This is a genomic window from Caballeronia sordidicola, from assembly GCF_000729995.1.
GTDB classification, from domain to species: domain Bacteria; phylum Pseudomonadota; class Gammaproteobacteria; order Burkholderiales; family Burkholderiaceae; genus Caballeronia; species Caballeronia sordidicola_A.
In genome coordinates, this window is the sequence record NZ_JNFG01000023.1 from 1 (window position 1) to 57,671 (window position 57,671).

The 57,671-nt window shown below is 59.0% G+C and carries 49 protein-coding genes and 1 pseudogene; 28 read left to right on the top strand and 22 right to left on the bottom strand.

Features of this window, described 5'->3' with window-relative positions; genetic code table 11:
* Nucleotides 1–444: 444 nt before the first annotated feature.
* Together FH08_RS0122455 and FH08_RS0122465 are read right to left on the bottom strand one after the other, a co-directional pair.
* Nucleotides 445–945: a DUF29 domain-containing protein gene (locus FH08_RS0122455; protein ID WP_235210460.1), complete on the bottom strand. Its 501-nt coding sequence runs from the start codon at nt 943–945 to the stop codon at nt 445–447.
* 247 nt (nt 946–1,192) lie between these two features.
* Complete coding sequence (locus FH08_RS0122465) at nt 1,193–1,369, bottom strand: hypothetical protein (protein WP_235210462.1); 177 nt, start codon at nt 1,367–1,369, stop codon at nt 1,193–1,195.
* Between the two features lie 240 nt (nt 1,370–1,609).
* Here FH08_RS0122465 and FH08_RS0122470 point away from each other — a divergent pair, with 240 nt between their 5' ends.
* On the top strand, nt 1,610–2,773 hold the full coding sequence (locus tag FH08_RS0122470) for a Crp/Fnr family transcriptional regulator (RefSeq protein WP_031360512.1): 1,164 nt from the start codon (nt 1,610–1,612) through the stop codon (nt 2,771–2,773).
* Between the two features lie 496 nt (nt 2,774–3,269).
* Here the strand turns inward: FH08_RS0122470 and FH08_RS52620 are convergent, their stop codons facing one another.
* The gene (locus FH08_RS52620) at nt 3,270–3,794 is read right to left on the bottom strand and encodes a hypothetical protein (RefSeq protein WP_160172494.1); all 525 of its coding nucleotides are present in this window, start codon (nt 3,792–3,794) and stop codon (nt 3,270–3,272) included.
* On the opposite strand from FH08_RS52620, the gene FH08_RS0122475 reads away from it, so the two are divergent.
* On the top strand, nt 3,774–5,600 hold the full coding sequence (locus FH08_RS0122475; RefSeq protein ID WP_160172495.1) for a putative bifunctional diguanylate cyclase/phosphodiesterase: 1,827 nt from the start codon (nt 3,774–3,776) through the stop codon (nt 5,598–5,600). The genes FH08_RS52620 and FH08_RS0122475 overlap by 21 nt on opposite strands.
* Before the next feature lie 243 nt (nt 5,601–5,843).
* Nucleotides 5,844–6,653 carry a TenA family transcriptional regulator gene (locus tag FH08_RS0122480; RefSeq protein WP_031360514.1) on the top strand — a complete coding sequence of 270 codons (810 nt, stop codon included), beginning with the start codon at nt 5,844–5,846 and terminating at the stop codon, nt 6,651–6,653.
* 227 nt (nt 6,654–6,880) lie between these two features.
* On the opposite strand, the gene FH08_RS0122485 is transcribed toward FH08_RS0122480, so the two are convergent.
* Complete coding sequence (locus FH08_RS0122485; protein ID WP_035566931.1) at nt 6,881–8,302, bottom strand: short-chain fatty acid transporter; 1,422 nt, start codon at nt 8,300–8,302, stop codon at nt 6,881–6,883.
* 111 nt (nt 8,303–8,413) lie between these two features.
* Nucleotides 8,414–9,040, bottom strand: coding sequence for an SH3 domain-containing protein (locus tag FH08_RS0122490; protein WP_152602894.1), 627 nt, complete (start codon nt 9,038–9,040; stop codon nt 8,414–8,416).
* Nucleotides 9,041–9,158: 118 nt separating this feature from the next.
* On the opposite strand from FH08_RS0122490, the gene FH08_RS0122495 reads away from it, so the two are divergent.
* On the top strand, nt 9,159–9,443 hold the full coding sequence (locus FH08_RS0122495; protein WP_031360517.1) for a hypothetical protein: 285 nt from the start codon (nt 9,159–9,161) through the stop codon (nt 9,441–9,443).
* A 115-nt stretch (nt 9,444–9,558) separates the two neighbouring features.
* Nucleotides 9,559–9,773, top strand: a pseudogene (locus FH08_RS53480) (hypothetical protein).
* Nucleotides 9,774–10,067: 294 nt separating this feature from the next.
* Here FH08_RS53480 and FH08_RS0122500 read toward each other — a convergent pair.
* Together FH08_RS0122500 and FH08_RS0122505 are read right to left on the bottom strand one after the other, a co-directional pair.
* Nucleotides 10,068–10,826, bottom strand: coding sequence for an SDR family oxidoreductase (locus tag FH08_RS0122500; protein WP_031360518.1), 759 nt, complete (start codon nt 10,824–10,826; stop codon nt 10,068–10,070).
* An 80-nt stretch (nt 10,827–10,906) separates the two neighbouring features.
* Nucleotides 10,907–11,656: an SDR family oxidoreductase gene (locus tag FH08_RS0122505; protein ID WP_031360519.1), complete on the bottom strand. Its 750-nt coding sequence runs from the start codon at nt 11,654–11,656 to the stop codon at nt 10,907–10,909.
* Nucleotides 11,657–11,755: 99 nt separating this feature from the next.
* On the opposite strand from FH08_RS0122505, the gene FH08_RS0122510 reads away from it, so the two are divergent.
* Nucleotides 11,756–12,673 carry an AraC family transcriptional regulator gene (locus FH08_RS0122510; protein ID WP_031360520.1) on the top strand — a complete coding sequence of 306 codons (918 nt, stop codon included), beginning with the start codon at nt 11,756–11,758 and terminating at the stop codon, nt 12,671–12,673.
* Nucleotides 12,674–12,913: 240 nt separating this feature from the next.
* On the top strand, nt 12,914–13,801 hold the full coding sequence (locus tag FH08_RS0122515) for an SDR family oxidoreductase (protein ID WP_031360521.1): 888 nt from the start codon (nt 12,914–12,916) through the stop codon (nt 13,799–13,801).
* A gap of 233 nt (nt 13,802–14,034) precedes the next feature.
* On the opposite strand, the gene FH08_RS0122520 is transcribed toward FH08_RS0122515, so the two are convergent.
* Nucleotides 14,035–14,367 carry a hypothetical protein gene (locus tag FH08_RS0122520; protein WP_031360522.1) on the bottom strand — a complete coding sequence of 111 codons (333 nt, stop codon included), beginning with the start codon at nt 14,365–14,367 and terminating at the stop codon, nt 14,035–14,037.
* 198 nt (nt 14,368–14,565) lie between these two features.
* On the opposite strand from FH08_RS0122520, the gene FH08_RS0122525 reads away from it, so the two are divergent.
* The 4 genes from FH08_RS0122525 to FH08_RS50550 all read left to right on the top strand — a co-directional run bounded on the left by FH08_RS0122525 (nt 14,566) and on the right by FH08_RS50550 (nt 17,180).
* Nucleotides 14,566–14,904, top strand: coding sequence for a hypothetical protein (locus tag FH08_RS0122525; RefSeq protein WP_031360523.1), 339 nt, complete (start codon nt 14,566–14,568; stop codon nt 14,902–14,904).
* Nucleotides 14,905–15,103: 199 nt separating this feature from the next.
* Complete coding sequence (locus FH08_RS0122530) at nt 15,104–15,736, top strand: hypothetical protein (RefSeq protein ID WP_031360524.1); 633 nt, start codon at nt 15,104–15,106, stop codon at nt 15,734–15,736.
* A 45-nt stretch (nt 15,737–15,781) separates the two neighbouring features.
* Nucleotides 15,782–16,063: a hypothetical protein gene (locus FH08_RS0122535; RefSeq protein WP_031360525.1), complete on the top strand. Its 282-nt coding sequence runs from the start codon at nt 15,782–15,784 to the stop codon at nt 16,061–16,063.
* A 754-nt stretch (nt 16,064–16,817) separates the two neighbouring features.
* Complete coding sequence (locus FH08_RS50550) at nt 16,818–17,180, top strand: response regulator (RefSeq protein WP_075583366.1); 363 nt, start codon at nt 16,818–16,820, stop codon at nt 17,178–17,180.
* A gap of 71 nt (nt 17,181–17,251) precedes the next feature.
* Here FH08_RS50550 and FH08_RS49590 read toward each other — a convergent pair whose 3' ends face one another.
* Nucleotides 17,252–20,533 carry an EAL domain-containing protein gene (locus FH08_RS49590; protein ID WP_051888448.1) on the bottom strand — a complete coding sequence of 1,094 codons (3,282 nt, stop codon included), beginning with the start codon at nt 20,531–20,533 and terminating at the stop codon, nt 17,252–17,254.
* A 1,209-nt stretch (nt 20,534–21,742) separates the two neighbouring features.
* Between FH08_RS49590 and FH08_RS0122565 the strand changes: the two genes are divergently transcribed.
* Genes FH08_RS0122565 through FH08_RS0122575 form a run of 3 tightly spaced genes read left to right on the top strand, consistent with a single transcriptional unit; the run spans nt 21,743 to nt 24,190 of the window.
* Nucleotides 21,743–21,958, top strand: a complete 216-nt coding sequence (locus FH08_RS0122565; protein WP_031360529.1) for a DUF3311 domain-containing protein — start codon at nt 21,743–21,745, stop codon at nt 21,956–21,958.
* Nucleotides 21,955–23,442 (top strand): sodium:solute symporter family protein, encoded by a 1,488-nt coding sequence (locus tag FH08_RS0122570; RefSeq protein ID WP_035566934.1) that lies wholly within the window; start codon nt 21,955–21,957, stop codon nt 23,440–23,442. The genes FH08_RS0122565 and FH08_RS0122570 overlap by 4 nt, the downstream gene beginning before the upstream one ends.
* A gap of 58 nt (nt 23,443–23,500) precedes the next feature.
* Nucleotides 23,501–24,190, top strand: coding sequence for a cytochrome b/b6 domain-containing protein (locus FH08_RS0122575; RefSeq protein WP_031360531.1), 690 nt, complete (start codon nt 23,501–23,503; stop codon nt 24,188–24,190).
* Between the two features lie 12 nt (nt 24,191–24,202).
* Here the strand turns inward: FH08_RS0122575 and FH08_RS0122580 are convergent, their stop codons facing one another.
* On the bottom strand, nt 24,203–24,655 hold the full coding sequence (locus tag FH08_RS0122580) for a CHRD domain-containing protein (protein ID WP_031360532.1): 453 nt from the start codon (nt 24,653–24,655) through the stop codon (nt 24,203–24,205).
* Between the two features lie 730 nt (nt 24,656–25,385).
* Here FH08_RS0122580 and FH08_RS0122590 point away from each other — a divergent pair.
* The 3 genes from FH08_RS0122590 (at nt 25,386) to FH08_RS52625 (ending at nt 28,201) form a co-directional block, all read left to right on the top strand.
* Nucleotides 25,386–26,711 (top strand): MFS transporter, encoded by a 1,326-nt coding sequence (locus FH08_RS0122590; RefSeq protein WP_031360533.1) that lies wholly within the window; start codon nt 25,386–25,388, stop codon nt 26,709–26,711.
* Nucleotides 26,712–27,186: 475 nt separating this feature from the next.
* Nucleotides 27,187–27,978: a hypothetical protein gene (locus FH08_RS48555; RefSeq protein ID WP_051888449.1), complete on the top strand. Its 792-nt coding sequence runs from the start codon at nt 27,187–27,189 to the stop codon at nt 27,976–27,978.
* Nucleotides 27,979–28,060: 82 nt separating this feature from the next.
* Nucleotides 28,061–28,201: a hypothetical protein gene (locus FH08_RS52625; protein WP_160172496.1), complete on the top strand. Its 141-nt coding sequence runs from the start codon at nt 28,061–28,063 to the stop codon at nt 28,199–28,201.
* 47 nt (nt 28,202–28,248) lie between these two features.
* On the opposite strand, the gene FH08_RS0122600 is transcribed toward FH08_RS52625, so the two are convergent.
* From FH08_RS0122600 to FH08_RS0122615, 4 genes are all read right to left on the bottom strand, one after another.
* The gene (locus FH08_RS0122600; RefSeq protein WP_031360534.1) at nt 28,249–29,403 is read right to left on the bottom strand and encodes a porin; all 1,155 of its coding nucleotides are present in this window, start codon (nt 29,401–29,403) and stop codon (nt 28,249–28,251) included.
* Nucleotides 29,404–30,078: 675 nt separating this feature from the next.
* Entirely contained in the window at nt 30,079–30,270 is a 192-nt protein-coding gene (locus FH08_RS0122605) for a YqaE/Pmp3 family membrane protein (RefSeq protein WP_031360535.1), read from the bottom strand.
* A gap of 92 nt (nt 30,271–30,362) precedes the next feature.
* On the bottom strand, nt 30,363–30,686 hold the full coding sequence (locus FH08_RS0122610) for a hypothetical protein (protein WP_031360536.1): 324 nt from the start codon (nt 30,684–30,686) through the stop codon (nt 30,363–30,365).
* Nucleotides 30,687–30,724: 38 nt separating this feature from the next.
* Nucleotides 30,725–32,410, bottom strand: coding sequence for a SulP family inorganic anion transporter (locus FH08_RS0122615; protein ID WP_031360537.1), 1,686 nt, complete (start codon nt 32,408–32,410; stop codon nt 30,725–30,727).
* Between the two features lie 151 nt (nt 32,411–32,561).
* Here FH08_RS0122615 and FH08_RS0122620 point away from each other — a divergent pair, with 151 nt between their 5' ends.
* Both FH08_RS0122620 and gcvA read left to right on the top strand, forming a co-directional pair.
* Entirely contained in the window at nt 32,562–32,786 is a 225-nt protein-coding gene (locus tag FH08_RS0122620; RefSeq protein ID WP_031360538.1) for a DUF1007 family protein, read from the top strand.
* 479 nt (nt 32,787–33,265) lie between these two features.
* Complete coding sequence (gene gcvA / locus FH08_RS0122625) at nt 33,266–34,156, top strand: transcriptional regulator GcvA (RefSeq protein ID WP_031360539.1); 891 nt, start codon at nt 33,266–33,268, stop codon at nt 34,154–34,156.
* A 147-nt stretch (nt 34,157–34,303) separates the two neighbouring features.
* On the opposite strand, the gene FH08_RS0122630 is transcribed toward gcvA, so the two are convergent.
* Complete coding sequence (locus tag FH08_RS0122630; protein ID WP_031360540.1) at nt 34,304–35,083, bottom strand: alpha/beta hydrolase; 780 nt, start codon at nt 35,081–35,083, stop codon at nt 34,304–34,306.
* A 219-nt stretch (nt 35,084–35,302) separates the two neighbouring features.
* Here FH08_RS0122630 and FH08_RS0122635 point away from each other — a divergent pair, with 219 nt between their 5' ends.
* Nucleotides 35,303–36,586, top strand: coding sequence for a tetratricopeptide repeat protein (locus FH08_RS0122635; RefSeq protein ID WP_051888450.1), 1,284 nt, complete (start codon nt 35,303–35,305; stop codon nt 36,584–36,586).
* A 67-nt stretch (nt 36,587–36,653) separates the two neighbouring features.
* Here the strand turns inward: FH08_RS0122635 and FH08_RS0122640 are convergent, their stop codons facing one another.
* Both FH08_RS0122640 and FH08_RS0122645 read right to left on the bottom strand, forming a co-directional pair.
* Complete coding sequence (locus FH08_RS0122640) at nt 36,654–37,475, bottom strand: hypothetical protein (protein WP_031360542.1); 822 nt, start codon at nt 37,473–37,475, stop codon at nt 36,654–36,656.
* A gap of 65 nt (nt 37,476–37,540) precedes the next feature.
* Nucleotides 37,541–38,923: a sigma-54 dependent transcriptional regulator gene (locus FH08_RS0122645; protein WP_031360543.1), complete on the bottom strand. Its 1,383-nt coding sequence runs from the start codon at nt 38,921–38,923 to the stop codon at nt 37,541–37,543.
* 382 nt (nt 38,924–39,305) lie between these two features.
* Here FH08_RS0122645 and FH08_RS0122650 point away from each other — a divergent pair, with 382 nt between their 5' ends.
* From FH08_RS0122650 to FH08_RS0122670, 5 genes are all read left to right on the top strand, one after another.
* Nucleotides 39,306–39,587, top strand: a complete 282-nt coding sequence (locus tag FH08_RS0122650) for a helix-turn-helix domain-containing protein (protein ID WP_031360544.1) — start codon at nt 39,306–39,308, stop codon at nt 39,585–39,587.
* Between the two features lie 221 nt (nt 39,588–39,808).
* A complete protein-coding gene (locus FH08_RS0122655; RefSeq protein ID WP_031360545.1) occupies nt 39,809–40,234 on the top strand; it encodes a phasin family protein in 426 nt (141 codons plus the stop codon).
* A 229-nt stretch (nt 40,235–40,463) separates the two neighbouring features.
* Nucleotides 40,464–41,063, top strand: coding sequence for a carboxymuconolactone decarboxylase family protein (locus FH08_RS0122660; RefSeq protein WP_235210466.1), 600 nt, complete (start codon nt 40,464–40,466; stop codon nt 41,061–41,063).
* Nucleotides 41,064–41,293: 230 nt separating this feature from the next.
* Nucleotides 41,294–42,145, top strand: a complete 852-nt coding sequence (locus FH08_RS0122665) for a helix-turn-helix domain-containing protein (RefSeq protein WP_031360547.1) — start codon at nt 41,294–41,296, stop codon at nt 42,143–42,145.
* A gap of 54 nt (nt 42,146–42,199) precedes the next feature.
* Nucleotides 42,200–43,177, top strand: a complete 978-nt coding sequence (locus FH08_RS0122670; RefSeq protein ID WP_031360548.1) for an aldo/keto reductase — start codon at nt 42,200–42,202, stop codon at nt 43,175–43,177.
* Nucleotides 43,178–43,378: 201 nt separating this feature from the next.
* Here the strand turns inward: FH08_RS0122670 and FH08_RS0122675 are convergent, their stop codons facing one another.
* Both FH08_RS0122675 and FH08_RS0122680 read right to left on the bottom strand, forming a co-directional pair.
* The gene (locus FH08_RS0122675) at nt 43,379–43,927 is read right to left on the bottom strand and encodes a hypothetical protein (protein ID WP_031360549.1); all 549 of its coding nucleotides are present in this window, start codon (nt 43,925–43,927) and stop codon (nt 43,379–43,381) included.
* Nucleotides 43,928–44,146: 219 nt separating this feature from the next.
* Nucleotides 44,147–52,744 (bottom strand): GH36-type glycosyl hydrolase domain-containing protein, encoded by an 8,598-nt coding sequence (locus tag FH08_RS0122680; protein WP_235210467.1) that lies wholly within the window; start codon nt 52,742–52,744, stop codon nt 44,147–44,149.
* Between the two features lie 86 nt (nt 52,745–52,830).
* Here FH08_RS0122680 and FH08_RS53485 point away from each other — a divergent pair, with 86 nt between their 5' ends.
* A complete protein-coding gene (locus tag FH08_RS53485) occupies nt 52,831–53,004 on the top strand; it encodes a hypothetical protein (RefSeq protein WP_235210468.1) in 174 nt (57 codons plus the stop codon).
* Nucleotides 53,005–53,163: 159 nt separating this feature from the next.
* Here the strand turns inward: FH08_RS53485 and FH08_RS0122690 are convergent, their stop codons facing one another.
* Nucleotides 53,164–53,484 carry a hypothetical protein gene (locus FH08_RS0122690; RefSeq protein ID WP_031360551.1) on the bottom strand — a complete coding sequence of 107 codons (321 nt, stop codon included), beginning with the start codon at nt 53,482–53,484 and terminating at the stop codon, nt 53,164–53,166.
* A gap of 461 nt (nt 53,485–53,945) precedes the next feature.
* On the opposite strand from FH08_RS0122690, the gene FH08_RS0122695 reads away from it, so the two are divergent.
* Entirely contained in the window at nt 53,946–54,182 is a 237-nt protein-coding gene (locus FH08_RS0122695) for a hypothetical protein (RefSeq protein WP_031360552.1), read from the top strand.
* Between the two features lie 257 nt (nt 54,183–54,439).
* The gene (locus tag FH08_RS0122705; RefSeq protein ID WP_031360553.1) at nt 54,440–55,348 is read left to right on the top strand and encodes a cation diffusion facilitator family transporter; all 909 of its coding nucleotides are present in this window, start codon (nt 54,440–54,442) and stop codon (nt 55,346–55,348) included.
* An 860-nt stretch (nt 55,349–56,208) separates the two neighbouring features.
* On the opposite strand, the gene FH08_RS54415 is transcribed toward FH08_RS0122705, so the two are convergent.
* Together FH08_RS54415 and FH08_RS0122720 are read right to left on the bottom strand one after the other, a co-directional pair.
* Nucleotides 56,209–56,472: a glycosyl hydrolase family 65 protein gene (locus tag FH08_RS54415; RefSeq protein WP_081889547.1), complete on the bottom strand. Its 264-nt coding sequence runs from the start codon at nt 56,470–56,472 to the stop codon at nt 56,209–56,211.
* Nucleotides 56,473–56,723: 251 nt separating this feature from the next.
* Nucleotides 56,724–57,521 (bottom strand): PRC-barrel domain-containing protein, encoded by a 798-nt coding sequence (locus FH08_RS0122720; protein WP_031360556.1) that lies wholly within the window; start codon nt 57,519–57,521, stop codon nt 56,724–56,726.
* Between the last annotated feature and the right edge of the window lie 150 nt (nt 57,522–57,671).

Below are 57,671 nucleotides of genomic sequence, written 5' to 3' on the forward strand. Positions count from 1 at the left end.
CAAAACTGTCCTTCAACACCGCGTGCCGTTTTAAACCAGGAGACAGACAGAATCTCGCTGACACACTCCCGGCTACGACATTTGTACTTTGCTGCCGCTACGACATCTGTATCTGGCCTCGACATAAGAATCTAGATAATTCAAAGTTAAGCGCTCTTTAATGCAGCCATAAACACAGGACCGGGCACCTATCCGGTCTTTTTTCTCCGCTGTCAGTCGAGCCCATAACATGGGCCGTGGCCGTCCTACGTTTGCAAACCCTTGAACACGAACTGAAGCTCGACGAAATGGGCGTCACACGCGACCTGGACGAACCGGTCGAGGACCACCGCCGTGAACCCGCAGCAAACGCAGACGCATACGTGATCAATGCGAATGCGCCGGCCTTCCACGAGCGTAAAAAAACCCGCCAGCAGCGGGTTTCATGTTGGCAGCGCCGCAGCTTCACGCGCCCGGCCAAAAGCGTTCATCCAACGTCTGTTCGATCGTATACGGACACACATTCGAAAACGTACTTTCAGGCAAGCCCGTTTCCCGCTCAGCCTCAATCTGCGCATAGCCATAAGCCGTCGCAAACGCAGCAGGCAACACCGACGCCAAACTGGGATTGTCATCCAAATGAGCCGCAACCTTACGCCGCTGCTCAATCACCGTCAGTTGCCAGCTACGCCCCCGAAACGCAGTTTGAAACTGCCATTTCAGCAGACGCGTCAACAGAACCGTCAGGCTATTCACCAGCTCACGCTTTTCACTGCGCCCCATGCTCTCGATCTCTTCTGCAATATGATCAAGATCGGCATCGGCCAACCGCCCTTCGCGCAACAACGCCGCTTGCTCGTTCGCCCAGCCATAAAAATCCCGCTCATAAAGCGCGTCATGAGTCGCAGCCATCACATCATCCCATTCAGGCTTTCGGTACACGAAAAAAGTATAGCATCCGCTCAAACGGTATTGCCTGGCGCCATCCAGAACACCCCAATGCTATGGCTCCCGAACCGTTGCGCGCTGCTGAAATCAACCCCGTTTTCATCGACGCGCTACGCGACTGGCTCAAGACTCACCGTGCATAACAACCAGCCGCGCTCAACCCTTAAGGCCTCTGCGTCTACTATGGGTTTAAGTCGGCTGCTTTGTTGAGAGCCGCCTTTCGCCACCAGGACTGACCCGCCGCCCCCAGCGTTGACAGCCAAAATCATCCTGACTCCTGCCGCCAGAACGTTTGGCAACGGTCGAGCGTCGCACCGACCCGCTTCGCCGCCGCAAACGCGATTTTGAGCGCTTCAGCCGGATCGTCCGACAGAATGTGATCAATGGGCATGCGTTCCGGCACAACCACGCCCGGACATGTCCAGTAGCGCTTTTCATTCATCGCCTGTTCCGAAAAGCCTTTCGTGACGTAGGTCCCAAGTTCAGAAGTCGCGCTTCCGCTAATTAGAAATGTCCGATTCTGTCCCGCCGTCGGCCACACCCGCAAACCATCCTGCAGTTAAAGGGTTGCCAAGAAAGTGCCGTTATCCCTTGTAGAAGACGGTTTGTCTTCGACAAAAGTTAGCCGCCGCGATCGATACGGTCGGGCCAAGCGACATAAGCAGCAATACCGGGGGGTACATTGCACCAAGAGAAAGCACCACTATTTCGGGCCGTCGCGCCGGGCGAAGTCGTTTACTCGGAGGGGTTTGCGGGAAACGCCAGCATCTACGTCATCGCCGAAGGCAAGATCGAGATCTCAACCAGATCCGATGAAAGACGAGTGGTGCTTGCGATCCTGGGGAAAGACGAATGCTTCGGGGAGAGTGCGCTGTTGCGGTCCGAGCCGCGCGGATCAACCGCTCGCGCCCTGACCTCTTGCCGGCTCATCGTCATCGACCCGACGACGGTCGAAGCAGAGCTTGAGCGCGTATCTCCCCTGCTTCGCCACTTGATGCGCAGCCTGATCCGCAGGAGCAAACGAGTCGACGAACTCCTCCCGGCGCACACGAATGCCGATCATTTGCAAGGCATCGTCTCCTATGCCAGTTTGCTGAGCCTGATGGCGCGGGCCGACAGTCACGACGCGAGGCGCCATCCGAATCCGGAGAACGTGTCTATCTCGTTCGTCGATGCTTTCAAGCAATGTCAGGCCATACTCGGTCATCCTCGCACGCACATCGTGGCAATGCTCAAACGCATGCAGACATTGAACCTTATCGCGTTTGAAACCGCGCGTGGTCACGATGGTGACGACGTAGCCCCTACTGCCATTGACGACGCCGCCGAGCGGCAGGTCATCGTTTTCGATCCCGTGCGAATCATCGAATCAGCGCATCGGGTCGCGGACCATAGCCTCGGACTCTCGATCGTGAGCGAACTGGAACAGGCCGGTTTGTCGAACCTCGATGCGCTGATAGGCATCGAAAAACAATTGCTGCTCGACAAGCTCTCGCGCGGGAATAACGGCGACCACCCTGTTTCGAAAAAGCCGCCGCGCTCCACCCATGAATATGAGTCGCTCGCCGACATTGAATTCATCGACGACCGCACGCTCTTCGACACGGTCAGCGCTTTCGACCCCACCGACCTTGCCAAAATGCTTATCGGGGAGACCGATCGCGCTGTCTCCGAGCGCCTGCTGTGGGTCATGACCCGGGCCCGGCAACACGAGGTGTCGCGGATCATTCGAAGCGACCCTGAGATCGATCCGCTTGAGATAGAACAGATCAATCGGAGATTCATCCGCTTGCTGAAGTCCATCAAAACCGGCGCGACAATCCCGCCCGTGCGGTTTTCTATTTGAACCTCACGCGTCGGTTGGATGCATTGGCAAAGGGGCAAACAGTGCCCTGTTGCTGCAGCAGATCACCGTCGGGCTAAAGAATCCCTGAAATATGACGTACTACATGAGGGTTGCGCCGAATCGACGGCCAAATCATCTACGCGTTAAGGAAAAACCGCCGCTCCCAGAACTATGGACTGTCGGCTATCGCGTGGACGTCGCTGTCGAATCCTGGATAGATAGCTGGTTCGAAGCTGGGCTGACGTTGATCCCCGTAGAAACGGATCGAGATCATTCCCGCCGATGTCCGTTGCTATCGTCATTCAGGACAAGCGCAGCGAGGTACTAACGGAACACATTCATGCGCGTTAAACATGTGCCCCCTAGCAATGCCAATCAGGTCATCCGGCTTTTGTGGCCGTTTCTGGCCGTCATCTTCATTCTCGTCACCCTGGCGGTGGTGAGCATCGACATCATGTCGTCGTTGCGTGCCTACATCGGTGCCGAGAGCGTTTGGTCAAAGGGCGAGAAAGACGCGACGTTTTTCTTGCACCTGTATGCAGAAAACGGCGACGAAGTGCTGTACCAGCGGCACGTCGAGGCGATGGAGGGTCTCCGGCACTTGAGGCTGGCTCGTGACATTCTTGACCGTCCGCAGACCGATATGCACCTGGCGCAGGACGAACTGGTCATGGGCGGCTTTGCCCGGTCGGACGTGGTGGGCGCCGCATGGGTGTATCGCATCTTTCGCCATGTCAGCTACCTCCAGGATGCAATGGACCTCTGGAAGCGTAGCGACGTCTACATGGACAAGCTGCAACAGGTCGCCGTTCGGCTTCACCGCCGGTTTTCTGACCGGCCGAGAGCTGATGCGGGACTCGTAGATCCGCAAGAAGAAATTTTTCAGATCAACGAAAAGGTTGCGCCGCTCTCCTGGGGCTTTTCTTCTGTATTGAGTTCGACGTTTCGCAAGGTCGCTTTCCTGCTGTTGATGGTCGACCTTGCGGCCGCGTCCGTGTTGATGCTGCTCACCGTCTGGCATGTCCGCCGGCTGGTGGTTCAGCGCAAGCTTACCGAGAGGGCTTTGCGACGCAGCGAAGCACGAGCCAAGGCCACGCTGGGTTCGATCGGAGAGGCGGTGATTGCGACAAGTCTGTCAGGAGAAGTTGAGTTCATCAACCCCGCAGCGGAACGCATCCTTTGCACGACGAGCGCAACCTGTCTGGGGCGACCGTTTTCCGATGCTTTTTCCCTGCTGTACGAACACTCGCGCGAGCCGGAGGACATGCTCGCCAAGCTCGCTAGCGACGGCTTGCTGGGGGACCATCTCGACGACCAGTTCGTTGAGATGATCCTGGTCTCTCGCAGCGGTGTCGAAGTCAATGTCAGGGCCGTGGTGTCGCGCATCACCGGATCGCCTTTTTACCTGAGTGACGTGGACGGTTCAGACGACGGACATCATGGTTACGTGATCATCCTGCGAAACATGACACGCGAGAAAGAGTACATACGAAGTCTCGCGTGGCAAGCATCACACGATAGCCTTACCGATCTGGTCAATCGCTCGGAGTTCGAACGACAGCTCGCCGCTTCGCTCGCCGGCGCGAGGCGCCTTGACGCCGCGGTTTGTGACGTGTTGCTGGTGTTTGATCTCGACCGCTTCAAGATCGTCAACGACACCTGCGGTCATGCTGCGGGCGATGGCATGCTTCGCGCAATCTCGACTCATCTGTCGGCAATCTTCCGTGCCGGCGATACTTTTGGGCGGCTGGGCGGTGATGAATTCGGTGCGTTGCTGAAAGGGTACGATCGGGCCCAGGCCATGACGTTGGCCGACAAGCTTTTGCACTCGGCGAATACCTTCTGTTATCAATGGGAAGCACAGCAGTTCAAGACGAGCCTGAGCATCGGGCTTCTGGTTCTGGACGAGCCGGGTATCACCGCAGAATCGGCGATGCACCTGACTGATATTGCTTGCTTCGTTGCCAAGGAGCGAGGCAGAGATCGCGTTCAAGAGGCTGACCTGAATGATAGCGACCTCGTCACTCACGCGAACGAAGTGTCCTGGGCGCGACGTCTGAAGCATGCACTCGAACATGACCTGTTCTGCCTCTATGCGCAACCGATTCGTACCCTTCGCACGGGAGATCAGCAGGCGGGTGGCCTGAACAAGGTCGAATTGCTGCTGCGCATGATCGACGCGCAGGGTGGGCCGGCCATCACCCCCGACAAGTTCATACCTGCTGCCGAACGCTACGGCCTGATGACCACTATAGATCGTTGGGTCGTGCGCACAGCGTTACGTACGCTCTCACGCACCCCGGTCAAGCAATATAGCGAGTACGCAATCAACCTTTCGGGGGCTTCTGTCGGCGACTCACGTTTCTTGCACTACGTTGTCGAACAGATCAGGGAGTATGGTATTGCGCCCCACTTGTTGTGCTTCGAAATCACCGAGACAGCGGCAATCAGCAACCTCCTGTCCGCTGTGCACTTCATGAATGAGCTGAGTATTCTGGGTTGCCATTTTGCGTTGGACGATTTCGGCGCCGGCATGTCGTCGTTCGGCTATCTGAAACATCTGCCGGTCGACTATCTGAAGATCGACGGCGCCTTCGTCAAAAATCTGCCCCAGGACACGGTCAGTCAGGAGATGGTCATCGCGATCAATGACATTGGGCATTCATTAGGATGTCAAACTATTGCAGAATATGTTGAAAATGCCGAGATTGTAAAATTGCTCAAGTCGTATGGTGTCGATTATGCGCAAGGTTATTTTATTGGGCGCCCCGCTCCCTGGGCCGAGCCACAGCGCTTGCATTCGGCTGAGCCGACACTGCTCACATGACCGAATATAATTCCTCTTCCGGACGTGGTTCCGATTAGCCGGATTCTTTATTGTCTGAACAATAAACTCTTATTATTTTTTGTCTGAACAATATTGATTTATTATTTTTTTAAAGAATGTTTGCGTTTTCATAATACTGATACATTATCTCTGCAAAGCTTGCATCGTCTATCCACCCGGATATCCGACTTCGCCCGGGGGCGTGGTCGAAAAATGTGAGCCCCTCCAGAGAGAGATGAACCTATGAGCACTGAATTTATCCGATCCGGCGAGTTGAAAGACATCAAAAGTTATCCGGAATGGTTGCAGAACGTAGTCGCAGACTGCGAAGAACAAAAGTCACTTGCACTTGGCCATCCATTCTGCAAAGCGATGAAAGACGCAACGCTGGACATTGAAAGCACGCATCGCTTCCTGGCTGGTTTTTTTCCAGTGATCGAGCAGTTCCCGCAGTTCATGGCGTCGAACTTGATGAAAGCCCGGTTTGGCACATCGCGGGGCGAAACCATGGCTCGTTCCTATCTCATCCAGAACATTCGCGTCGAAAACATGCACGCGAAGCATTGGCTTCAGTGGGCGTCGGCTTCAGGCCTCACCATGCACGAAGTTATGCATAAGGAAGTGCCGAGCGAAATGCACGCGCTTGCGCATTGGTGCGGGCACGTCAGCGCGATCGACGACCTCGCGGTAGCCATGGCTGCCACGAACTATGCTGTCGAGGGTGCAACGGGCGAGTTCTCCTGCATGGTTTGCTCGGAAGATACTTACGCGCTCACATTCCCCGAACCGATCCGCAAATCGGCCATGCGCTGGCTTCACGTGCACGCGCATTACGATGACGAGCATCCGTGGGCGGCGCTCGACATTATCGCAACGCTGCTTGGGACCAATCCTTCGCCGGAATCGATCATCAAGGTACGCAATGCGATTCGCAAGAGTTACGACTATCTGCGCATGACGCTCGACTACGCCTATCGCGAACCCGCCAAAAAAGCGGTGGCAAAGCAGGCGAACAACTGGCTGCAGGTTTCTTCGACGCCTGAAACTGTCTGATAACCTTCGTGGGCATGGCTCTTGCCAATTAACGCAATTGGCAAGAGTCCTAATCCTTCGAGGGAGTCGAGATGGCGAATAGCCCGTCGCGACACCGGATCCCGGTGGAACTGAGCAATCGCTTAGCGAGTTCGTTGCAGTAATTTTTTATCGACGAGTGTCGAAGCGGGCGCGCTCAGCGCTCAATAGCACAGCCGGCCCGCTTCAATCGTGCGGTCACGCGCAGATCACGGAATCAGCCAAAGCGCGGCGGCGTAAATCACCAGCGACACAACAAAAGTGACGGCCGTGTACCCCATCACGCGCTGGATCCGTATCCCCGCGATCGCAACAACCGGTACCGCCCAGAACGGCTGCAGCATGTTCGAGACGTTTTCCGCCATGGCGACAGCCATGGCCGTGCGCGGAACCGATGCATGCAGACTGAGCGCAGCGGGCAGGACGAATGGCCCCTGCACCGCCCAATGCCCGCCCGCGCTCGGAATCAGCAACGTGATAATCAGCGAGCTCAGGAAACTCAACACCGGCAGCGTCACAGGCGTCGCAATTGCCACGAAGGTCTTGGCGATCATCGACGCCAGGCCCGTGCCAGTCATGATTCCCATGATGCCGCCGTAGACCGGGTATTGAAGAAGCATCGAGCCGGTTTGCCGGGCGGCACGACGGATGGCGTCCGCATAAGCGATCGGCGTGCGTTGCAAGGCCAGGCCCGCGAGCAGGAAGATAAGGATCGTAGTATTGATGTCGAGTTCGAAGCCCTTGGTGTACCACGTCATCGCGAGGTAACCCACCCCTAGTGCCAACAGGAACAGGGTGCCGAGCGGCGAGTTTTCGGCGCGGGCTGCAAATGACAACGATGACCCCGACGACGCAGCGCGCGCATGAGGATCGGCCTCGCTTGCGGCGCCTGAAGCGGTGCCTGAAGCGTCGCCGCTCGGCGCGTCGATGAACGCAACAACGTGCTCCTGCTTCGGATGCATCCAGATAAAAATCACCGTCATGACGATAACCACCAGCACCGTCGGGATGAAGACAAACGGCGCAAAAACTGTCTCACTCAAGGGCACCACCTGCCCGGTCGCTTTTTCCACGAGATTCAACGCATTGCCGTGAGACGCCTGGGACAATGCGATCGAACTCGATAACCCGCTATTGCACACCGACCACGCAGAGTAGCTACCCGCGACGAGCCATGCGAAATCCACCTTTACCCGCCGCGCGATTTCACGCGACAGCAACGCGCCGACGACCAGGCCAAGCCCCCAGTTAAGCCACGCTGCAACCGCCACGATTGGAAATACAATCAGCGCGGCGCGGGTCGGTGTGTCCGCCTTCGTTGCCAGGGTACGCAAGCCTCGCTGAACGATGGGGGCGTCGGCAATGGCATATCCCGTTGCGAGAATCAGGATCATCTGCAACGCGAACGCGAGGATGTTGAACGTGCCTGAATACCATGACGCGAGCACGACCGGTATCGAGCCATGCGGCGCGAACGCGACAGCCATCACGCTGACGATAAACGTCAGTCCTATCGATAGGACAAAAGGGTCCGGCATGACCCGCTCAAACACATAGACAAGGCTGGCTACAACGCCTCGCGGGCGGTCGGCCGGATCGATAGGGGCCGAAGGATTGTCTCTGGTGCTCATGATCTCTGATTTCCTCACCACCTGGAGTTCGCCCCTCCCGCTTCCCTGCCCGCAACGCTTGACGCTTTTGCGGACCATGGCCCAGGCTGAGCTTGTTGCCTTGCTGGCGGCTTATTGTGGCGGCGGATGGCCGTGATCGTCTTCGCCACCATGATGCTCGGGTCTCGTCTCCTCGCGATTCACAGCGGGTCCAGGCGGGTGCCCGTAGTTGCCTTGCGGCGCCCCCGGCGGTCGACCTGTATAACCTTCATTGCCGCGGGCCGGCCCCGGCGGATGCCCACCATTCGGCTGCGGCGGCGGATGCCCATAACCGGGCCCCGGACGAGGCGGCGCATGATTGATCCATCGCCCCTGATCGTGATACCACGGTTGCCCGCGATAATAATTTCCCCAGTAAGCGCCCACGGAGAACGTGACGATCGGCAGGCCGATGACCGCGCCATACGTCAGGATGGGTACATTGGCGCCCTGATACGGATAGCTGAGTGCGGAAGCGTCAATCCAGCCACGCAGGTTCGGAACGGCGATATCGCACCACGAATAGCCGGCCACGCAACCGTAAACGGTCACCTGAAGTCCCTGCGGCAGCTGCGACACAACCGGATAATCCGGCGCGGGTCCCGCAAACACGTTGACGGGTGCATTCGTGAACGCGGCCTCCTGTGCAGATGCGCCGCCCGATAGGCAAAGCGCTCCGGCCATGCCCACACAGATACTCATAGCAAAAAGTTTTTTCATGGTGATCATCCCCTGAAGCAGCAGTTGTTATCTTTGTAATGATCTAGCAAGCCGGGACGCGAAGGATCGTCAGAGAAGCGACCGAGTAGCGACCGAGAAGCGACCGAAGGTCGGTGCGTTGAAGACCTATGCCTTATTCGTCTATCGGGATATCGAACTGCGTCCGACAAGCAGGACACTTTACGGGTTCGAATTTGCCTTGCGCTGCAAGCGCTGTCAGCGGCTGCTCCTCGCCGGCAAGGAAGCAGACCGGACAAGGAAACGCTTCGTGTGGCCGGAGGCGATGCCATCGTTCAAGGAACCGCTCGACATCCATGCGCGTAGCGCCGGTCGCGTCAAGATGATCCATAAGGACGTGGAACAGAGCGGGGTTTTGCATGGCGCCTCCGTCGTGCTGTCATGACATCCTAGCACCGCCCGCGCGGCGCTTGGCCAGCCGGCTGAAAGGAAAGTCCGATTGACTGCCCTTCCTTCATTCAGTCGGCAGCACAAACACGAAGACATCGAATTTCTCCGCTATTGCCCTGACCGTTGCGCTGCTCCTCTGTGCAGGTTCGGCCGGCGCTGCTGGGTGCCATGAAGGCGATGTTGTCGGCGCAGTGGCCGGATAATACGCCGGCCATCATGCTGTCGTCGGGCTCTCGGGGGCTGTGTGGTCGGTCACCACCTGGCGAAGAAGCCAGAGCAGGACCAGGCGGCCAAAGCGCAAACACAAAAGACGGCTGCTACCTAATAACGTGAACGCAACGGCGTTTGCGTCCTCGCGCACCCAAAAAATTGAGCATTGTATTTATGAACAATCATTTAGGTAACCTGATAAAAATACTATTCGGCGGCTTCTGCTTGAACTAGTCGCCTTGTCAACAGGTCAGATGGTCTGTGGATGCCAAGGCGGTGCGAATGGTTTTCATCGACCCTGTATAGGCGTTCGGACTCTTCTCCGAGGGGCAACTGCTGGTCGCCTCATCAAATTTGCCGACCGGCCGGCCCGATCCATTCAACCTTCGATCACGCGCTCCAGACTACATCACCACGGGATCGTTTGATTTTCCCATCGCGTAAACGTCCCTGTGGGGCTGTCCGGACCCAGCAGCGCGACGCGCACCACCTCACGAGCGCCCTCCTCGACAGTCTCCGTGCCCGCATAGCCATTGAGGTTCGTCCTGGTAAAGCCTGGGGAGACCGCGTTGACGTTAATCCCCTCCGGCTCCAGCTCGATCGCCATGGCGACCGTCAAAGCGTTGAGAGCCGTCTTGGACGCCGGGTACACGGGGCCGAAGATCGCACGGTAGGCGAAGGCGGGGTCCAGGTTCGTCTTTAGCGACCCCACGCCGCTCGACACGTTGACGATGCGCGCCCCCGGCGTCTCGCGCAAGAGCGGCAGCATCGCCTGATACACGGCGAGAACGCCGAATACGTTGGTGTCCCACACCGCACGCATTTCGTCGAGGGACACGTTGCTCGGGCGGGTCGTCTTTGCGTACTCTTCGACGGACTGACCGGGCTGCTTTTTCGTATTCGAAATCGCCGCGTTGTTGATAAGCACGTCGAGGCGGCCAAACTCGTTACGGACCCGCTCCGCCGCGGCCGTGATTGAAGCCTGATCCGTCACGTCGAGCTGGAGCGCGTAGGCATCCGGCCCAACCTCGCTGGCCGCGGCCTCACCGCGCTCGAGGTTGCGCGATCCGATCAGCACAATGAAGCCGTGTTCCACGAGCTCCTTTGCGATCTGGAGACCGATTCCTTGATTGGCCCCGGTGACCAGTGCGATGGATTTGTCTTGCATGGCAATCTCCTTATCGTGTTGCGCTGTAGCGCGCAGAAGTCATGTCCATTTTTTCAAAACAGCGCGGTGGCGCCGGCCGGTCACTGAACCTCGGCCGCCCATGCTTCGGCGTCGGCGCCGGCCGGAATGCGCATCGGCGATGACGGATCGGTTGCCGCGCGCCACACGGCTTCTGCGACATCCTGCGCGTGGGTGATCGGGGCAGACGCATCCCCCAGCCGTGCGAAGACCTCTTTGACCAGCTCGGCATAGGCTTCGTGATCGAGGCCGTGCATGTGGGCGTGCGCGTTCTCGGCGAAGCGGGTATCGGGCGCACGGCCCGGCAGCACCAGGCGCGCGCGCACGCCGAACTGTTCGAGCTCCAGCGCTATCGACTCGGTGAATGCGTTCACCGCCGCCTTGCTCGCGCGGTACGCGGCGAGCAGGGGCAGCGCCTTCAGCGTCACGCTCGACGTGACGTTCACGACGACACCGGCCTTGCGCTCCCGAAACTGCGGCAGCACGGCTTGCGTCAATGCGATCGTGCCGAAGGTGTTGGTTTCGAAGATCTCGCGCACCGTCGCGATAGGGGTCAATTCGGCCGGGGAAGCCGCGCCGAAGCCCGCGTTGTTGACGAGGACTTCGATTGGGCCTGCGGCCTCGACCGCCGCGCGAATGCTCTCCGGATTCGTGACATCGAGCGCCAGTACGCGCAGGCGGTCTGAAGGCGGCAGCACGTCGGTACGCGGCGTGCGCATCGTGGCGACGACCTGCCAGTCGCGTGCCAGGAAGCAGCGGGCGATCTCGAGGCCGAATCCGGAAGAGCAGCCGGTGATCAATACAGTTTTCATGGGGGTCCAGGGGTTGATTGATGTGTGCCCCTACGATAGATCGCCGAGACCGTACTTGCTACAATCAATCATCCGAGTTTCATTTGCAGGAGTCCGGGAATGATCGATCCGCTGGCCGAAGTCGTGATGTTGCTGCAGCCGGGTGCCCGGTTCTCCAAACTTGTCCACGCCGCGAGCCCCTGGCGCATCAGCCGCTCGGATGCCGGCCAGCCGTTCTATTGCGTGATCCTCGAGGGCGGGTGTTGCATTGCGATCGACGGACACGAGCCCATCGAGCTCCTGTCGGGTGACTTCGTCCTGATTCCCGCGGCTTACGGCGTCGCAATGTCGAGCCTCGAGCCGCCGCCGTCGGGCGTTGAGACGCTGGCGCCGATCGCGTTGGGCAACGGTGAATTCAGAATCGGCGCCCCGGACAGGCCCATCGACGCGCGGATGATGGCAGGCCACTGCAGCTTCGGTTCGCCGGACGCGTCCCTGCTGGTCTCGCTGCTGCCGCAACTCGTGCATGTCCGCGGAGAACAGCGGCTCGCCACGCTCGTGGAACTCGTGCGGGAGGAATCCCGCGAACAGCGACCCGCGCGTGAGGTCGTACTTTCGCGACTGCTGGAAGTACTTCTCATCGAGGCGCTGCGGTCCACGGCAGGGACGAACGCGCCACCGGGCCTGGTGCGCGGGCTCGCCGACTTCCGGCTGGGCGCCGCGATCCGCGGGATGCACGAACGCCCGGCGCACGCGTGGACGGTTGTCGAGCTCGCGAAAGAGGCCGCGCTCTCGCGCTCAACTTTTTTCGAGCGCTTCAGGGGCGCGCTCGGCGTTGCGCCGATGGACTATCTGCTCACCTGGCGCATGGCGCTCGCGAAAAGCCTCCTGCTACGCAGCGAAGGCCGTATCGCCGAGATTGCGCAACGCGTGGGCTACAGCTCAGCCAGCACCTTCAGCGTCGCCTTTACGCGGCACGTCGGCCGGCCGCCGTCGCAGTATGCCCGCGAGGAGCAGGCGGCCGCAGACTCCGCGTAAGACGGCGCAAACGGGCCGTTCTCAACTCTATTTGCGCAGAGGTATGCCGCTTTGGGTTAATGACGGCTACCGCACCTTGCGTGTTTATCGCTCGAAGTCGATCGTGAATGCGAGAACGCGTGAGCGCGAATGGCGGGTCGACACCGCGATCCTGTTAGTCCCTTTAATAGGATGATGTCACTACTTCAACTGAACAAGAAATGCTCAGATAGTGGCGGTGACAACCCAGGAGATTTCAACATGCGTATTTTTCTTACCGGTGCGACCGGCTTTATCGGTGCGGCCATCGTTCCCGAACTCATCAAGGCCGGCCATCATGTGATCGGCATGACGCGTTCGGACGCGGGAGCCCAAGCGCTTATCAATGCAGGAGCGGACGTGCATCGCGGAACGCTGGAAGATCTGGAGAGCCTGCGCAGCGGCGCCGCAAAAGCAGATGGCGTCATCCACACGGCATTCGATCACGATTTCTCGAGATTCGTGGAGAATTGCGAAAAGGACAAGCTTGCGATCGCCGCACTCGGGTCCGCGCTCGCCGGCTCCGACCGCCCTCTGATCATCACGTCCGGGACCGGCATGGGCAGCGGTGATCATGGTCAGCCGGCGACCGAAGATGTCTTCAACATTAGTCATCCAAATCCTCGCATTGCATCCGAACTGGCCGGGAATGCGCTCCTGGAGGCAGGTGTCAATGTGTCGGTGGTTCGACTACCTCAGGTTCACAACCCGTTCAAGCAGGGTCTCATCACCCCGATCATAGCCATCACTCGTGAGAAAGGCGTCTCCGCCTTCGTGGGTGACGGCCTTAACCGCTGGCCCGCTGGCCATCTCTCCGATGTAGCGCTTCTCTATCGGCTCGCCGTCGAAAAGCGAGAGCCGGGGGCACGGTATCACGCGGTCGGCGAAGAAGGGATCAGCAGCCGCGAAATCGCCGAGGCGATCGGCCGGGGCCTGGACTTGCCCGTCGTTTCGATTAGCCAGGATGAAGCGGCGTCGCATTTTGGATGGATGGCAATGTTCGTCGGCCTGGATATGCCGGCCTCCAGTGTCCAGACCCAGAAGCGGTTGGACTGGCATCCAACGGGTCCAACACTCATCGCCGACCTCAATGAAGCACAGTATGCCTAATCACCTTCGTTGATCGGCCCGGAGCCGAGACAATTTACGCAGTGGGTCGCCGCTCACCGGGAACAGTGCGGCGCTTGATCAGGTATTAGCCCGCTCAGTCATCGCGGCTGAGCGGATGTCGGCTGCACAACTTCAAGCGACATTCAAGGGACATTCAAGCGACGGAAATAGGATAGGCGCAGGCGTCCAAAAATGGCCGGTCACGACTTCATACGATCGCACCGGCCTTTCCCTCATTGAAGCCATTTCCTCACGTCTTTCTCCCACGCCGGATCGCCGCAACCTTGCGGGTTCTCCGGACCAAGTACGGTTATGTAGCCTTCGCTTTTCATACACGACTCGTACGCCCGAACTTTCGAACATTGATCCGGACCCGCCTCCTTCGAGGCTACTTTGCATTGTGCGATCGTCCTGTCCATCGGACCGAAGTCCATGTCGCTTGCACGATTGAGCATCGGCGCATCGGCACCCGACACGGAAAACTCGACGGGGCTGGTCTGCGCGCAAGCGCCCAACAATAGACCAGCGAACGCGGTAATGCAGAGAAGATGAACACGCGGCCCCATGGATCGGCTCCCGCTCTAAAGAGGTTGACGAATCATACCCCCAGCCGGATGCATGGCAGGACCGGATCTACGCTGCGGTCACCGGTGCAACCATCGCATTGCTAGCGCCCCTAGTCTCTGAGGCGAGCTTCGTGCCATGATGGCGCCAGGAACAGGACACAAGACGGTCACATGGCCCATAGGCCGAAGGAGGTCAAAGTGGCGGATGACAATGGTTTAGCGAACGGCCATCCCGAACAGGCACCTGAATCGCTGCGGACACTTGCCGAATATCTGGAGCGCTCACTCGATAAAGCGACGAGCATCGTAATGATGCGACACACGGCCGGCGTTTGTACCGTGTATTTGGGTGACCCCGCGGGCCCACGGGAAGACCTGAGGCAGATTGGAGCGATTGCAATATCGCTTGCGAACGACATGCTTGAATCGACCTCTTCGGGAGCGAATCAGATGCCAATCGGCAGCCAGGTCTATCGTTTCGTCCGCAGTTTCACGCAAGTCGGGGATACGGCGGCGGTTGTCTTCTCAACGGATTAGGCCGCAGTTGACTGCTACCCGCCTGGAGCTGCCATGTTGACGTGTCGCAGACGATGCGACGTCATGCGGGCACGCTGATTGCCGCTACGGCAATCAGGCGGGGCTGTACGGCCCTGAAGCCGTGGTCCATCGCGCGCCCCGGCGGTGGCGATGTCTTCCCAATCCGCGGCCCGACGGCAATCACGTTCCAGGAGGATTGGTGCATCCGAGACAATATCTGGCATGGCTGATGTTAATGGCAGCTTTTGCTTCAACCGGAGCATGGGCGAGCGATATTCAATGCGCAACCACGCGTCAACCGGCTGAGCGCGTCATATGCGACCACGCCATCCTGAACAACGAGTATGACGATATCGTCGCCCAGCAGCAGACTCTGCTGAGCACGGGGAAGCTATCGCCCGCACAACTTGCCCAGTGGAGGCAATCGCGTAACGCGTGCACTGACGTCCACTGCATCGATACTGTATTTGCGCAATGGAAGGCGGTCGCCAAGTCTAGTGAAGCCATGTCTCGCGAGCCGCCGGCTCCGGTTATGGCTTCGGCTACCGATTTTGCTCCCGTCGGACCCGCTTCGGACGCGGTTCCCGTCCCAGCAACTCAGGCCTCCCCGACATCGGAAGCATCCCTCGCGCGGCAAGGGAGTGCCGCTGGCGTAGCGCTCCCGCAGCCCGTTGCGACGCAGGCATCGTCACCTGCGGTCGTGTCCGCCGCGGCTTCGGGGACGAATGGTTCCACCAGCTCGACCGCGCTGAGCGTGGTCGCACTTCTCGCGATTGGATTTATCGTCCTCGTCGCGCTCATCGCGGTTCGAAAAAGAAGCCGTCGGCGCTGACACCATGACGACTCAACCCAGTATCGCGTGCAAGGCTGAACGTTCATGAAACACTCGGATTTCTTTGCCGCCATCCAGCAGCTAAGTGCAGCCGCGGATATTTTGACCAGGAAGGGTCCACAGGAATGGCAGCTCGACGCGTTCAAGTTGCTCTCGGTCTTTCGCCGATACAACCAATCCAATCCTGGTTTGCAGCCGTCAGTCACTCGCAACGACGAGCTCTTTATGCAAACTGCGCAAGCCGCACTCACGATGGCAGGACGCAATGAGTTCGCAGCTTCTCACGCGCTTCTCCAGCAAGCCATTTCTCTCTTGCCCGCGACCTGAGATTTGTTGAGGCGGATTGCGGACGTCACCGCTCAGCCTTGAGAGAGATGGAGCAATGTGTAGACTACATTGGACGCGTGCCCTGCGAAACGAGTCGGGCGCCTTCGGCTGAAATTCGGCTCCGAATCGGTCTCCGTAAAGGCGCCCCATAGATTCGTCAGACCATACCATTCCGACGTAGCTGTAGTGATCTGCAAGACTGCGCTGCGCACTACCTATTCGTCTGATAATTAAGCGTTAATACGGGTGTCGGAGTTAGAGCGCGACCTCTAAAATGCGGTTGCCTTTCAGTTTTAAACGTTGAGTTTTAAACGTTGACGTGTCGCACTGACGTAATAGTGCATTGAGATACTCGACGGCATTATTGCAAACACCTTCGCATAGACGAAGGCGGTAACCTGAGAGCCAGCATTCATGACAGAGTCATCTACCACCTCCCATCGCGGTTTTCTGCTTACAGCAAGTTCATGTCCGGTTCATGGCGACTTACTTGCGGCGGACCTTGTTGTCCAACAGCCGGGCCATGCGCCGCGCTCCTTCCCTGCGCTCGACTACTTCTTCGACCACGAGCAAGCCGTGAATTATGCTACTCGTTGGGGTCGCATCTGGATTGATACCACGGTTTGAGTCTGCGTTTGGCGAAAGCCGGTTATCGCCGAAGCGCATTTTCACGAGCAATCAACCTGTTCAATCTACTGGCTAGCGCAAACACGGGTTTGACGTCGCTCACGCTCGAGCCGACAAGGAGGACAACATGAATGTTTTAATTGTCGACGACCACGTAGCGTGTGCGGACATGCTCGCCGACATCGCCGAGGGACTGGGACATCGCGTTTGTGTAGCGCACGACGGCGTTAGCGCGCTGCAACGTTGTTCCGAAGAAACCTTCGACCTCATCCTGATGGATATAAGCCTTCCCGACAGCGACGGCCGCGACGTATGCTTCGAACTTCGTACTAATGGGCGCGCGCAAAAGACTCGTATTGTTGCTCTGACAGGACATGCTGATTTAAAGGGAAGCAGTTCCATGTCGGATTTCGATGGATGCATCGTCAAGCCGATTGCAATGGAAGCGCTGGAGGCGCTGTTAAAAGACAACGCGCCGTCGCCGGTGTGAATCGGGAAGTCGTCAGTCTAGTTGGGGCACCGAGCGCTTCGACATGGAAGCCGTGCCATTGACACGTCGCTCTAACTGCTGACGAGCGCGTATTCGTCGGCCCCCTCCGAGGGCCAAGCGAAAGGTTCCCTTAGCAATTGCTCCAGCTCGCTCGGCGTAACCGGCTTGCTGTAGTGGTAACCCTGGATTTCGTGACAGTCGTTGTCACGCAGGAAATCAAGTTGCTGCTCCGTTTCGACACCTTCGGCAATGACCTTTAGATTCAATTGCCGTCCGAGCGAGATAACGGCCCGTGCGATGGCGCGATTATCCTCGCCGTCAGGTAGTTCGCGCACAAACGACTGGTCTATTTTGAGGCGCACGATCGGGAAGTGTTTCAACGCGCTCAAGCTGGAATAGCCAGTGCCGAAGTCGTCTATGGACAGGCGCACGCCCATGGCCTGCAACTGCGTCATGATCGCGATGGCCCCATCGAGATCCTGCATGATGAGACTCTCTGTGAGCTCGAGCTCGAGATACTGTGCGTCGAGCCCGCTCACGGCCAGCGCATGCGCTACCCGTGCCACCCATTCCTTCTGCAGGAACTGCCGTGCCGAGACGTTGACAGAAATGGTCATCGGCGCGATCCCCGCATCCTGCCAGGCCTTGTTCTGGTGACAGGCGGTATGTAGCACCCAGTCGCCGATCGGCACAATCAATCCCGTTTCCTCCGCAAGCGGAATGAACGTGGTTGGGGAAACCAGCCCTTCTGTCGGGTGATCCCAGCGTAACAGCGCTTCCACCCCAAAGATCTTCTCGGTTTGCAAATCGACCTGCGGCTGATACACCAAACGAAATTCCTCGTTCGCGAGCGCGTGCCGCAACTGTTCCTGAAGTCGCAGTTTCTCGTGCACCTTGATGTTTATCTCGGACGTGTACAACTGATAGTTGTTGCGGCCCATCTCTTTAGCGCGATACATCGCAGCGTCAGCGTTCATCAGCAGCGTCTCGGCGTCAACGCCGTCGTTTGGATAGCTCGCGAGCCCCATGCTGCACGTCACCTGAAAATTCTGATCGTTCAGCTCGACCGGCTCGCGAATTGCATCGCGAATCTTTTCAATGGTCTGCGTGATCCCTCCTCTCTCCGGTGCCTGATCAAACAGAACGACCACAAACTCGTCGCCACCGAGCCGCACCACGGTATCGGTGCGCCGCACGCACCGCACCATGCGCTCAGCCACGATCTTCAAGAGGCTATCACCGGCGCGATGACCGAGGCTGTCGTTGATCAGCTTGAAATTGTCGAGATCGACGAACACCACGGTCACGCCACGCTGGTAACGTTGCGCGTGCAGCAAGACCTGATTCAGTCGATCAGAGAGCAAGGTACGATTGGGGAGGCCTGTTAGTGCGTCGTGATTCGCCATGTGGCGGATGCGTTGCTCGGCCTGGCTGCGCTCGATCGCGATGCCGGAAATGCGCGTCGCCATCGCGATGGCCTGCGCCTCGTTCGAGGTCGGTTCATGAGGATGCCGTACGAACAGCGTAAGTACACCTAGCGCGCTGCCGTCATGCGACAGAATAGGCTGCGCCCAGCATGCGCCATAGCCATGCACGCCGCAGTTTTCCATCTGGACACCAAGCTGCGCATCCTGCCTTATGTCCGGCACCAGGACGGGCTGGCGCCAATGGACCGCGCGACCACTCGGTCCCGCATCCGGGCCAATCAACGAACCGCGTATCTGTTTGGCATAGCGTTCGGGCAAGCTCGGCGCAGCACCCAGTTTCAGGTGCCGGCCGTCGTCATCACACAGCAAGGCGGCACACACCGCCCCTGTGATCTGCGACTCGAGGAGCCGGATCATGGAGGACAGCACTTCTGCCAGCGGCGTGCTGGTGGCGATCATTTCCAGCACCCGATTCTGCTCCGCGCGCCGGACTTCCGCGAGTTTCCGGGAACTGATGTCGCGCATCATCACTACCACGCCATCTTCCACACGGACGACCTGCCGATGCAACCATATCGACGAGGCGTCCGGTCGCTCGTGGACCCATTCGTGCTCCTCGCCCACGCCCGTCCTCGCAACGTTTGCAAACTCATCGAACATGCCGTCGGTGCGAAAATGAGGAAACGCGACGTCCAGTGAGCGGCCGATCAAGCAGTCCCGTGGCAGCCCGGACAAGTCGAAACCGCGCCGGTTCGTAGCTTGCACAACGAAGCCGATAATTTTGCCGTTCGCATCAAGTTCGCTGCGAAGTACAAAAAAGGCGTCGAGACTGGCTTCCGATGCAGCGTAATAGGTCTGCTGTGCCCGCCGGGCTCGCTGCCGGCTTACCGCGAGCTGCCAGCTCGAGCGGCTAAGTGCTGCTGCGAGCAGGACCAGGGCCACACTGCCGAAGCTTGCCCATAGCAGATACGCGCGCCGGTGACTTCGGAACTGGGCGAGTTGTTCTTCCTGACCGAGACCGACTATCGCGATGAGCGGGAAACCCTGCAACTCGCGCAGGTTCGTATAGCGGCGCACGCCGTGATCCCACGGCTGCACGGCGGGCAGGTCTGACAATGCTTCGGCGGCCCGCATGGCCGTCCTCGAGAGAACCGCACCCCACGAGGACCGTTCGCCCACTTGCTCGGCACGCATGACTCCGTCTGTACCGAGCAGCGCCAATACGCCTTCGCTGCCCATGCGCAGGTGGTCGTAGCTGCTCGTGAAATAGCCGGGGTTCACAGAGATCATCACGATCCCCGCAAATTCTCCGGCTGCGTTTCTCAATCGCCGGCTGAAGATAATTTCCGGAACGCCAGTCGTGGCGTTGCGGGTAACCGCGCTGATGAACGGGGCCGGACTGTCGTTGGTGCGATCGCGCTGCACGGTGAAATACGGCTGGTCCACCACGGTCGCGGGCGCCTGCACCCGGGTCGCGTCGCGCAAACGGCCATCGCTGCCGGCGATCGCTACCTTGAACACGACCGCGAAGGGCAGCAAGCCCTGGTCCTGCAACTCTGACAACCGCACGCCGCCCCGCCGCTCGTACACATACTTGACCGTCTTGAGCGCCTGGTCTATCGCGACGAGATTGCGCACCATCTGCGCTTCATAGGTATCGGCGAGTTCGCGACTCAATTCCGCCGCAGCATCCCGGGCAACGGCGTGTTCGACAGTGACTAGATGAATGACCGCCGTCCACGCGAGAACGAGGAGCATCGCGGCAAATAGCGGGAACAGGACATAGGCTTCGAGCAGACGCCGAAGCGCTGGGTGCACGTTCTCACCCAGCCGACGCAGGCGGATGATCTGCGCGCTCACACCACTCTGCGCTGTCAATTCGATGCGACTGCCCGTGCTATCCAGGTTTTTTGTTATGAGGCGCATGATCCCTGCTCCGGTTCTGCATGGCGGCGGTTCGTTCCTGTTCAAGCTGACGCTTGCAGCCGCCTCTCCTCGCTGCGGCGGATTCCGCACATCGCGTGGCGGTCGCCGAATCTCGTGAAGAGCGATTTCGACCCGTTCATTCAACCGGCGAGGCGATGGTCCGCGTCTGTCTTTTAGTATTTTTAGCGCGCCCCTCCTACAGCGTGTTGCGGGGCCGATGCTTCGGCGTCGTCGCGCCTGCAAAACAACTGTGCTGCCAAGGTGGTGTTTGCCAACGCGCCTTTCTTTCAGTATTGCAAGCGAATTACTGAAAACACGACGACACACTCAATAATCGACGCGAGCCGGGGGCAACGTTCCTTGCTCAAAGCACCGATCACATCGAGCCCGAAGGTGATCCTCAATCTATTAACGGCGTATGCGCGGGAAAGTTTAATGACTGGGTAAAAATCCAGTCTTGTCAGGGAAATTCGTTATAGCAACGGATGACTTAGAGGGGCCTATGCATCTTCCGTAAAACAGTCTCCACTGCTAAGTATTAGTTTTTAGACATCGGAGATTTGGCCCGTCGCCGGGTACACACGACTCGGCGCCCGGTTTCGTGCTGACTCATTTCACTCTTCATGGTTATGGCCCGGGCACTTCTGCTGATCACCTCCACAGCGAGCGTCACGGATACCGCACTTGCGTTCGGATTCGGACATCTCGGGCGCGTCTCCTCCTATTATTTTGCGCGGTTCAATGAGTGGCCAAGCGAAACCAAGAGAAGGCGGCAACGCTGAGTTCGACTCGCTGAGCGAAGGGGCCGCACAGGGTTTCGACCGATGCCGCATCCATGCCGACACGACCTATCTCTCTGCGTGACCCGCTCAACACTCCCGGCACGGTTGTCACGCTCGATGACCTCTAGCGACATTCAAGCAAATTTTTCCAGTTCGCCCACCAGCGCGTGAAAAAACTTCGCGTTGCCGCGACATCTAAGTAGTCACCCCGATCTCGATCAGCAATTTTTCAATGTCGCGCAGACTTGACCTCAGCGGAAAACGCCAGCCCACCTCGCTCGCCATGAAGTTGAGCGATCGACGCGCGGCCCTTTCAAGAGTCCTGTGTTTTTTTGATCGGCTTTGCGAATCGACGAATAAAGCATACAGTCAGCGTGACAAAAGCAGGTCCGCGACAAAAGCTACGCAGCTTAGGGGGTTATTCGTCATGTTTTTTCGAATTTTGGCTGCACTGCCGTTCATCGGCATTCTCATCGGCATTCCTTTCGTCAATCAGGTTGAACCCCTCGTCCTCGGCATGCCGTTCGTGCTCGCGTGGATCGTGATCTGGATCGTGCTGAGCGCGATCATCATGGGCATCATCTACCGGCTGGATCCGGCCAATCGCCAGGCCGTCAACGAAGCCGGGGAGGCCCGCACATGAGCAGCGCTCTTCTCATCATCATTGCGGTGACCGTGCTGGCGCTTTATCTGGGCGTGCGTGCGCGGCGTGGTCATGACATGAATCTCGAGCAATGGACCGTCGGCGGCCGCAGCTTCGGCACGGCGTTCGTCTTCCTCCTGATGGCCGGGGAAATCTACACGACCTTCACGTTCCTGGGCGGCAGCGGCTTCGCCTATGGCAAGGGCGCGCCGGTCTACTACATTCTCGCCTACGGGACCCTCGCCTACATCCTCTCGTACTGGATGCTGCCGCCAATCTGGCGCTATGCAAAAAAACACCGGCTCGTCTCCCAACCCCATTACTTCGCCCGTAAATACGACAGCCCCGCGCTCGGCGTCCTGGTCGCGGTAGTCGGTGTGGTCGCGCTGATCCCCTATCTCGTCTTGCAGCTCAAGGGACTCGGCATCATCGTGGCAACGGCGTCGTATGGCGTGATATCGCCGACCATTGCCGTCTGGATCGGCGCTCTGGTCGTCACCGCTTACGTCATTTTGTCGGGCGTACGGGGCTCGGCGTGGAATTCCGTGGTGAAGGACGTCCTGATCCTGAGCGTCGTGCTGGCGCTGGGCATCTACCTGCCCTATCACCTCTACGGCGGCATCGGCCCGATGTTCCATGCAATCGATGCCGCGAAGCCCGGCTTCCTCACCTTCCCGGCGAAGGGGTCGAGCGTGTCGTGGTTCCAGTCCACGGTGCTGCTGACGGCGCTCGGCTTCTTCATGTGGCCGCATACTTTCGGTTCGGTGTATACGGCTCGCGATGAACGGATCTTCCGGCGCAACGCGATCATCCTGCCGGTCTACCAATTGATCCTGCTATTCGTGTTCTTCGTGGGATTCGCTGCCACGCTCAAGGTGCCGGGCCTCAAAGGCGGTGACATCGACCTGTCATTGTTCCGTCTGTCCATCCAGAGTTTCGATCCCTGGATCGTCGGTGTGATCGGCGCAGCCGGCGTGCTGACCGCGCTCGTCCCTGGCTCCATGATCCTGACCTCGGCGTCTACGCTGCTTGCAAACGACGTATATCGAGGAGCGATGAACCGTCAGGCTTCCGATGCGTTTATCGGCCGGCTCGCGCGCTGGCTCGTGCCGGTCGTGGCACTCGTCGCCATCTGGTTCACGCTGCAGGGCGGCAACACGATCGTCGCGTTGCTGCTGATGGGCTATAGCTTCGTGACGCAGCTCTTTCCGGCGTTAATAGCGAGCCTGATGCAGAAAAAACGCGCGACAAAACAGGGGGCCATGGGCGGGATCATCGCGGGCGTGGCCGTTGTCGTCGTGACCACGACGATGCACCTGAGCATCGGACAGATGTTTCCATTCCTCCCCGACGCGGCCAAGGACGTCAATATCGGCCTCCTCGCGCTGGCGTTGAATATCATTGTGCTCGTGGTCGTCAGTGCGCTCACGCAGCCGCACGTGGCGAGCGGTCCCGCACATGAAACCGACGGGGCGCTGCGTTGAGCGGCGTTCGCTTTGAGGTGCCGGGGCTTTCTTCCAGAAGGTAGCCCGCACAGCCAATATGGATGCTGATGAACCCGTCGACCCGCCGACCCAGCCCTCTCGCCCGGTGCTTGTCTGGGACGGGCCGACAAGGTTGTTTCACTGGCTGGTAGTCGTGCTGGTGGCCGCCGCCTATGCCACCTCGAAGCTGAACTGGATGGACTGGCACGTCCGGATTGGCGAAGCGCTGCTGGCACTGGTGCTGTTCCGCTTGCTGTGGGGATTCTTCGGCAGCGAGACCGCGCGGTTTCATAGTTTCCTGAGGGCGCCCGCCGCTGCATGGCAGCATCTGCGTCACCTCTTCCGCCACGAAGCCGACCTGCAGGTGGGGCACAATTCGGCGGGCGGATGGATGGTGTTGCTGCTGCTGGCTTTGCTGCTGGGCGAGACGCTGAGCGGGCTTTACGTCAACAACGACGTTGCGGACGACGGGCCGTTGACCCAATGGGTTCCCGCAGCGATAGCCAACGCGATCACCGCGCTGCACACGATCCTGTGGGACGCATTACTGGCGGCGGTGGCGCTGCATGTGCTGGCTATCGCCGTCTATGCGGCGGCTAAGGGACACAATCTGCTGCGCCCCATGCTCACTGGACGTAAGCGCTTGCCGGAGCGCATTCGCGCGCCCCGGCAAGCGTCCGTCATGCTTGCGCTGCTTTTGCTGGTCATCAGCGCCACCCTGGTGACGCTGCTCGCCACGTATCTCTGAGCGCCGTGTCAATTACTTCGGCGGCACTACCTGACCGCGGATTTCGCCGGCCGGATGATCCTTCGTATGCACGTTGACGTACATCTGACCCGCGAGAAACTCTTGCGCGTCCGCCGGCGACAGCGTGGCGCTACCGTTGAAGGGACTCGTGACCGCAGCGCCTTTCTCTGACAGCCAGACTTTCACGGGCGCGTTTTTGCCGGACGCGGCGGGACCATGGAAGTGCGCCATGGTGGCGTCGCCGGACAAGCCGCTGAAGGTGACCGTCCAGGTGACGACCCGGGTGCTGGGATCGTAGGAGATGTTGGCCGTGCCGCTACCCGAGGTCTGGACAGGAGGCACCTGTTCCGCGCCGGTGAGCGGCACGGTGAACGAGACCGGCGCTGCTTGTGCCAGGGTCATCGCCCCCGCACACGCGAGGCCGATGAAAACCATGAGAGCTCGTCGCGAGATCGAAACATTCATTTGATTATCTCCTGTCGATATGGCCTGACTGAGCGAGGGCTGCGTGGGCTCGCTAGGACTCACCAGGACTCACTTCACCCAAGCGAGAGCACTCAATCCGGCCCGTAGCTGCAAGCAGCCGGCTTGCCCACTCGTCCCTGCCTGCAAGGCCTGGGAAAAGGACAAATTCACGCTAGATCATGCTCGCACATGAGTGATCTGACAAGCGTGGAAGCCCTGAGGCAGCCGCGTGTTATCGCGACTCGCGTGCGGTCTTGGCGCTCTATCGGGCCGGATACTACCCGAGCCACCACCCTCGCCTATTCACCTCACACGGCTGTGCAAGCGGCGATTGATCTCGCATCAATCGCTAAGGATGCGTTGGTGTTCGCCCGCATTGCTGAACATCGCGATGATGTGCGAGATTGCAGAAGGACCGAGGCACCCATGCGCGGCTCAGAGAATATTGAAGGTGTATGTCCTTCGGTTCGTCGATGAAGGCAAATTCAAGGATCTTCAATCGTCGCGTGAATGAAGAGCACGAACAGCGCTCCTGGCATCCTTGTGATTTTGCAATGCCTCCTTCCGCGCCGCCATGATCTTGCCTGGTTAGCGTGACAAGAAACCACGGGGGACGTGGTGACAGGCTTTACAGTTCTTTCAAAAATAAGAGGCGTAGATGTCCAGCGAGAAAGCAGCTGAAATTGCGGCACGGCTTGATCGGTTGCCACCCTCGCGCACGGTCTGGACCATGGTGATCCTGATCTCGCTTGGCGGTGTGTTCGAGTTCTATGACCTGTTCTTCACAGGCTACGTCGCGCCCGGCATGATCCAGTCCGGGCTTTTCAAACCAGAGTCGCTAGGCCTCTTTGCTGCCCTTCAACCGCTTGCGGTGGCGGGTTTCGGCACCTTTGTCTTTGCCACGTTTGCGGGGCTGTGGGTCGGTACCCTCGTGCTGGGTTATGTGGCGGACCGGTTTGGCCGGCGCCTGATCTTCACCTGGTCACTGGTCTGGTACATGGTCTGCACGGTGATCATGGCCTTCCAGACCTCCGGATTCGCGCTCGATATCTGGCGCTTTATCGCGGGTATTGGCATCGGCGTCGAGCTGGTAACCATCGACACGTATATCTCCGAGCTGATCCCCAGCCAGGAGCGTGGCCGCGCGTACGCCATGAACCAGTTCATCACCTTTGCAGTCGTGCCGGTGGTCGCGTTTCTCGCGTATGCATTGAACGGGACGCGGCCGTTCGGCCTCGACTATTGGCGGGTAGTCATCCTGATCGGGTCTGTGGGCGCCGTGGTTGTCTGGATCTTGCGTCGGCATATTCCGGAAAGCCCGCGTTGGCTCGCGCGTCACGGCCGGATCGATGAGGCTGAGAAAATAGTCGCGGATATCGAGCGCCGGGTCGTCGCGGAGAAAGGCATCAGCTTGCCGCCGCCACTCACGGTCGCCCCGGAGAAAGAAGGACGCGGCTCGCTCAAGGAAATTTTCGCACCGGGTTATCGGCGCCGGACCATCATTCTGTCGATCTTCAACATGGCGCAAGTGATTGGCTTTTATGGCTTCGCCGCCTGGGTGCCGACACTTCTGATCCATCGCGGCATTCATGTCACAGCAAGCCTGGGCTATGCATTTGTCATTGCGATTGCAAACCCTTTTGGCCCGCTGCTGGGTATGTTGTTCGCCGACAGGCTCGAACGGAAAACCCAGATCTGCGGTGGACTGCTCACGATGGCCATAGTCATCGCGATATTTTCCCAGGTCTCCACGCCATCGATCCTGATCGGGCTCGGCGTCCTGTTCACACTGGCCGCGAACATCATGTCCTATGCGTACCACGGCTATCAGGCGGAGCTATATCCGACCCGCGTGCGAGCGCGCGCGATTGGCTTTGTCTATTCCTGGAGCCGGATCTCCGCGGCCTTCGCCGGGCTGGCGATCGGCATTCTGCTGCATGGGTACGGCGTGCCGGGTGTGGCTGTCTTCGTCGGAATGTCGATGCTGGTGGCGATCTGCATGATCCTGCTCGGACCCTCAACCAAGGGACTGGCTCTCGAGACCATCAACCATTGAATTGTGCACGGGCGGTGTTCGTCTGCGGGTGCTGGCCGTGAGGCCTGCGGTGTTACGCTCCAGCAGCGCTCTGTGTGACGCCGGCTCGGGCGGTCCTCATCTGCATTGGATTCCTAAATAATCGTTCACTCAACCCGTGGCTGTCACATCAGCCTCAGCCATTGCAATAACACAACGTAAAAACGCAGCAATCCGGCGGCCAGGTTCTTCGAGGATGGTACGACCGCGGCGACCCGGTTCGGCCACCAGCGAAGACTAGCCACCGCCCGAGCATCCGGAAATCACGACAAAACGGTTCATTTCGAAGCTTCATTTCAAACAGTTGCCAGCGGGATTCGAAATAGAAAATTGGATTGATTACCAATTGATTGCCGGTTGATTACCGAGCGTGACAAAGCGGGCCGAAAAGGAAATCTTGCCGTTAGAATCCGCGTCTTAGGCGACTTCCCGATGTGCCTCAGCGCCATCCTTGCGCATGACCCGCTTACTGACAGCTACGCAACTGAAGAACACGTTAAGCCGCTACATGTCAGCGGCCTTGCTCGCATTCGGCCTGCTAGGCGCGATGCCGTCGCAAGCACAGGAGCTCTCAGTGTATGGCGGCGTGGGCCGTGCGAACGCGCCAAGCGAGTCGACCTACTCGTGGGGTTTCACCTATCTGCAACCACTGGACGCATACAACGCGCTCAGCTACTCGTGGATAAACGAGGGGCATTACACGGATCATCATCCGGATGGTTTCGCGCTGCAGTACTGGCGGCGATTCTGGTTGTTTGACGATCGGCTGGCATTGGCAGGCGGAGTGGGCGCGTTCAATTATTTCGATACCACAGCGTCTGACGAAGGCAAACGTTATGCCGACGTACATGGCTGGGCCTTGATCTATAGCCTTAGCGCAACGTGGTACACACGTACGCCGTGGTTCTATCAAGTTCGGGTGAACCGAATAAATACATTCCGCAGCATCACCACGACAAACGCGCTGTTCGGCATTGGGTATCAACTCGGGGGCACCAATCATTCCGGGGCTATTCCAGACTACTTGGCGCAAGCCTCCGGCAGTCGGGATGAGCTGACCGTTCTCGTTGGAAAAACCGAAGTGAACAGCCTGCATTCGCCGGGCGCGTTCGCCAAGAGCATTGAGTATCGCCACGGCTTTGGCTCTTATGTCGACGCGACCCTGACCTGGCTGGATGAGGGACCAACTGCACTCACCCGGCGTAACGGTGCGGCGACCGAGTTATGGGCCAGCCGCGTTTTTCAATGAGAGGCTTCGGCTCGCAGTAGGCGCAGGACCCTACGTCGCCCTCGATACATACCGTGTCGCCGGTGGCACGAACACCGCGGATATGGTCTCAGCGCTCGTCACCATGACCGCGAGCTATCAATTCGCGAGACACTGGATCGTGCGCGGCTCGTGGAACCGTGTCCTGACCGGCTACAACAAGGATAGCGATGTTTATCTCGCTGGCGTCGGGTACCGTTTCTAACCATGCGGAGCCGTGCCACGGACGATGCTGCGCAAGCCGCTGCGCCCTCAGAACTTATGACGCATGCCGAAGATGAACATCTCTTGGCTCGCCGTGCCATTGAAGCCATATGAGCCGATCGAAGCCTGTGCTGCCGAGGTCGTGCCGTCCGGGTTGAGTTGGGTACCGCTCGCATGCTGATAGGCGCCCACCGCATAAAGATCAGTGCGCTTCGACAGCGAATAATCGGCGCCGACGCTAGCCTGGTTATAAGTGGCCGACGTGTTGCCGCTCGCCTTCTCATACGAGTAGCCTATGGCAAACAACATGGCCGGAGTGGCCTGGTAGTTGACGAACGCATTGCCAATGTTGTACTTCTCGGTGCTCGCGAAAGTCGAGTCACCGTCGTTTTTATATTGCGCGTTGCTATACGAACCGCCGACCGTTACAGGACCCAGTGCGTACTGGATTCCCGCACGCGTAATGCCCAGTGATTTGGCCGTCGTGTAGCCGCTATTGATTGCGCCCTCGAAGATTGCGTCTGATGTTGAGGTCGGATCCCATCCGTCACGGAATGCGCCCGCCGTAGGACTTGGGTTCGTGGCAAGGAAATAACCGGCGGCAATACCGAGTGGCCCATTGTTGTATGTGACGGCCCCGCTGTAGGTATAACCCTGGCCCGTGCGGCCGGCGAGACCGCTGAAGGCGTACAGTCCCTCGAACTGCAAGCCTGAATAATTGGGAGACACATACTTCACGGCATTGGACACACGCAAGCTATTGTCGTAATTGTCCACGTCGCCGGGAGTCGCAAAAATACTCCCGAAATAATTGTCAGCCGTGAGGGGTTGAACCATGTCAACCAGCGGATCGTATTGCCGGCCAAGAGTCAGGGTGCCCCAACTTTCACCCGATAAGCCGACATACGCCTGGCGCCCGAATTCCCGGCCACCCTGGCCTAACTGGCCAGTGCCAATATCAAAGCCATTTTCCAGATCGAAGATTGCCTTGATGCCACCGCCAAGATCTTCTGAACCCTTCAAGCCCCAGCGGTCCCCTGACAACGTGCTATCTATAAGACCCCATCGAGCGCCTTCGCTGGTTTTAACATAACCGACACCTGCGTCGATGGTTCCATACAGGGTAGCGCTGGACTGCGCCCGCGCTACCCCTGCCATACCAAGGAGCGCCAGTGAGATTGCGCCAAGAGCACTCTTCTTCATCTCTTTCTCCACGCCGGGACACGGGGAAAACTTTTCACTTGCAGCCCATTTACGCGATATCAGGTAATCCAGCTTTTGCAAATTTTTTTGATTGGTATACCTAACTAGATTCAGAGATTAACGAAATGAAAAAATACCGTCAAAGCACTGTAATGGGGAGAGACCGCAAGCAAGCTCGCGGTCTCAAAGCTCGCACTGAAAATGTTTGGCAACAACTTTCGTAGAAAACGCGAGCCGAAGTTAATCTAGTCCAAAAAAACAACTAGTTCAATACCACCTACATAACCAAATGTTGTTTTCTGGTGCCGACCGTCTCGTAGCGAACGCACGGGACTCGGATTGCTTTATGTTTGTGATTTCGGCGGTTGATCGGGCCGGTTTATATCGACGGTAACCTGCACCAATCCGGTACTCGGTTTAAAAGAATCGAAGCTGAATACGAAAATATTCCCGGTTTCTTGTTGCCCCGGTTATTAATTCAGTATTACATCCGCTGGGGGAACCTTTATTGCCCGACCCCATAGCGTGCGGCAGGCCTGTGCGGCTACTTCCGCTTCAGCAAATCCTCGATCATGACGGGCATCCACCGGACCCGTACGCCTGCCGCCGGGTGAACCGCATTGGTAATCGCCGCCGCAATTCCCGTCAGACCAATCTCCGCGAACCCTCGCTCGATTACCGGCCGGCGACCGCTCGTGCGATTTTTCGGTCGGTCTTGTATTCGCTGAGCGCGTAGACCGACCAGATTGCAGCGGGAATCCAGCCGATAAGCGTGATTTGCAGCAGCAAGCAAATGATCCCGGCGAACGGCCGGCCGATCGTGAAGAACTGGAGCCAGGGCAAGAAAATGGCAAGCAGGAGGCGCATGAAGTTTTCCGTCGTGCGTGTTAGAAGAAGGCCACCCAAAAGCGGCGACCCCGTTATCTTGTCGTACAAGGACGTGATAACGGCCCGCGACTCTAAAACTTTAGCCCATTCTTTATGACATCGACGCGCGCTGGATTCAGAACTTGTGCCGCATCCCGATTCGGATCAAAGACTGGCGATTGCTGTTCGATGCCGCCGCTGCCGCTCAGGCAAGCGGCCATTGCATAGACATCAGCCCGCCTGGAGAGCAAGTAATCGAGCATCAGGTTCACTTGCTGATAGCGCGGCGTGGCGCCGGTCGCGTGGATATCGACATCGGTCAGCGTGTAACCTGCGTCCGCTTGCAGCGGGGGCGTGTTGTTGCAGCCGAGCCATCCTTCGTTCCAGGCGACGCTGGAGATGATCGGCTGAGCCATGTTGCATGCCCCACCCCGAGGGCATGTTCAATGCAGATTCAATGAGTGCTCGATGCTGCAGACGGATCGAATCCGGCTGCGACCAGCGCCTGATGCAGCGTCTCGAAGATGTGCGATTCTCCCAGCACCGTGGTGATCCCGTGACGGTCCATATCGGCTCGCAGATACTGGTTGGCGCGTGCAAACAGCACGTTGACGCCGCGCTGCTTCAGGCCCTCGCAGAATTCAGCGAGTGTTCGGGCCGCCGAAAAATCGAGGTCCGTGATAGCGCCGGCGTCGACAATAAACCAATGCACGGGCGTGGGTGCGCGGTCGAGCAGGCGGCGCACGTCATCGACGAAAAAATGATCGTTGGCGAAAAACAGGTCGGCGCCAAAGCGATAGACGATCAACCCGGGAGCAGTATCGATGCCCGGCGTGACAGGCACGGGCGCCCAGCGTCCGCCCGCCGCCGGAGTAGGCGCAAGCATCATGGTGTGCGGATGATAGCTGTGACGCACATGGCGCAGCAACGACAACGCGACCGCCAGCAGTATCCCGTCCTCAACACCGATCACCACCACCGCCAGTGCCGTGACAAGCGCCAGCGTGAGCTCACCGGGGCTTTCACGGCGGATGGCGTATAGGCTCTTCACGTTGATCAACCCGATCGCGATCGTGAACACAATGCCCGCCAGCACGCAGTGCGGAAGATACTGCAGCCACTTGCTGAAGAACAGCAGCACCACACCGACCACGACCGCAAAAACCACTTGCGCGAACTGGCTGCGTGCCCCCGCGCGATCCGCCATGGCGGTCTGAGTAGGACTGCCGTTGACTACGAACGCCCCGCTTAACGCCGCGACTGCGTTCGCTGCGGCTATCCCCAGGATGTCTGCATCAGCGTCCACGGGTTCGTGATAACGCTCCGCAAACACCCGGCCCGCCGCGACGCTCTGCGCAATGATCATCACGAAGCACGAGGCGGCCACGGGTACCAACTCCAGTGTTTGTTCCCAGGTGGCAAGCGGGAAGCCTGGTGCGGGCAGTCCCCCGGCAACCGGTCCCACGACCGAAATTCCGTGCCCGGCGAAGTTGTAGAGATAACTTGCCGCAATGCCGCCGATTACGGCGAACATGGCAACTGGAAGACGCGGCAGCAAGCGCTTGAACACGAGAATGCAGCCCACGACTGCCACCGATATACCCAGCGTTGGAAGCGAAACTCGAGCGAGATTGAGCGCGATCGATTCGATCTGTACAAGCGTGCGCGACGACCCCGTGGACACGCCGAGCATGTCGCCCAGCATCGCGACACCGACCTGAACGCCCACGCCTGCCAGGAAACCGAGCAAGACCGTGCGTGACAGGAAATCGGCCAGGAATCCGAGCTTGAAGATCCGCGCGAGCAGCAGCATCCCGGCCGTCAGCAGCGCAACGACCCCTGCAAGCGCCATATATTGCGCGCTTCCGGCCTTGGCCATGGTCGACAGGTGGCTTGCGAAAATGGTGGCCGTCGCGGAGTCCGCGGCCACGACCAGATGGCGGGATGCACCGAAGAGTGCGAATGCGAGAAGCGGCAAAAATGCCGTGTAAAGACCGGTCACGGCCGGCATTCCCGCTATGCGGGCGTAACCCAGCACTTGCGGGATATCCATTGACGCGAGTGTCACGCCGGCCAGGAGATCGCGCAGCGCGGCACCGCGGCCGAGCGGCAACACGCCCGCTAATAACTTAAAGCGCATTGCGCATCCCCGAACGATGTTGCACCCGATAGTGCGATAAAAATGAATAGGTCATTGGCGCATCGTGCCGCAAGTTGATTTGGAAGGGCAAGGTTTCTTGATGGCGGTGTGACAAGGCTTTCCGTTTTCGCTGGTCGGCGATTTTTCAGGCATGCCCAAGTCCGGCCCGCTCAACGCCTGGTACGCGGCGACGTTCAAGGCACAGGCGTTTTCATTGCTCAAACGCTCGGACTACCTCACTCACGTTTTTGTCGATGGCAAGGCGCTTGCCCAGGTCAAGGCGCGCAACTTTAACGTAAGCATCGAGCAAGGGCATGTTGTTGACCGATTCCTGTTGCCGCTCGGAAAGCCAGTGGACTTAAACGTGAGCAAGTGATGATCGCTGTCTGGGACGATACATTTTCGTCGACTTTGAGAGTGCAGTGCAGCCCATGTTGACCCTCGATGCGGGCTTTCCTGGCAACTGCAACGGGGTGGCGTTCGAGGACCGCGATCACCCTAATTCTGTGGCTCTGTCTTTTCTCAAGCAGGCAAACCTGCCTCGGTAACCGGCGCGGTGGTGGACATCGCAAGATGATTGGCTTTGTGCTTCGCTGCTACCGTCACGTCAGAGTCACGGATGCGTGAAGCCCTCCTTCTCCGAATACAGATACCCCTATGCTTCATCACCGGTGAGTGAACCTGCCCAACGTTCACCCCACGCTATCCGCGTAAAACCATCCACCATATATGGACGCGTGACGAACCTCGCAGACAAACCGATTGCGTCAGAAAGCTTTTCCAGCGAATATATCTCTCTTGACACCCACCGAAAAACTGGAAAATCCCGCCTTTGTGTTAGCAAATCTGACCTGAATGCAGCATCCCCTACCTCCACTCAACGCGCTACGCGCCTTCGAAGCTGCTGCCCGCTTGGGCAGCTTCAAGGCAGCCGCAACCGAATTACACGTGACTCACGGCGCCGTGAGCCAGCATGTCCGTCTGCTCGAGGAGTGGCTCGGCGCACCTTTGTTTGAACGGCACAATCGGCGTGTCGTCCTGACGCCGGCAGCCCGCGCCTATCTCGCCGAAATCGGGCCCGCGTTCGAACAGGTCGCCGCCGCGACCGCAAGGTATGGCTATGTTGGCGGTGTATCGCCGCGCGTGCTGCGAGTGAACGGACCCGCCACGTTTGCATTGCGCTGGCTCGTTCCAAGGCTCGCAGGTTTTCAGAAGCTACATCCCGGCGTCGAGGTGAACCTGGAAACGTCAAATGAGCCCGTGGAAGCCCTGCAAGACGCCTTCGACATCATCATTCGCGGCGGCCCCGATACGTTCTACGGTTATTCAATGCGCCCTTTCCTGTCGGAGGAACGTCTGCCAGTCTGCAGCCCCGCATTGCTCGATCAACTGCCGCTTAAATCGCCGAGCGACCTGACCCATCACACGCTCCTGCATACATCAAGTCTCCCAAGGTTATGGAGCGACTGGCTCACCAAAGCGGGCGTTGCCGATCTCAAACCAGCCACGACACTAACGCTCGACCATTTCTATCTCACACTGCAAGCCGCACTCGACGGCATAGGCGTGGCGATGGGACCCACCGCCCTGATAGCAGATGATCTGGCATGCGGCCGCCTTGTCGCACCATTCGCCGGCCCGCTTCTTCCCGCCCGCAGTTACTGTACCTATGTGCCCGAGGCTAAGGAAACGGACGCGCTTGTGACTGCCTTCTGCTCGTGGCTGGAACGGGAAACCAGTATTTAAGCGGCGCTTAGCGAAAGTATCAAACGACTGCAGGGACTGGATCGCGGGGAAATAAGATTACATTAAAATATCAGCATTCCTATCTATATAGAAACGAACTGTCCAGCGATCCATGCCCTGCACCACCCTTCAATTTAAGAATTACGTTTAATCCTGCGCATGCTCGGCAGCTTGTTCAATCAAGGCCGCTACTTCCTTGGGATGCGATTCATACACCGAGTGACTCGCGCCGGCAATCTCGACTGTATGGCTATGGGCACGGGCTGCGTACATCCGTTCCAGGTCGGGATTGATGATCTTGTCCGATTTGGCGACCATGTACCAGCTAGGTTTTACCTTCCATGCCGGATCAGTCATGGCAGTTGAGAAAACCGAAGCCGAAGTCGGCATCTGTGCACGGGCTTCAAACTGAGCTTGCTTCAGCGGCAGGTCCGCGGCGAAGTCGCCAGCGTAGTTGGTCGGATCGAGGAACAGGAAACCGTCCGGTGTCTTCACGAGCGGGTGTGCGGAATTTGGAAACTTCTTGCCGTTGCCAACTTCAGTCTCACCAGTATCCAGGGCATGAGCCGCAATGTAGACCAAACCCGCTACATGGGGATCGTTTCCAGCCGACGTGATGATCGCACCACCATAGCTATGGCCGACTAAAATGGCCGGGCCGTCCTGACGGTCGAGAATACGTTTTGTGGCAGTAACGTCATCCGCAAACGACGTCAACGGTTCCTGCACCAGAGTCACGTTATAACCATCCTTGGTAAGGATATCGTAGACAGGTCTCCAGCCCGAACCGCCAACAAACGCTCCGTGGACGAGCACAATGTTCTTGACGGGACCTTTGGCGGGTTGAGTCTGTTGAGCCATGGCGCCAACTGAAATGAACGCACTGGCAATGATCGACAAAAATAACGTAGTGCGGCGGAGTTTCATTTTTATTTCCAAGGAAGTTTGCGGTTTGCAATGGGACGAACACACTTATCCACCCCGCTATTCCCGTCGTTATAAAATATTGTTCAATTCCCGTTCCACACGCAATGCGCGCCATGCTTTATCCGATGTCCTCAGCCGCCCGTGGTTAACGTTTTGTAAGCCGCGCCTGACACAAGAACTGAGACGCTTGCCAATGTCTGCTGCGGACAAGACAGCCCCATGAACCGGAAAACCCTCTCCGAGCGCGGACACACGGACCAGCGGCTTATAGAGTCAGCATGGCAAGCCTGGCAACAAGGCGACCTGACGGCGGCAGAACACGCCTACCGCAGCGTGCTTGACAGGGATGATCGCAATGGTCTGGCTCACAACAACCTGGCGAACCTCTTGCGGCAATGCGGGCGTTTCAGTGAAGCCGAAGCACACTATTGCCGCGCGCTCGAACAGATGCCGGATTCCGCGGAGATCAGGAATAACCGCGCAGGCACGCTCGAACGACTTCATCAGTATGAACAGGCAGAGATCGAATACCGCCGTGCGCTCGAACTGAAGCCGGATTTTGCCGAAGCACGTTTCAACCTGGGGATGCTTCTTCTGTCCGCCGGGCGTTATGCGGAAGGCTGGCAATACTACGAAGCGCGATCGGAAGTGTTTGGAGAGCACGGGCAGTTGCCCTTCCCTCAATGGAATGGCGAGGACCTGAGCGGCAAGACCCTGTTGCTCTTGCCGGAGCAAGGATATGGCGACACCGTACAATTCATCCGTTACGTGCCGCTGCTTAAAGCGCGTGGTGCGGAAAAAATATCGGTGATCTGCAAACCGGCACTTGCGCCTCTTCTGCGCACGGTGGAAGGGATCGATGCACTGGTCACCGACCCTCAGGCGCTTCAAGTTCACGATTACTGGGCTTCGCTGATGAGCCTGCCCTTACGCATGGGTACGACAGTCGAGTCGATCCCGGCGAAGATTCCCTATGTCGGTGTATTCACCAACCGCGTCGAGATGTGGCAAGCACGCTTACCCGGCGACGGTTTGCGTGTGGGGTTGGTTTGGAAAGGCAATGCTGACCACGACAACGATGCGCAACGGTCGTTAAGCCATTTCTCCGATCTGGCGCCGCTGTGGTCCGTCAATGGAATTCGCTTTATCAGCTTGCAAGTCGGAGATGCCGAAATGCAGGCTGACGAATGCAAAGTGCTGCAACCCGCTCGATGCCTGGGCCGGGAGATTCGCGATTTTGGCGATACCGCGGCCATCATCGCGCACCTCAATCTTGTCATCTGCGTCGATACAGCAATCGCTCACGTGGCCGGTGCACTGGGCGTTGCGTGCTGGTTGATGTTGCCGCAGACAGGAGTCGACTGGCGCTGGCATCGGACGGGGACCGGGTCACCCTGGTACCCCAACGACATGTATCTATTTCGCCAGCGCGAGGCGGGTTGGCCGGCCCTGATCGACGAGGTGAAAGATGCTCTGGCTAACATCATGCGGGGCGCCCGTTAGCCGGGCTTGCTTGAGCCGAACCTTTGATCCGTCGCATCCGCTGAACGCAGGCAGGCCCTATTCATCGTCAGCCTTGCCGGTTTCTTTCTTTTGCCGCCCGGGAAACAAGATGTTTTGCTTCCCAGCTCGAGGCGTCGATCGCGTACGCTTGCGTCGCATTGTCGGCAACGCACTGCCAGTCACCAATCGCATGGCAATGCCACGCGTGATGCAGCAATGTGTCGCGTGTATGTTCGCGGCTGGCGAGTTCGGTGCGCATCTGTTCTAACTGACCGCTACCTTCACTTCTCACCGATATCCCGGCGAGACTTCGGCGCGCCACCGACAGATTCCCGCCCTGCAGCGCGCGATAAAACGCGCTGACATCGGACTGCGGTGTTCGCGCGGTTTCATCGCCTGCTGCTTTCTGGTGACCATTCAAGAGAGAGGGCTGCGCCGGTAAAACGCTATTGCCCTGTCCCAGTGTTACCACCGGTCCTCCCTGGACCCGCGGCCCGGTCGCTGGTAAGTGTGTCCTGTCGATTGGCGGAGCGAAGCCGGTACCCGCCAAGTAGGGTTTGGTAACTGCATAAGCAACCAGCGCACCCGCACCAACGGCGCACGCAAAAGCGATGCGTGCTGCGCGCCGTTTCGCTGCGTTATCGGAATTATCGGAAAGCGGTGCGGTGTCCACCAGTCCGGGATACGCGCCCCGTGAACGCGTGCGGCGCGATACGTCGCGCGAACCACCTTTCTTCGCGATAGAAGGGGAAGATAAATTCGCCAGGCGCTGCATGATGGCCGGTTTTTCGCCGCATCGGCTGCATTCTTGCGCACCACCGGAATAGGTGTTCCCGCATCGCTCGCAGGTGCTCCATGCGGTGTAGTCAACCGACTCAAGCAAGCGCATAGGATTCTCCATCACTTACATTCATGGGTTCATCGTCCGCATCAGGATCCTTTATCCGTTATCCTTTACTCATGGTCACCGGCATCGATCGAATCGTGCGCTTCATCAGCGACTGCACGCGTAGGTATTCCAAGCTCCTGCATCAGCCGATGCAGATGCACGCGCGAGATGTCAAGGCTGCGAGCGGCATCGACAACCCGGCCTTTATGCACAAATAGCGCGACCTCGACCGCCCTTCTGTCTGCCGAAGCCCGTGCTTCGCGAAGCGAGTCCGGCGCGAGCGAAACCTGCTCCGCCAGTTCAAGGTCATCCGCGGTGATGAACTTGCCTTCGGAAAAAACAATCGCGCGACGGACACGATTGATCAGTTCCCGAACGTTCCCGGGCCAGCCGTAGTTATGCAATGCTGCAATGGCGTCGGGAGCGAAGCCATGTATCTTGCGCGCGCGTTCGTCTCTAAACCGTTCAAGTGCGTGCATTGCAAGCTCGGTGATGTCTTTCCCTCTCACGCGAAGGGGCGGCTCCCTGACCTCAAGCACGCAAAGCCGGAAAAAAAGATCTGCCCTAAACCTGCCCTGCTGCACGGCGGCTTGCATGTCCTGATGCGTTGCCGCGATCACCCGTACGTCCACATCGATAGACTCAAGGCCGCCCAGGCGTTCAATCTTGCGTTCCTGGATAAAGCGCAGCAACGCGGCCTGACTCTCATGCGGCAGGTCGCCAATTTCGTCGAGGAACAACGTTCCGCCATGCGCCTGCTCGACTCGCCCTATCTTGCGCTGCGTGGCCCCTGTGAAGGCTCCGCGTTCGTAGCCGAACAGTTCGGAATGCAGCAGATCAGGGGGAATGGCGCCGCAGTTCACCGCCACGAAAGGCATATCGCGGCGCGCCGATTGCGCGTGAATCATCTGCGAAGTCAACTCCTTGCCGGTTCCTGACTCGCCCGAAATGAACACGGTTGCATCGGTCGCGGCCACCTTTCGAATGGTCCGATGAAGTTCCAGCATGGCGTCGGATGAACCGATCACTCCGTGGCGTAACGCATCCTTGAGGTCAGGCGTTTCTACCTCTGTACGAAGAACCTCCATACCAATCGCCCGCCCAGCTATGTTCACGATCCGCTCATACGATGTCGGCAGCGTTACGAAATCGAAGCAATGGGTTGCGATGACGTCTCGAACGGCCGTCCACTTTCGCGTCTCCTGCGATACCAGCGCAACCCATGCCACCAGCACGGATTGCGAGAGCTGTTCGACCCTTGCGATCCGGCGCTCGTGGATACCGTCTGTCAGATCGAGCAACCCAGCCATGGGCGCATGCGCCAACTTTGCTTCTGTGTGATGACCCATGGCCGGCACGACAAGCCAGGCGCGGTCACTGAGGCGCCTTAATAGCGATTCGTTTGGCTTACCTCCAACGTATAGAAGCGTGCGATGTGCGCTGTCCATTTTGTAAGGGGCTCTCCGGTAGACCCTCTTTGCATCTTTAGTCTTGACGGCCTTTGGCACTCACCAATCGGTTCGCGACAGACAGGCGAGTCGAATGAGTGGACGAACGGGGCGAACCCATGACAACACGGCACATGCGCGGCAAGCGGAAACTAACGGGAAACCCGATCAACCGAATTTCCCGTCTTGACGCGATCCTAGCGGCGCCAATTCGCGACAGGTGAAACCAAAAGTTACCTTGCGTATCCGTCGACGAGAAATGGTCGTTTTGTGTAACGCGCGTAACGAGACTGCGTAAGCGTTACTTGAGCATTTTTTGGACCTTAGCTGAGCCTTAGACTCGCCTTACAGTTTCGTCGTCGAAAGGAAGCCATGGGGCAGGATGCCCGGCGATAGGCACGCCACGCTCGGCGTTCTCCGTGCGCGTCACGGGCTCGTTGGCGAACCGGGGATGCACTACGCCGCGCGGTGGAAAATGCAGGCGGCGCTCCCGCGGCTGCGAGAAACGGCTTCATCCCTGGCGGAATTGGCGAACTTTGTTGGATACGACTCTGAAACCGCCTTCAGCCGGGCATTCAAGCGAATCATGGGTTGCGCCCGAGGCAGCAAGACGCGCTGCCCGAAACGACAGCGGCGCGGGCGCGTTCCCGCTTGCGGTGCATGACGCTACCAAGCTTGAGATTGGCCAAGGCCGCGCCGAACAGATCTGCCGCCGGATCCTTTCTGACAGTCAGCTAAGCGCGAGACCGTCGTCCTGTGCGCGTTTTCCCTTGGATTCAGTAAAGATCGTTAGCCTGTACTATCGAAAGAGCGTTGGGCGCTACCCTCTTCGCCTGAGGAGCGTCGGCGTTTCCGCGAACGTGAACATATCTTAGGGAGAGGCACATGACGAAGCCCGAGTACAGCGACCCGTTCAGTCAGTTTTCCGCGATGTTCCAACAGTACAAACTTCCGGGATTCGACGTGCAGGCAATTCTGGATGCCCGCAGAAAAGACGTCGAAGCCCTGGCGGCCGCGAACCGCGTCGCATTCGGCGGTATGGAAGCACTTCGAGATAAACAGATCGAGATCCTGCGCCGGGCCCTCAACGACTTCCAGGGCATTGCGCAGCAGTACGCCACCACGCCGGCCAAAGCTTCGTCCAATCCGACCGAAGTCGTTCAAAAGGCACTGCATCAGGCACTTGCCGATATGCAGGAAATCGCTCAGAAAACGCAGCAGGCCCAGACCGAAGCGTATGCCATTGTGACGAAGCGAATTGAAGAGGCGGCCAAGGAATTGAAGTCGTCTCTGGAGCAACCTAAGGAGTAGTCAAGCGACTAGCCCTGCATTGGACTTCACCGGGAACGCGACCGCCGTTCCCGGTTTTCTTCACGGTACCTGCTTTATTCCTGCTTTACCCCCCTTCGAAAAACTTCGCGCCGCTGGCTTACCGCGGGCGTAGACCCGTCCTCATTACATCCGAGGTAATTGAACGTATTCGTGCGATCGCTAAGATGTAGTCATCTGCTTGCGGTATCAGCGCTTTAAAAAGCATCGCATGGAGATACGCACACAGTTTCGTCCAATCAATGGAAAGAAATTAGGAATGCATAGCTTTACACTTCACACAATCGAATCGGCGCCGGAAAATTCCAAACCAACCCTGCATGCGCTGGAACAGAAGTTCGGATTTTTACCAAACGTGATGGCAACCATGGCAGGAAACCCCGTTCTCCTCAACGGGTTTGCCGGCAGCTTCGCAAGTTTTCATGGCGGAAGCCTCGACGAATGCGAGAAGCAGGTTCTGCTGCTCACCAACGCGGTCACGATCAAGTGTCCGTGGACCGTTGCGGCTCACTCCACGTTTGCGCTCGAGGACGGCATGAGGGAGTCCGACGTCAAGGCGATCCGCGAGGGAAGATTGCCGGACGACCCGAAGTACGCGGCGCTGTCCGGCCTGACCCGAGCCCTGATCGAAAAGCGAGGCAATGTAGCTGAGGAAGATATCGAAAGCTTCACTTCCGCGGGATATTCACCGCTTCAGATCTTCGAGGTCATCACCAGCATTGGTGTGTCCACCATGGCCGCCACTACGACAAACATGGCGGGTACGCCGGTTGAAGAGCGCTTTAAAGCTCAGGCATGGACGCCTGCATGACGAGGAACCGCCACTGAGCGGTGACGATCGCGCATGGTTCGCGTCGAACCATGCGCGAATACTGTCGTCGCTGCGACCGCCGACTCAACTGGGCGGCGGCCGGTCGACTTGATGAGTTAAGAGTATTCTTCGTTGCTGGATCGAGCAGACCGCGAACGCTGGCGACGGTCTAACGCGCCGCCCGGTCGATCATTCACGATCACCTGAACCCTCTTGCGGATGAAAGACTCATGAATTCTGCGCGCCTCAACACCAAGCCGCCTGCCAACGAGCTCGGTTTGCTGCTGCGCCAATGGCGCGACATACGCGGCAGAAGTCAGTTTGAGTTATCTCTTGATGCGGGCGTGTCGCAACGGCACGTCAGCTTTATCGAAAGCGGGCGCAGCGTTCCGAGCCGCCAGATGTTAATGGATATTGCCCAGGCGCTTGACGTTCCTCTTCGTGAACGCAATACATTATTACTGGCAGCCGGCTACGCTCCCATCTATCAGGAAAGCGCGTGGGACGCGCTCGAAATGCAGAGTGTGACCAGTGCGCTAGCGCGCATCTTGCGTCAGCATGAACCCTTTCCGGCGGTGGTAATGGATCGCTATTGGAACGTGCTCATGACCAATGAATCTGCGCCGCGATTCTTCAATAGTTTCATCAACCTGTCTGCGCGTAAGAGCCCTCGTAACATGCTGCATCTCATGTTCGACCCGGCGGGCATGCGCCCGTTTATTGCCAATTGGGAAGACGTGGCGAAAAGCCTGATCCAGCGTGTTTATCGTGAATCCGTCGGACACGTCATTGACGACAAAACCCGGGTATTGCTTGCGGAGCTGCTCGCTTATCCTGATGTCCAACCCGGCTGGAAATCCCCTCGGTCCGTGAGCGCCACGGATGCTACGCGCTCCCTGCCCGTCATACCCATGAGCTTCGTCAAAGACGACGAAGTGCTGAGTTATTTTTCCATGGTCACCACAGTAGGAACCCCGCAGACCGTCGCCGCGCAGGAACTGCGTATTGAATCCATGTTTCCGGCGAACGATGTCACGGAAACCCGCCACATCGCCATGCTTGGCAAGGTTGCGGCGGAGTGATGAAAGAATATGTCCGCGATGCAAGACCAACCCGTTCATAGGGAGTTATCTGCGATGAATTATCGAAAATTCGGTTCGACTGGCCTCGATGTTTCGCCACTCTGTCTCGGCTGCATGACCTACGGCACGCCCGATCGCGGCAATCACACCTGGACGCTCGACGAAGACAAAAGTCGTCCGCTGATCAGGCAGGCGCTGGACGCCGGCATCAATTTCTTCGATACCGCCAACGTCTATTCCGATGGGACATCGGAGGAAATTGTTGGCCGTGCGCTAAAGGAATTCGCGCACCGCGATGAGATCGTGATCGCCACCAAGGTCTTCAATCGCATGCGTCCCGGACCAAACGGCGCGGGATTGTCACGCAAGGCGATCTTCGCTGAAATCGATAACAGCCTGCGGCGCCTTGGCACCGATTACGTCGACCTGTATCAGATACATCGATGGGATCACACCGTGCCTATCGAGGAAACGCTCGAAGCACTGCACGACCTAGTCAAGATGGGGAAGGTGCGGTATATCGGCGCGTCGTCCATGCACGCATGGCAGTTTTATAAGGCGCTGCACGTGTCGCGGCAGCATGGCTGGGTCGAGTTCGCCAGCATGCAGAATCACGTGAACTTGCTGTATCGCGAGGAGGAGCGCGAGATGTTGCCGCTATGCGCGGATCAAGGTAAAGCCGTGATTCCGTGGAGTCCGCTCGCGCGCGGCCGACTCACGCGCGACTGGAACGAAACCACCGAGCGGCAGAACACGGACAATTACGGCGAAATCCTCTACAAAGCGACACTCGATGCCGATCGCAAAGTGATCGACGCGGTAGCAAGCGTTGCCGCGGCGCGCGGGGTATCGCGTGCCGTGGTGGCGCTGGCCTGGGTCGCGCAGAAGAGCCCGGTGACGGCGCCGATCATCGGCGCGTCGAAACCGAATCATCTGACTGACGCCGTCGCGGCATTGTCGCTGAACCTTACCGCCGATGAAATTGCGACACTGGAAGCGCCGTACCTGCCTCATCGGGTCGCGGGGATCTGAAACGCGGGATGGGCAAGGACCGGGGAGCGCTTGCGGCCGGTCCGCGCCTTCGGGACTGAAGGTCAAGCTCGCGACACCGGTTGATCATAGGGAGGCCAGTGTTCACCCGCGTGTTCTCCGGCAACCTGCCCCTCCAGATGCGCCAGCGTCCGCGGTCTCAATCTCTGCTTTGGCGAATCCGGGTCGCGGCAGGCAACGCATTTATTGCGGATAAACGCTCACCAGAAACTCACCGAATGTATCGAATACAGGCCTGTTTTCGAGCACTACGTCTACCGTCGGCACTTCCGCATTTTCCTCTTCGACGACCATGAAGCAAAACTCCGGCGCCGCCAACGAAAGCGCTGCCCGGGCATCGGCCAGGTTCCGCTCCGCATCCAAAAGCAAGCTTGCCTCTTCCGCAGCCACCGGCCGTGCAGACGAAGGCGGACCTTTGCGAATCATGTGCACGGTCAGCTTGGCTTCGTTGAGCAACGCGGGAGGCACCAGATGGAACTCGCAAAGCGAGAGCGTTCCCCGTGTCTCTGCAATCTCCAGAAAAAATTGCATGCCCTCATAAGTCGCTGTATATCGTTTCGCCTCACCTGCCGCCGTGAACCCGCTTTTCGTAAAGTGGTTCTTGAATTCGGCGACCGCCGTGCTTTTGGCCTGGGCGACGGCTGCGTTCAACCGCTCGGCGAATTGCCTTTGCAACGGCCCGACCTGAGCCTTCAGTTTCGCGATTTCTTTAACGGTTCGAAGATCCATCATTTTTCTCTGTGGGTTGCCAGGCGGGTGTGCCGTTCTGGCGAAAGACCATTGGCACGGGTGCTGTTGTACCCGTTGCGTGAGGCCGGAAGTTCGACGTATCGGATACGCAAAACAAACTCGTTGCCTGAATGACGTAATGTACTCTTTGATCTCGAGAGGGACATTCCCGGCGCGTTTGAGCGCCCAGGACCTCCTTCACGCGAAGCATCAGGCGAATCGTTACGCAAGGGTCAGCGAAACCGCACTCGCGACCCGTGGCATCCCGATCTCGACGCTGTGCTCGCGCCCATCGTCGATCAAGCGCACCTCTGCGTTCGATTGCAACACGCCATCGAGAACGAGACGCTGCACACCATCACCCGAGGACTGGTCGACTGAAATACGAAACAGCGTCTTGCCGAAGCGGTAGCTCAACTCAAACGACTGCCAGTCGGCCGGCAGCAACGGTGTGACACTCAAGCGGTCGCCCCTGACCCGCAGCCCAAGCAACGACTCAACCAGCAGCCGGTACATCCAGGCTGCCGAACCTGTGTACCAGCTCCACCCGCCCCTGCCCGCATGCGGGCTTACGCCATATACATCGGCTGTCATCACATACGGTTCGACCTTGTATTGTTCGATCGAGCGAGCGTTGTTGCCGTGAAGGACAGGGTTGATCATCCGCAGCAGTTCCCAGGCACGCTCACGGTCGCCCAGCGCGGCGAACGCCATCGTCGCCCAGATTGCTGCGTGCGTGTATTGACCGCCGTTTTCGCGTACGCCCGGGACGTATCCCTTGATATAACCTGGATCGACGGCTGATCGATCGAATGGAGGATCGAGAAGCTGGATCAGCCCGGCGTCACGTTTGACGAGGTAGCGATCGAGCGAAGCCATCGCCTCCAGCTGTCGTTCGTCCGAACCTGCTCCCGACAGCACGGACCAGCTTTGCGCGATCGAATCAATTCTGCACTCTTCATTGCCGGCGGATCCGAGCGGCGTGCCATCGTCGAAATACGCCCGCCTATACCACTCGCCATCCCAGCCATGCGCTTCAAGGTTGGTTTGCAGCAAGACCGCGTGGTCGTGGCAACGGCCGGCGAAGGCGGTGTCATCGTGAGCCTTTGCCGTTTCAGCGAATCTTAGTAGGACGTCGTAGAGGAAGAAACCAAGCCACACGCTTTCACCGCGACCCTGCGCCCCCACGCGATTCATGCCGTCATTCCAGTCACCGCAGCCGATCAGCGGCAGCCCATGCGCACCCTGCGTCAGACCGTGTTCAATCGCCCGCACACAATGTTCGTAAAGTGTTTCGACCAGCGCCGAGCGTCCCGGCAAATCGTAATAAGAGTCCTCGCCCGGATTGACCGGCCGCCCTTCGATGTAACCGATCCGCTCATCGAGCACGCTCATGTCGCCAGTGATGCACACGTAGCGGCTCGTTGCCACGGCGAGCCACAGGTAGTCATCGGAGCAATCGGTACGTACGCCGCGACCGAGCGGCGGATGCCACCAGTGCTGCACATCGCCCTCTGGAAACTGGTGAGCGGCGCACAGCAGGAGATGCTCGCGGGCAAGTTGCGGCGTGGCATGGATCATCGCCATGGAATCCTGCAACTGGTCCCGAAAGCCGAACGCGCCGCCGGACTGGTAATAACCGCTGCGTGCCCAGAACCGGCAGGCTATGACCTGATACATCAGCCAGCCGTTCACGAGCACGTCGACCGCCGGCTCGGGCGTCCTGACCTGCACCTGCCCTAGCGTCGCCTGCCAGTGCTTGCGCACCGCATCGAGCGCGTTGGCCGCGGCAACCGCGCCGCGAAACTCTTTCGCGATGCCGCGCGCGGACAGTGCGTCATGCGCCGCGCCCATCCGGAAAACGACCTCGTGAGTGTCACCATCGGCCAGATCGAAGTCCGCCTTGAGCGCCGCACACGGGTCGAGTCCGGCACCCGCGTGTCCTGACAGACGCGCCTGGCGCATGGCAGCGGGCGCCCGCAGGCTGCCGTTGCGACCGATAAATTCACGGCGGTCGCAGGTGAAGCCCGCCACCGTGTCGTCAACTGCGAAGAACGCGACGCGGCCACCGAACTCCATCGAATAATCGTTGCGGGAAAAGAGCGCTCCGCTAAGCGGATCGGCCTCGGTGACGATATGCATGGCGGATTTCTCGCGCAGTTCGCCAAGCGTCCACTCGACGTAGCCGGTGGCTGAAAGGCGTCGTGCGCGTCCCGACACGTTGCGGATCTTGAGCACCGAAAATTTGACGGGTGCGTGTAGCGCGACATACATCCACAGCTCTGAACGGATGCCATCTTCCTCATGCTCGAACACGCTGTAGCCGAAGCCGTGGCGAGTCGTGTACGTGCCGTTGCCGCGCCGGGGCAACGGCGTGGGCGACCAATAGTGTCCACTCTCCTCGTCGCGCAGGTATAAGGCTTCGCCGCTCGTGTCGCCGACCGGATCGTTAGCCCACGGAGTCAGTCTGAATTCGTGGGCGTTCTCGCTCCATGTATAGGCCCCTCCGCTCTCCGAGACGACCGTGCCGAAGCCCGGGTTCGCAAGCACGTTGGCCCATGGCGCGGGGGTCGTGTGACCCGGCTCCAGCTTGATGACGTACTCGGTGCCGTCGGCTGAAAAACCGCCATATGCGTTCTGCAGAATCAACGCGTCTGCCCGCGTCCGTGCATGCACCCCGGGCAACCGGCTGGCAATATAGTCGCTCACCGGTTCGAAAGGAACGGCGATCGTATCCGGGCGCCGGCGCTCGACTTGCTCGGCCAGGCTGCCCCGCGTGTCGGCGACAATAATGCGTGCCACCGCCTGCATCAGGTCACGGTCCTCGCGTGACAATTGCTGCGCAGGCCGAACAAAAATTCCACCAGGCCGATCTATCAGGTTCGCTTCCGTGCCGGAGGCGATCAGGCCCATGATCAGGTCCTGCAGGTTCTGGCGATAGCCGGCGTGGTCCTCGTTCCAGATGACCAGGTCGACGGCGAGCCCTTTCTGGCGCCAGTAGGCATGCGCCTGCACCATCTGCCGGACCAGCTCGATGTTAGCCATGTCGGTGATCTGCAGCAGCACGATAGGCAGGTCACCCGAGATCGACTGGCCCCACAAGCCGGACTGGTTACGCCGGTTGGCGACCAGCACGCCAGCCTCGGCACGCAACGACGCGTTTGCGTAGATGATCGATGCCGCCATCTGCTCGTAGAGCCGCGCATCGGACACCGTGGCGTTCATCTGCCGCAGCGACACCTGGCTATGCGTCCAGGCCAGGTCGAAGACACGGTCGGCGAGTTGCCGGTCGCGGTATTTGTTGATCAGGTGCAGGCAGCCGTCGCGGCTGTCGCTGATGCCTGTCACGAAATCGATCGTCGCCGTCTGCCCCGGGTTGAGCGTAATCCGGCAGCGAATTGAAACGATGGGGTCCAGCACCGACCCGGCGCTGTTCGAGAGCCGGCCCTGGGTGTCGGAGCCGTCATCCATCGCGGCGGGATGAACCACGGTCCTTCCCCGGCCGATAAAACGCGCCCGGTCGGTCTCGTAGGAAATCGCGTCGATGTCCACTCCGTGCGCCGCGAGCAGATGACACATCCACGGCACCGCTTCCTTGCTCGAACGAGCCCGTCGCGTGCACAGGATGGCTTGCAACGGCTCCAGCAGTTCGGTCTGCACGAACAGGTTGCTGAAGGCGCGATGCGCCGCGTCGGCCGCGGCGGGCGCGAGCACCACCTCGCCATAGCTCGTCAGTTCAATCGTGCGCCGCACCCGTGCGCGATTCGTGATGCGAAGGCGTCGCAACTCGATATCGTCTTCCGGCGACACCACGATCTCGGTATGCGAGTCGAAGTCGCGTTCACGCACGCGGAACTCGGCGCGCGCGTCAGAGAAAATGGCTTCGTAGAGATCGGGACGCCTGAGTGTCGGCTGATGTGCGCTCGACCAGAACTCGCCGCTTGCCACGTCGCGCAGATAACAGAACATGCCCCAGTTGTCGGACGTGATGTCCTCGCGCCAGCGTGTCACCGATAGATCACCGCACAGGCTGTAGCCGCCGCCGGCGCTACTGACCATCACGTGATAGCGGCCGTTCGACAGCAGTTGCACGGAAGGCCTCGGGCGGTCGGGGTCGGTGAAGATCCGCAGCTTGGTCTCCGCAATGAGCGCGGCCGCATCGACGGCAGGCAGGCCCGGGGTCGGCAGATATTCGGTTGCGGTCTTCGGAATACGCTCCTGCAGCAGCAGGGTCGTGGCCTTGAACTGCGGGTCGGATTCGAAGCGGCGTTGCATCGGTTGCCCGAGCAGGCAGCTCGCCATCGACAACAGGCTCATGCCCTGGTGATGCGCCATGTACGACTGGATCACCACCGAGGTCTGGCCGCGCGGCACGCGTGCCTGAGTATGGTCGATAGCTTCGTACAGACCGTAGCGACCGGCTGCTCCCGTTGTTGCCAGACGCTGCAAGTTACGGCAAGCGGCTTCCGGGGTCACCATCAACGCGAGCGCAGTGGCGTAGGGCGCGATGACAACGTCGTCACCGAGTCCGCGCTTCAGGCCGAGACCTGGAACGCCGAACGCGCGGTACTGGTAGTTCAACTGGGCGTCGAGCACGTTGTAGCCCGACTCGGACACCCCCCATGGCACGCCCAGTTGATGACCGTACTCGATCTGCCGGGCAACCGCTGCGCGGCAGGTCTGGTCGAGCAAGGTGCCTTCATAGCTCGGCATGACCAGCATGGGCATCAGGTATTCGAACATCGAACCGGTCCACGAGAGCAGGACCGGGACGCCTCCGGTACTCGTGAGCAAACGTCCCAGTGTGAACCAGCTCTCTTGCGGTAACTGGCCCTGCGCGATCGCCACGAAGTTGGTCAAGCGCGCCTCGGACGCGAGCAGGTCGTAGAAACCGGCATCCAGACGCCGCTCGTCCACGTTGTAGCCAATGCTCAACAACTCGCGGTTGATATCATAGAGGAACCTGAAATCCATCATCGCCATATCGCCGGAGAGTTCTGCCAGCCGGTTGACTTGCGCGATGCGATCGATCGCTGCGCTGCGTACTTCGATGGCGCGTGCCGTGGCCGACTCGGGCCACAGGTTCACGTCGAGCTGCGCAAGCTGCCGGAACGTCGGCAAACCTGGAAGCGCATCGGCGGCTGGCGGCAGGTCGAAACGGTCAAGCTCGCCGGCGATGTCACGGCATTGCGCCGACAGCGCTTTTGACCAGAAGAAAAGATCGCTATCCGCGGGACCTTTGATCTCGTGCGCGAGCGTTGCGGCCAGGGCCAATACCTCATGCATGGCTGCAACTGCTTCGGCCGAAGTGCGCGGCGGGCTTGCCGACGCTGCTTTCAACTGAGCCTCGAAGGGCGCAAATGCCTGGAGATCAAACTCTGCTACGTGTGCCGCCGCGCGATAAGCGTCGAGCGTATCGGCGAGACCGGCGAACATGCGCGGACTGAATACCGGCTCGTCCGCCACCTCCAGCAGCCCGCGGCTCAACGTCATCAGATGGCCGGCAAGATTGCCGCTATCGACCGTGGATACATAACGCGGTGCAAGCGTCTGCAATGTACCCGTGTCGTACCAGTTGAAGAAATGATTGCGATAACGCTCGAGGCCATCCATGGTCGCGAGCGTCTCGCCGATGCGCGCGAGCATTCGCCCTGCGCTCAGATAACCAAAATCGAAAGCCGCGAGGTGCGCGAGCAGGCCCATGCCCATGTTGGTAGGAGACGTACGGCGCGCCACGGTCATTGCGCCCGTAGTGGGTACTTCCTGGATATTGTCGGGCGGCAGCCAGTGGTCTTGTGGTCCGACATAGTCGTCGAAAAAGGCCCACGTCTTGCGGGCAAGTCCGCGCAGAAAACGCGTCTCGGCGGCAGCCAGGGCGCCCCGGTTCTGGACGGGAGGACGGCTGATCCACCAGGCAAGCAGCGGAGACAGAATCCACAGCAACGCGAACGGCGCGAGCACCACCAGAGTTCCCGGTGTCCTGATGAACGACAGGACCAGACCGGCACCGAGCAGCGGGCCAATCCACATCTGCCGGTACAGCGACTTCGGATCGTTGGTTGCGACCCGCTCCACTTCACGGGATGCGTTCCATTGCAGCAACTTGCGCTTGCTGAACACGATGCGCCAGAGCGTGCGCACGATGGCATCCAGACTGTAGTGCGCCTCGTGAGGCAGCCATGCAAGAGCGAGCATTGTGCGCGCCAGATGACGGCCGGCCGATTGTGCGGTCAACGCCACGTGCCGGCGCAGCGGCATGTCGTGCGGCTTCTGGAGGAGCTCGATCAGGCTGGCGGCCAGCGGCATGCTGAATGTCAATGCCACCACGCCGATGGTCCATGCGACAGGCTGCCATCCGCTTATCCACCCCATCAACACCATGGCGAGACCAGCGACGGGCGAGGCGCTACGGCGCAGGTTGTCGAACAGTTTCCAGCGCGACAGCAAGGAAAGAGGATTACGCGCCAGGCCGCCATGTTCAGTGGGCGCCCACGGAAAGATCCACGGCAGCAATTGCCAGTCACCGCGAATCCACCGGTGCCGCCGGTTGACGTCGGCGCTGTAGCGGGCCGGATACTCCTCGTACAGATACACATCACTCAGCAGGCCCGCTCGTGCGTAGCAGCCTTCTATGAGGTCATGGCTCAGGATCCGGTTGTCAGGAAAACGCCCCTCCACGGCCTGCTCGAACGCATCGAGTTCGTAGATCCCCTTGCCGATGAACGACCCTTCGTGGAACAGGTCCTGATAGACGTCCGAAGCGGCGCGGGTGTAGGGATCGATACCGGCATCGCCACCGAACAGCTGCGCATACGCCGAGCGCGCCGTGCTCGGAAGACTGATCCCCACGCGCGGCTGAAGAATCGCATGGCCCGAGCTCACGCGCTGCTTGTCCGCGTCATAGACTGCTGCATTCAGCGGATGCGCGATCGCGCCAATAAACTGGCTGGCTGCGTCACGCGGGAGCTGGGTGTCCGTATCGAGCGTAATGACGTATCGCACGCGTGGCAACGCCGCAATGTCCCCCACGATCAACGAGAAACGATCGCTCCCCGTGCCACGCAGCAGCGCATCGAGTTCGGCGATCTTGCCGCGCTTTCGCTCATGCCCCATCCAGATTTTTTCGATGGCGTTCCAGCGTCGCGGGCGATGAAACAGGAAGAAACGGTCACCCTGGGTGTCCGGATATTTTTCATTCAAGGCTTCAATGCTCAGCCGTGCGCGCAACATCAGTGCGGCGTCTTCGTCGCGGCTCTCGGAAGCCGAATCCATGAAGTCGGTCAGCAGGCTGAAATGCAGATGCGGATCGCGATTCGCCAGGAAGCGTACTTCCAGCCCCTCCGCCAGATCCTCGACGTCTTGCGCGTTGCCGATCAGCGACGGGATCACGACGAGGGTGCGCATCTGCGCCGGAATCCCCTTGCTGAAGTCGAGGCGTGGCAGCCAGTCGGGCTGCACCGTCAGCGTGACGAACCAGTTGACGAAGTCGATAGCAACGCGGCTGGTCATCAGCAGCACCGGCACGGCGAGCACGGTCAGCAAACCGCCCTGCCATCCGTGATGACGCGCTGCATCGAGGAAGGGCCACCCGAACAGGATCGTGATCAGCGCCGCCAGTGCCAGGTAGATGGGCAACGGCGCACGGCGCAAGATGCGCCGCCACGCTTCGAGCGCATTCACCTTCGCCTCGACGTGCCGTTCAAGCCCGCCGACACCATCGCGCAAGAGATAGAACCCGACGTGATGTTCAACACCGCGGCCCGTGTCCGATTCAACCGCTCCCTTCGCCAGGTCGATCGCGGCGCGCGCCACCGTTTCTTCCGGGCGCCGGCTCGCGCGCGCGAGCCGTTCTACGCTGTGCCGGTAACGGTCGCGCGTGGCGAAATCCATTGCCCGGTAAATATTGGCAGGATCTTCGCTCAGGATCTGTTCCACGATGCTCGTGCTTTCGACGAAATCGCGCCAGTCGGTCGCGGAGAGCAAGCGCAGGCTGCTGATGCTGTTGCTGATCGACACCTGGTCTGCTGCCTGCTGCTGCGCCTCCAGTTGCACCATCCGGTCGATGCTCAGGCCCGACTCCGATAACAATTGTTCGATCCACGTCAGCGGCAGTGCCAGCGTTGCGCTCTGGCCTTGCAGACGTCGCGCGAGCTCGGCCACGAAGGAACTGGCCATCGGCGGGTTCGAGCGTGCCATGTCGGCAACCGTCAGCACCACGCTTTTCGGGTCTTGCCCAGCCGTCTCGGTCATCCGGTCGGCCCAATACCCGGCAAGATTGCGATCGTCGAGATCGGTCGTCACGCGACTTGCCACGCGGCGCAGATTCTCGATCAATGCGAGCCGCAACATGATGGGAATCGCCCAGAGTTCGCCGAGGGTGAGCGGCGTGGCGGTCTGATAGGCAGTGATAAAGCGGGTGAGACTTTCGACATTGACGCGGCCGTCGCCGTGCGAGATTGTCTCCAGCGCAATGCCGTACACGCGCGGCAATTCGTGAGACGGTCCATCGGCCAGACGCGGTAATTCGCGGCTATAACCCTTAGGAAGATGGTGCCGCGCAATACGAATCTGCTCCGCGATCAGGTAGTAATTGTCGAGCAGCCACTCCGCTGCGGGGGTGACCCTATAGCTGTTGAGCGTGGCTTTCGTGAGGCGTTCGTACGCACTTAGCAGCGTGGCTTCATTATTCGTGAGGCGTGGCAGCAGATGATCCAGCCCTGCACCCGTACTTAACCGATGCTGCCCCGCAAGCCGCACCCCGTGCAGTTCCATCTGGTCCGCGCTGAACAGTTCGGCACGCAGTGCGGGCTCTTGAGGCAAGCGGCGAGATGCGCTCTTCCATCGTGCGAACGCCCGCAAAAGCGATCCAGGTTTGAGCGGTAAATAAGAACGGGAAAAGGCCATCATTGTCCAAAATTGCAGACTGGCGAACTGTCGGCATGGTGCGCGAAGCTGCGTGGCTGGCGTGGGGAGTGGAGTCGGGGAAGCGAGCGCTTGCGGCGAGCGCCAACGCGTCCCCTGAACATCGCACGTCAAAGTCGACGCGAGCGTTTGAAGCGGTGAAAGCTACCGCGAGCTAACGCGGCTGCCGCGCCGTGCGCTCGGTGTTCACCGGCTCACGGAGGGGATCGCCACGGGCTCGGGTGGCGGGACGCGGGAATCCCTGCGGGGACTCCCCGCAGGGATTCCCCTTTATATGAACGGCAACGCCCGATGAAACGTGGCGGCTCTTTAGCTCTTTAGTCGAATGGGCGGACGAACACATCCCGCCTGGCCGGATCGGAGACAAACTTGAACAACGACATCCCGGCAGGTTTGGCTTTCAGGTCACCATTAATGGCGGTGTGTACGGCCTTGAAGGTCTGCCCGACAGCATCGCTCAGTCCGTTTGTCCCGGCGAGGATAGGCGCCCGGGCACAATAATCCCGGACAAACGTATTTCCCGACGCTTGCAACAGTGAAACCATGACTTCGAAGTCAGTGCCGTGTATGCGATGGCTCACAACCAACTTCCCTTCTCCGTGCCCGGCTAGCAACTCTTCAACGATCTGGCGATTCATTTCTACTGACTTCTCCTTTGGCCGTCATACAGCGACGCTGCAAGACCGGCACCCGCGACTGATGCTGGCGCAGTGGGTGCCTTCTTTAGGGGAACACAAATCGGCCGCTTAAAGGCAATTCTTTTTAAAGACCGCATTCTTGCGCTTGTCACGCGTTAGTCACAGAAGTGGCAAAACGCACTGGTTCGCGCATTTCGGAGGCATATTAACGATGAAAACACGCAAAACAACGTTAAAGAATCAATTAAGCGGTGCGCTTGGCGATCGTCTTCGAGCGCTCGCTTTGGCGCAGGCACCCAATCATTCATTGCCCGTATAGAAATTGAATGCCGCCGCGAGCGCTCCCGGCAAAAATTCGACATTTCACTTTGCGAACCCTCGTGCCCGCTTATTGCCGGCTCTTGATAGAATTGATTCGGTCAATGGTTGCTTAACGATTGATCACACCATTGGAGTTCAATTTGGCAACGTACGAAGTCGATTTTTTCCATAGCTCGGCAGAATCGCCGGAAACTTACAACCAGCACGTCACCAACCACACAGTCTCGGGCGTCCCGGACTATCTGCTTGGTGAAGCCGCAGTAGCGCACATCACCGCCCGCTTGCTGCATGACAACCCTAGCTTCAGGCGGATCCGTAATCTGAGAATCCTGAACACGGGCGTTTCACCGAATTCAAGCAAGCCGGGTGGCGAGTGAATCGGTTTCAGGCTGGCTTCAAGGCCTAAGGGTTGCACGGGTCAAAGCCGATTTTGGTCGTTCCTGGAATTGATACTGAGCGCTCCGCCGATGACCGATGAGTTAATCAGGCTGGTTCATCGAGCGGGTTCATCGATCGCGCTCGTCCATCAAACGCCAAAACACGCTCCCCGCCTGCACACCGATCAAGCCGCGCATATTAAACGCTTGCATGCGACTGTCGTAGCATGACGGCTTACGAAGCGAGACGTGTGCCCATGTCCGGATACCTGTCGAATCAAAAGCTGCGCCGGTTCGCCTCGATCGTGGCGCTCGTTGTCGCCCTGACCCTGGTTGGCGTCAAAGCCTGGGCATGGCTTGCCACAGGCTCGATCTCGCTACTCACCTCTGCAGCCGACGGTCTGGTCGATGTCGTCGCATCCTTCGTCACATTTCTGGGCGTCCGGTACGCTGGGCGCCCTGTCGACCGGGGTCATCGCTATGGACATGGCAAAGCGGAAGCCGTGGCCGCGCTGGTGCAGGCGTTGTTGCTAACGGGCGCGGCCGTGGGACTCGGGATTGAATCCGTCCAGCGCCTGTTCGTCCCGCAACCGCTCACGGATATGGGCTTCGGCTTGTGGGTGATCATTGCCAGCCTGGTTGCTGCAAGCGGGCTCGTCGCATTGCAGACCTATGTCGTCAAACGCACGGGGTCCACGGCAATCGCGGCGGACCGGGCGCATTACGTCACCGACGTTGCGGTGAATATTGCCGTGCTGGTCGCGCTGGCACTTGAACGATTCCTTGCCTGGAACCGGGCCGACGCAATAGGCGCGCTAGCCATTTCCGGCTACATGCTGTGGAATGCGCGGGGCATGGCCCTGCAAGCGTTGAATCAGTTACTCGATCGGGAACTCGATACGTCTGACCGGGAGCGGGTCCGGTCCGCTGTGCTCGGTTGCGAAGGTGTTCTGGGCGTTCATGACATCAGGACCCGAAATGGCGGAGACCGTGTGTTCGTGGAGTTTCACGTTGAGGTGGATGGCGCCATGTCCGTTGAACAGGGCCACACCATTGGAGATCATGCGGAAGACGCTGTGAGATCGATATTCCAGGCGGCAGATGTGGTTGCTCATCTGGAGCCCGCCGGCATTGATGATCGGCGCCTGGACGATTTGGTCAAGTGATCCAGCGAGCAGTGCACGATCGAGATCGACTGATCGTGGGACATCAACGCGCGATCCATTGCGGTACGCTCTCGCCTTCCGATTGCCTACTCAGGCACTGCGCCCTTCCCTGGATCAGCGCCAGCGGAAAACTGACGAAACTCCCTTTCTGCATGCGTAATCAGTTCGGCGCATGTGACATACATCCATGCGGGGTTCCCGTCGGTCGTGTACATCCCGCGGCACAAGCCTTTTACGCGAATCGTCGAACTGCCAGTGCCGTCGCCCATGAGGGTGCGCGACGCCCATAAATAAAGAACACCTGATTCATGCGGCTCCGCTGTCTCGATGACCGTTTTGTTCGCGCGAATAATGTTCGTCACCGAGTGCTGCGTAACGAATTCCCGAGTCCTTTGCCACATCGCGTCGCACGCCACCTGCCCCACGCAGTCTATCGCTGCGTCATCGCGAGCCACATCTAAAGCAACCTCGTAACGATGACTGTCTATTGGGGACCCGCTCATAGTGCAAGCGCCGAGACCCGCGACTGCCATCATTAATGCAAGTCTTCGTTTCATAGTCTTCCCAGCCATTTTCGAGGCAATCGTTAAATGCCAGGCCTCAGATCCTCGTAGCAGATACCGCGGGCAGTCTCCGTTCGAAACGTGGTTTACCCAACGGCTGCATTTCAATAAGCAGTTCGAAATAATCGATCACGGATTGCAGCAAGAGACATATTTCTCTTTCGGTTCTACCTCCCGTTGCGACGTAAACCCCGTTTAGTTAGAAACCGCTCGCTCTTTTCATTGCATCACGCACTGGCACCCCGCCGTTGATCTGTATCAACGTTGTCGGGCATTTGCCGTGTTGCGGCAGGAAGATCATCCACTGTCGGAATCCGTTGCGACCGAAAGCGCCCGCGCACGGCTTAGCTCGAAGGCCTTTCCGCTGACAACGACCGTCATTGGCTCTCCTGCATTCAGTGTCACCTCAAGGGTTACCGTGGCACGTATGATCCCGACTCTGAGGTGCCGGCCGCGCCACTGCAGTCCAAAACGAAGGCTCTGCCATGCGGCCGGAACGTGCGGATCCAGGGCCGAATGGTCAGCGTGCAGCGATAGCCCCGCAAAACCGAGCGCAACGATAAGGCCGTTGCCATTGCAAGGCGTTTTCCAGACGACGTCTTATTCCATACGCCCAGATCCTGCTCGACATGCTCGGGTAAAAGCCCCGTGTCCGACACTACAAGGGCCACGTTGAGCGTGATTTCGCCTTCGCCCCGCTCAAACTCCATCTGAAAGAGTTGCGGGCCGATCGCACGATGGCTGAGGGACGCGAGGTGCATGCTTCGTAGCCGGACCGAGATCGTTCGTAGAGAGTCGCGTCAGTGGTCGCCTCACCGCGAAGCACGGTTGCCTTTCGTCCAGTATCCTTCTTTGCTATGGAACGTGTGCAGCGCTGCTTCGTAGGTACGACTCAGCGGCACCAGATCGTCGTAGTCCGGGCACTTCTTGATCGCTTCACGTGTGAGGCCGGTGACAATGCTGGAGCCGAACCAATCGACAGAGTCAACCCACTCAGTCGCCAAAAGCACGGTCTTTCCTCCGGGCCACCAGTTTCGAGTGTCGACCGTCACGTAACGAATGACCCATGCTTCATCATCGAAGATGAAGCCAGACACGTGACCTATGCTCCCGTCTCGCGCCTCGATGTGGTAACCCGTCACAGCCTCGGTACTTCGCAGATGCACATCCTCCGATTGCGCGTCGTCCTCAAGTTCATCCGGATCGAGTGATGCCGTCTGGATACCCGGGCCGATCTGCATTGAACCGAGCACCGGGAAACCGCCCATTCCCCACGAGTCGCTCCCGCCCCAGTACTCTGGATAGCCGTAGTAGCGGAGATAGTCCAGCTCACGCTGACGAGACACCGGTTGTTGCGTATTGATACTCGGGCTGTTCTTCACCTGCTCGCGCGTCAGATCCACAGACACCGTGCTCGCGCCTGGGTCCGTATGTTTAACGGAATAGGGTGAAATCAATACGCGATGACCATTGAGCCAGTTTCCCGTATCGACAACGAGATAACGGACACCCCATGCCTCATCATCAAAATAGACTTCGTCGACGCTACCCAATACTCCATCACGTGCAGCGACCGCGCTACCCTTAAGACTTTCCATGCTTCTCAACATGCTAAATACTCCTCATATTAGAGCTGGCAACAAGCCTGGCCGCAGGTTGCGGAAACGATCAGAGCAAGCTTCGCGCGTCCGTGACACTGTTGTAGATCGTCACCGCCGAGCCGTGATGATTTTCAGACAACAGTGCACTTCCAGGGCCGA

Excerpts from the sequence above, each read along its gene's own strand:
- FH08_RS48555 (WP_051888449.1), top strand. The coding sequence starts at position 27,187 with ATGACCCGCTTACTGACAGCTACGCAACTGAAGAACACGTTAAGCCGC.
- FH08_RS0122570 (WP_035566934.1), top strand. The coding sequence starts at position 21,955 with ATGAGCAGCGCTCTTCTCATCATCATTGCGGTGACCGTGCTGGCGCTT.
- FH08_RS0122675 (WP_031360549.1), bottom strand. The coding sequence starts at position 43,927 with ATGATGGATCTTCGAACCGTTAAAGAAATCGCGAAACTGAAGGCTCAG.
- FH08_RS0122520 (WP_031360522.1), bottom strand. The coding sequence starts at position 14,367 with ATGGGGCCGCGTGTTCATCTTCTCTGCATTACCGCGTTCGCTGGTCTA.
- FH08_RS0122720 (WP_031360556.1), bottom strand. The coding sequence starts at position 57,521 with ATGTTGAGAAGCATGGAAAGTCTTAAGGGTAGCGCGGTCGCTGCACGT.
- FH08_RS0122535 (WP_031360525.1), top strand. The coding sequence starts at position 15,782 with ATGAAACACTCGGATTTCTTTGCCGCCATCCAGCAGCTAAGTGCAGCC.
- FH08_RS50550 (WP_075583366.1), top strand. The coding sequence starts at position 16,818 with ATGAATGTTTTAATTGTCGACGACCACGTAGCGTGTGCGGACATGCTC.
- FH08_RS0122645 (WP_031360543.1), bottom strand. The coding sequence starts at position 38,923 with ATGGACAGCGCACATCGCACGCTTCTATACGTTGGAGGTAAGCCAAAC.
- FH08_RS0122465 (WP_235210462.1), bottom strand. The coding sequence starts at position 1,369 with ATGAATGAAAAGCGCTACTGGACATGTCCGGGCGTGGTTGTGCCGGAA.
- FH08_RS0122655 (WP_031360545.1), top strand. The coding sequence starts at position 39,809 with ATGACGAAGCCCGAGTACAGCGACCCGTTCAGTCAGTTTTCCGCGATG.
- FH08_RS0122485 (WP_035566931.1), bottom strand. The coding sequence starts at position 8,302 with ATGAGCACCAGAGACAATCCTTCGGCCCCTATCGATCCGGCCGACCGC.
- FH08_RS0122605 (WP_031360535.1), bottom strand. The coding sequence starts at position 30,270 with ATGCGCCTCCTGCTTGCCATTTTCTTGCCCTGGCTCCAGTTCTTCACG.
- FH08_RS0122505 (WP_031360519.1), bottom strand. The coding sequence starts at position 11,656 with ATGAAAACTGTATTGATCACCGGCTGCTCTTCCGGATTCGGCCTCGAG.
- FH08_RS0122705 (WP_031360553.1), top strand. The coding sequence starts at position 54,440 with ATGTCCGGATACCTGTCGAATCAAAAGCTGCGCCGGTTCGCCTCGATC.
- FH08_RS0122650 (WP_031360544.1), top strand. The coding sequence starts at position 39,306 with ATGCCCGGCGATAGGCACGCCACGCTCGGCGTTCTCCGTGCGCGTCAC.
- FH08_RS0122635 (WP_051888450.1), top strand. The coding sequence starts at position 35,303 with ATGAACCGGAAAACCCTCTCCGAGCGCGGACACACGGACCAGCGGCTT.
- FH08_RS0122620 (WP_031360538.1), top strand. The coding sequence starts at position 32,562 with ATGCCCAAGTCCGGCCCGCTCAACGCCTGGTACGCGGCGACGTTCAAG.
- FH08_RS0122500 (WP_031360518.1), bottom strand. The coding sequence starts at position 10,826 with ATGCAAGACAAATCCATCGCACTGGTCACCGGGGCCAATCAAGGAATC.
- FH08_RS0122600 (WP_031360534.1), bottom strand. The coding sequence starts at position 29,403 with ATGAAGAAGAGTGCTCTTGGCGCAATCTCACTGGCGCTCCTTGGTATG.
- FH08_RS0122490 (WP_152602894.1), bottom strand. The coding sequence starts at position 9,040 with ATGAAAAAACTTTTTGCTATGAGTATCTGTGTGGGCATGGCCGGAGCG.
- FH08_RS0122640 (WP_031360542.1), bottom strand. The coding sequence starts at position 37,475 with ATGCGCTTGCTTGAGTCGGTTGACTACACCGCATGGAGCACCTGCGAG.
- FH08_RS0122565 (WP_031360529.1), top strand. The coding sequence starts at position 21,743 with ATGTTTTTTCGAATTTTGGCTGCACTGCCGTTCATCGGCATTCTCATC.
- FH08_RS0122690 (WP_031360551.1), bottom strand. The coding sequence starts at position 53,484 with ATGAATCGCCAGATCGTTGAAGAGTTGCTAGCCGGGCACGGAGAAGGG.
- FH08_RS52625 (WP_160172496.1), top strand. The coding sequence starts at position 28,061 with ATGGTCTCAGCGCTCGTCACCATGACCGCGAGCTATCAATTCGCGAGA.
- FH08_RS0122580 (WP_031360532.1), bottom strand. The coding sequence starts at position 24,655 with ATGAATGTTTCGATCTCGCGACGAGCTCTCATGGTTTTCATCGGCCTC.
- FH08_RS0122670 (WP_031360548.1), top strand. The coding sequence starts at position 42,200 with ATGAATTATCGAAAATTCGGTTCGACTGGCCTCGATGTTTCGCCACTC.
- FH08_RS0122630 (WP_031360540.1), bottom strand. The coding sequence starts at position 35,083 with ATGAAACTCCGCCGCACTACGTTATTTTTGTCGATCATTGCCAGTGCG.
- FH08_RS0122515 (WP_031360521.1), top strand. The coding sequence starts at position 12,914 with ATGCGTATTTTTCTTACCGGTGCGACCGGCTTTATCGGTGCGGCCATC.
- gcvA (WP_031360539.1), top strand. The coding sequence starts at position 33,266 with ATGCAGCATCCCCTACCTCCACTCAACGCGCTACGCGCCTTCGAAGCT.
- FH08_RS52620 (WP_160172494.1), bottom strand. The coding sequence starts at position 3,794 with ATGCCAGACGGTGAGCAGCATCAACACGGACGCGGCCGCAAGGTCGAC.
- FH08_RS0122615 (WP_031360537.1), bottom strand. The coding sequence starts at position 32,410 with ATGCGCTTTAAGTTATTAGCGGGCGTGTTGCCGCTCGGCCGCGGTGCC.
- FH08_RS0122475 (WP_160172495.1), top strand. The coding sequence starts at position 3,774 with ATGCTGCTCACCGTCTGGCATGTCCGCCGGCTGGTGGTTCAGCGCAAG.
- FH08_RS0122660 (WP_235210466.1), top strand. The coding sequence starts at position 40,464 with ATGGAGATACGCACACAGTTTCGTCCAATCAATGGAAAGAAATTAGGA.
- FH08_RS0122575 (WP_031360531.1), top strand. The coding sequence starts at position 23,501 with ATGGATGCTGATGAACCCGTCGACCCGCCGACCCAGCCCTCTCGCCCG.
- FH08_RS0122610 (WP_031360536.1), bottom strand. The coding sequence starts at position 30,686 with ATGGCTCAGCCGATCATCTCCAGCGTCGCCTGGAACGAAGGATGGCTC.
- FH08_RS49590 (WP_051888448.1), bottom strand. The coding sequence starts at position 20,533 with ATGCGCCTCATAACAAAAAACCTGGATAGCACGGGCAGTCGCATCGAA.
- FH08_RS0122480 (WP_031360514.1), top strand. The coding sequence starts at position 5,844 with ATGAGCACTGAATTTATCCGATCCGGCGAGTTGAAAGACATCAAAAGT.
- FH08_RS0122510 (WP_031360520.1), top strand. The coding sequence starts at position 11,756 with ATGATCGATCCGCTGGCCGAAGTCGTGATGTTGCTGCAGCCGGGTGCC.
- FH08_RS0122665 (WP_031360547.1), top strand. The coding sequence starts at position 41,294 with ATGAATTCTGCGCGCCTCAACACCAAGCCGCCTGCCAACGAGCTCGGT.
- FH08_RS0122590 (WP_031360533.1), top strand. The coding sequence starts at position 25,386 with ATGGTGATCCTGATCTCGCTTGGCGGTGTGTTCGAGTTCTATGACCTG.